The organism is Amycolatopsis orientalis DSM 40040 = KCTC 9412 (genome assembly GCF_000478275.1).
Lineage (GTDB): Bacteria > Actinomycetota > Actinomycetes > Mycobacteriales > Pseudonocardiaceae > Amycolatopsis > Amycolatopsis orientalis.
Window position 1 is genome coordinate 115344 of the sequence record NZ_ASJB01000028.1, and the last position, 57671, is coordinate 173014.

Genomic DNA, 57671 nt, shown 5'->3' on the forward strand with positions numbered 1-57671 from the left:
TGTCGAGCAGCATCCCGCGGTGCCAGCCGAAGCGGACCTGGCGCTCCAGGAAGTGGGCCGTGACGGTCTCGGCCCCGGGTGCGGCGTTGTGCTCGGTGACGGCGATGGCGAGCGCCAGGTTCGACGGACCGAACCCGACCCCGACCACGTCGTAGACCGGAACCCGTTCACCGACCACTGCTCGTGCCATCTTGAACCCCTAGCGCGGCTCAGCCGCATCTCGGTACTTCGTTACAAAGACCAGGGAACCCTAACCTAAGTTAGGTGAGGCTCAACTAGTACTTTCAGTGGTGATGTTCATCCCTCGACCAGGAGGAGGCCGGTCCCATGCGGGTCGCCATGTTCGGATACCAGACCTGGGGACACCGCACCCTGCGGGCGTTGATCGACGCGGGCCACGACGTCGCCCTCGTCGTCACCCACCCGAAGAGTGACCACGCCTACGAGAAGATCTGGTCCGATTCCGTCGCGGACCTCGCCGAGGCCAACGGGATCCGCGCCCTGCTGCGCCAGCGTCCCGACGACGCGGAACTGCTGGCGGAGCTGAAGGAAGCCGATCTCGACCTGATCGTCGCCAACAACTGGCGTACCTGGCTGCCGCCCGAGATCTTCGAGATGCCTCGTCACGGCACGCTGAACGTGCACGATTCCCTGCTGCCCGCCTACGCCGGCTTCTCCCCGCTGATCTGGGCACTCATCAACGGCGAGCCGGAGGTCGGCGTCACCGCCCACATGATGGACGCCGACCTCGACGCGGGCGACATCGTGCTGCAGCGCTCGGTCCCGGTCGGGCCGAAGGACACGACGACCGACCTCTTCCACCGGACCGTCGACCTCATCGCGCCGATCACCACCGACGCCATCGAACTGATCGAGAAGGGGAACTTCACCCCGGTCAAACAGGACCGGTCGAAGGCCAGCTTCTTCCACAAGCGCGCCCTCGAGGACAGCCTCATCGACTGGTCCTGGCCCGCCGAGGAGATCGAACGGCTGGTGCGCGCCCAGTCCGACCCCTACCCCAACGCCTTCACCTACCACCGCGGGAAGCAACTGCGCGTCGTCCGCTCGTCGGTGTCGGCCGGGCTCTACGGCGGCACCCCCGGCCGGATCTTCATCCGCGAGGGCGAGGGCGTCGTGATCGTCGCCGGACCGGAGGCGCGGCGCGGCCGTTCGCACGGGCTCGTCATCGAGCGGGTCCGGACCGAGGACGGCACCGAACTGGCCGCGACCGACTACTTCCGCACCATGGGCGGCTACCTCACCGCTCGCCCCTGACCTGCGGTCAGTGAGGGGTCGAGCGTGGCGGATTCGGGACGTGTGGGGAAGATTCCGGCCGTCCAACATCCGGAATCTTCCCCACTCGGTCACCTAACACGGGTCGTGACCGGCACGACCACCGCGACGATGGAGGAATCGGGACACTCAACGTCCCAATTCCTCCATCGTCATCCCTTGACGACCGCCGAACTGACCTGCGGTTAGGCGCTGTCCGGAAAAAAGTCATCGCGGGACCGATGAGTTCCCGCGGAAGGCGCCGTTACATCGGGTAAGAACACTCGATGGGAGGCTCCATGACCGACACGATCGCCGCCGCGAAGGCGGGGGACGAAACCGCTTTCGCCGCGCTCACCGGACGACACCGGCGGGAACTGCACGTCCACTGCTACCGGATGCTCGGCTCGTTCGACGAGGCGGAAGACGTCGTCCAGGAAGCGCTGATCAACGCCTGGCGGGGATTGGGCACCTTCGTCGGCGGGAACTTCCGCGCGTGGCTGTACCGGATCGCCACCAACGCCTGCCTCGACGCGATCCGCAGGAACGAGCGGCGGGTGCCGTCACTGCGCTCGTTCGCCGAAGTCCCGTGGATCCAGCCTTATCCGGACAGGCTGCTGGACGAGATCGCGCCGCCGGAGGGCGAACCGCACGCGCTCGCCGTCGCCAGGGAAACCATCGAACTCGCCTTCCTCGCGGTCCTGCAGCTGCTGCCTCCGCAGCAGCGCGCGGTCCTGATCCTGCGCGACGTCCTCGGCTGGCAGGCCGCCGAAGCCGCCGAGCTGCTGGACCTTTCGGTCCCCGCCGCTAACAGCGCCCTGCAGCGCGGCCGGGCGACCCTGCGGGAACGCCTTCCGCAGCAACGCGGTGAATGGTCCGCGTCGGCGCCGTCCGAAGAGGAACGCGCGCTGGTCCGGCGGCTCATCGACGCACACGACCGCGGTGACTTCGCCTCGCTGGGCGAACTGGTCCGCGACGACGTCCGCGTCACGATGCCGCCGGAACCCCACTGCTACATCGGGCTCGAGCACCTCGCCAGGCACGGCAGGACCGCCGAGGAGATGGGCGAATGGCGCGCCGTCGCGGTCGACGCGAACCGGATGCCCGCCTTCGCCTCGTACCTGCGTCGTCCCGGCGACACCGAGTTCCGGGCGTTCAAACTGGACGTCCTCCGCGTCATCGACGGCAAAGCCGCCGAGTTCACCACGTTCGACAGCCGACTGTTCCCGGCCTTCGGCCTGGACACCACTCTGAGGGGATGAAGTAAATGCCGGAGAAGATGACCGACGAGCAGCGTCGTGCCTTTCTCGCCGAGGGGACCCGTACCGCCGTCTTCGCGACGGCCCGCCCGGACGGCAGGCCGCACGCCGTGCCGGTCTGGTTCGCCGTCGACGGGGAGGACATCCTGGTCAACCTGGGCATCGACACCGTCAAAGGCCGGACTCTCAAGGAGAACCCGCGTGTTGCGGTGGTCGCCGAGGACCCGCGTCCGCCGTATTCCTTCGTGAGTGTGGAGGGCGTCGCGGAGATCGTTTCGGATCCCGATCAGGTCCGCTCCGGATCGGCGTTGATCGCCGAGCGCTACCTCGGCGAGGCCGGGCAAGAGGTGATCGACGGCTGGCTGGAGTACGCGACGTCGCCGGGGAAGGTCCTGGTGCGGGTGCGGCCTGAGAACATCGTGGCGATCGCGAAGGTCGGCGGCTGACCACACAGGGCCTCGTGAGTGGTAATGACGGTTAGAACCATCGTTACCACTCACGAGACTCTCTTGGCCAAGGCGACCGCGGGAGGCCAGGATGGCGTTCGTGCCCGAGATCGTTTTCGACGAAAACACCCGTTCCTGGCTCATCCGCACGGCAGCCACGAGCTACGCGCTCCGGCTGGCCGAGGATGACTCCCCCGCCCACGTCTACTGGGGACCGGCGCTCACCCCGGCGCAGCTCTCCGACGTCTTCCCCGCGTCGGGATCCCGATGGGACTCCTTCAACGATCCCGACGAGGGGCTCGACGAACTCGCCGCCGACGGCGGCACCCGCCACTGGACCCCCGCCCTCCAGGTCCGCTTCGCCGACGGCACCCGCGCCCTCGAATGGCGGTACCTCTCCCACGACATCGACGGCGGAGAACTGCGTGTTCACTTCCGCGACCGCCACTACCCCCTGCGCATCACGCTCGGCTACCGCGTCCCGGCGGGCACCGACGTCATCGAGCGCTGGACCGAACTCACCCACGACGGTACGGACGACCCGATCGAGGTCGTCCGGGCCGATTCGGCGAGCTGGGTCGTGCCGCTCCGGCCGGACTACCGGATCAGCCATGTCACCGGCCGCTGGGCCGCGGAGAGCCAGCTGCTCCGCGAGGCGGTCCCCCACGGCGAGACCACCTTCGGCAGCAGGCGCGGGATCACCAGTCACCACGCCAATCCGTGGGTGATGCTCGACGACGGCGAGGCGACCGAGCGCCACGGCGAGGTCTACAGCGCCGCGCTCGCGTGGAGCGGTTCGTGGCGGATCACCACCACCCGCTCGTCCACCGGCCGCGTCACCGTGACCGGCGGCTTCGGCCAGGACGGCGTCGTCCACCGGCTCGCACCCGGTGACACGCTCACCACCCCCGTCTTCGCCGGGCTGTACACCGACGGCGGCTTCGGCGCCGCGAGCCGCGCGTGGCACGCGTACACACTCGGCCATGTCCTCCCCCATCCCGGCGAACTCCGGCCGGTGCTCTACAACTCCTGGGAGGCGACGGGGTTCGACGTCACCGAAACCGGGCAGCGCGCGCTGGCGGAGAAGGCGGCGGCGCTCGGGGTCGAGCTGTTCGTGATGGACGACGGCTGGTTCGGCGAACGCAGCGGAGACCACGCCGGCCTCGGCGACTGGCACGTCAACCGCGAGAAGTTCCCTGAAGGTCTCAAGCCGCTGATCAGTGAAGTACGCCGGCTCGGGATGAAGTTCGGGATCTGGGTCGAACCGGAGATGGTCAACCCGGACAGCGACCTCTATCGCACCCGGCCGGACTGGGTCCTGCACCATCCACATCGGACCCGGTCGGAACTGCGAAATCAGCTGGTGCTCAACTTCGCCCGGCCGGACGTCGCCGAATGGGCGTTCGGCTGGCTCGACGCCCTCGTCGGCGAGCACGGGATCGACTTCCTGAAATGGGACATGAACCGCCCGTTCAGCGAAGCGGGCTGGCCTGCCGACAGTGACCCGGACCGGCTGTGGGTGGAACACACCCGAGCGGTCTACGCGATCATGGACCGCCTGCGCGACGGCCATCCCGGGCTGCGGATCGAGGCGTGCAGCGGTGGCGGCGGCCGGATCGACCTCGGGGTCATGGCGAGGACGGACCAGGTCTGGACCTCCGACAACACCGACGCGCTCGACAGGCTCGTCATCCAGCACGGTTACGGGCAGGTGTACCCGCCCCGCGCGATGTCGGCGTGGGTCACCGACGACCCCAACTTCATCACCCAGCGCTCCACCCCGCTGCGGTTCCGGTTCCATGTCGCGATGGCGGGTGTGCTGGGCGTCGGCGGCGACATCGTCAAGTGGTCCGAGGAGGATCTCGGCTACGCGCGGGAGCAGATCGCGCTGTACAAGGAGATCCGGCCGGTCGTGCAGCACGGCAGCCTCTACCGGCTCGTTCCGCCGACCACCGACGGGGTCTCGGCGCTGCAGTACGTGGCGGCCGACGGCGGGCGCGCGGTCGTGTTCGTGTTCCGGCAAGCGGCACATTTCCCCACTTCCGAACGACCGGTCCGGCTCGACGGTCTCGACCCCGCCGCCCGGTACCGCGACGAGGACAGCGGGAAGGTGTGGCACGGCGCCGCACTGCTGGCACACGGCCTGTTCCCCGGTCTTCCGGCCGGTGATTTCGCGAGTGTGGTGATCCGGTTGACCAAGCTCTGAGCCGGGCGATAGGTCAGATGTATCGCCCTTTTTGAGCCGATCTGGCCCGGCGGACCTGCTTGACATCACCCTAGACATCCGATCGAATGCCGTCGTATATGAGACGCCGCAGATCGCCGTGAGAAGGGTGGACGGGCATGAGAAGGTCCTTCGCGTTGGGAGCGGCGCTGCTCCTCGCCGCGAGCCTCACCGGCTGCACCGTCGGCGGAGGCACGGGAGGCTCCGGCGGCGGTGCGGAGATCTCCTTCCTGACCTTCGAAACGCCGAATCTGCCACCGTCCTATTGGGACTCCGCGATCAAGCGTGTGACGGACCGGAACCCCGGTCTCAGCGTGAAGAAACTGGTCGCCCCGTCGACCGATCGCACCGGGTACGCCAAGCAGCTGTTGCAGTCCGGTCAGTTCCCCGACGTCGCGATCGCCGTCGACTCGGCCGGTTTCGCCGAATCGGGCAACCTCTACGCGTGGACGCCCGAGGAGCTCAAGGACTTCCAGTTCCCCGGCGCCAACCCGATCAAGGGCGGTCACCACCAGCTGCCCGCCAACACCCAGACCATCCCGCCGATCTACTACAACAAGAAGCTCTTCGCCGACGCCGGGATCACCTCGGTCCCGGCGACCTGGGCGGACCTCCTTGCCGCGTCGGAGAAACTGAAGGCGAAGGGCATCACGCCGTTCACCATCGGCGGCGGCAAGGAGGGCTTCCCGTCCGCGATGCTCCTGGACGGCCTCGTCAGCGTCGACGTCTACGGCAAGACCCCGGACTGGCTTTCCCGGCGGCGGGCCGACCAGGTCAAGTTCACCGACCCGGACTTCCAGCGGGCGTTCGGGAAGTTCGCCGACCTGGTCGCCAAGGGCTACCTCGACAAGACGCAGGTCTCGCGGGACTACTCGGCGACCGAAGCGGCCTTCCTCAAGGGCGAAGGCGCGATGTACCCGATGGGCAACTGGTTCGCCGCCAGCGCCGACGCCAAGAAGCCGTCGTTCGACATCGGCGTCTTCAACTTCCCTTCCGAGGACGGGAAACTCGTGGTTCCCGCCTATACCGGCGGCGGTATCGTCGTCAACGCCAAATCCCCGAACCTCGACGCGGCGAGGAAGTTCGCGCTCGCGTTCCAGCTCGACAAGGAACAGATCGACGCCTCGGTCAGGGCCGACGGCCTGTTCCCCGCCATCAAGGGTTACACGCCGCCCTCCGACGCCGGGCCGGTCTTCAAGGCGGGCTACGACCTGTACCGGGAAGCCGTCGCGAAGAACGCCGTCGTGAACGCCTTCAGCTGGGAGACCGCGGACGACGGGCTCCTGCCGGGGATGAAGGACAAGGTCTACCAGGCCGCCCAGGACGTCATCACCGGCCGCAAGACGGTGGCCGACGCGTGCGCGTTCCTGGACACCGAGTGGGCGAAGGCGCGCTGACACCACGATGGGGAGAAAACCGATCCTGCCGCGGGTGTGGCATTTCGCCTCGTTCGGCGCTCCCGGCGTCCTCATCTATCTCTGCTTCGTGATGGCGCCGATCCTCATCAGCTTCGGCTACAGCCTGACGAACCACAACCCGTTCAATCCGCCTTCGGAGTTCGTGGGGCTCGACAACTACGCACTGCTCTTCCAGGACGAGCAGTTCCTGACCGCGCTGCGGGTCACCACGATCCTCACCGTGATCGTCGTGGTCGTGCCGAATCTGCTCGGCCTCGGCGTCGCCCTGCTACTCGACCGGAAAGGGTGGCTGTACAACGCTTTGCGGAGCGTGTTCTTCACGCCCGTGATCCTCAGCTCGGTCGTCGTCAGCATCATCTGGACGAAACTGCTCGACGACCGGGGCCCGGTCAACGAGGTCCTGCGCGCGATCGGCGTCGAGCATCCGCCGGGCTGGCTCTCGGATCCGGATCTGGCGCTGTACTCGGTCGCGTCGATCGTCTGCTGGCAGATGCTGGGCTTCTGCGTGGTCGTCTACCTCGCGGGACTGCAGGGTGTCCCGGCCGAACTGCTGGAGGCGGCGGAGATCGACGGCGCCGGACCCGTCCGGCGGTTCCGCGCGGTGACCTGGCCGCTGCTCGCGCCGTCACTGACGATCAACACCGTCGTCCTGCTGATCTCGGCGTTCAAGACCTACGACCACGTCAAGGTCGTCACCAACGGCGGGCCGGGTTCGGGGACCACGGCCACGATCGCGTTCGACGTCCTCGCCACCGGCCTCGACGCGAACCACGTCGGCTACGCCTCCGCGATGGCCGTGGTGATGCTGGTGATCGTGGCGACGCTGACCACGATCGTGCTGCGCTTCCTGCGGCGGCGGGAGGTCGACCTGTGACCACAGTGGACGGTGCGAAGCGGTCGTGGCTCCGGCCCGCCGCGGCGATCCTGGTGAGCGCGATCTTCTTCGTGCCGCTGTACTACGTGCTCGTCAACGTGGTCAAACCCGGCGAGCTGATCGCGCGGGAACCGGCGTCGGTCCCGCTGCCGCCGACACTGGCCAACATCCACGCCGTCCTCACCCGGCCCGACGGCCTGTTCTGGGTGAGCCTGGCGAACAGCCTGCTCGTGACGCTGCTGTCGATCCTCATCCTGACGGTGCTTTCCGCCATGCTCGGGCATTACCTGGCGCGGTCGGGCAAACGCTGGACCAGGGTCCTCGCGCTGATCCTGTTGGCGGGCCTGATGATCCCGCCGCAGGTGATCCTGATCCCGGTCACCGACGTACTGCGGCTGACCGGGCTGATGGCGACCGTGCAGGGCCTGGTGCTGTTCAACGTCGGGTACTACGTGCCGTTCGGGGTCTTCGTGTTCACCGGGTTCATCCGCGGGGTGCCGGTGGAACTCGAGGAGGCCGCCCTGCTCGACGGGGCCAGCCGGACCCAGGTGTTCTGGCGGATCGTGTTCCCGCTGCTGCGCCCCGCCACGGCCAGTGTGCTGATCTTCCTGGGGGTGTGGATCTGGAACGACTTCATCGATCCGCTGATCATCCTCGGCCCCGGCCAGGGGACCACGATCACGACCGGGGTCTACCGCTCGATCGGCCAGTACCAGGCGGACCTCGGGAGCGTGTTCGCGCTGATGTTCCTGGCGACGCTGCCGGTGCTGATCTTCTACCTGGCGCTGCAGAAGCAGTTCGTGAAGGGCCTCACCGGCGGCGCGACCAAGGGCTGACCGCCCCCGCATTCAGTCCTCTGAATGCGTTCGCTGCCCTGGCCGTTCACAGCTCGGTGACCTTCCCGTCGGCCACTTCCAGGCGCCGCGTGGTCGCCACCGCGTCCAGCATCCGGCGGTCGTGGGTCACCAGCAGCAATGTCCCCGGATACTCCGACAGCGCCGATTCCAGCTGCTCGATCGCGGGCAGGTCCAGATGGTTCGTCGGCTCGTCGAGCACCAGCAGGTTCACCCCGCGCGCCTGCAGCAGCGCCAGCGCCGACCGCGTCCGCTCCCCCGGCGACAGCGTGGCCGCCGGCCGCAGGACGTGCGCGGCCTTCAGCCCGTACTTCGCCAGCAGTGTCCGCACGTCGGCGTCGGCGAGTTCCGGCACCTCGCGGGCGAAGGCCTCGACCAGCGGGAGGTCACCGAGGAACAGCTTTCGCGCCTGGTCGACCTCGCCGACGACGACGCCGGAGCCGAGCGACGCGCCGCCCTCGTCGACCGGGACCCGGCCGAGCAGCGCGGCCAGCAGCGTCGACTTCCCGGCGCCGTTGGCCCCGGTGATCGCGACCTTGTCCGCCCAGTCGATCTGCAGGTCCACCGGGCCCAGGGCGAACTCACCCCGCCGCACCACCGCGCCGCGCAGGGTCGCCACCACCGCGCCCGCCCGGGGCGCCGCGGCGATCTCCATCCGCAGTTCCCATTCCTTGCGCGGTTCCTCGACGACGTCGAGCCGTTCGATCATGCGGTCGGTCTGGCGGGCCTTCGACGCCTGCTTCTCCGTCGCTTCGCTCCGGAACTTGCGGCCGACCTTGTCGTTGTCGGTCGCCTTGCGCCGGGCGTTCTTGACGCCCTTCTCCATCCACGAACGCTGCATCGCGCCCCGGGCTTCGAGCGACGCCTTGGTGTTCGCGAACTCCTCGTACTCCTCGCGGGCGTGCCGCCGCGCGACGGCGCGTTCCTCCAAATAGGACTCGTAGCCGCCGCCATAGGTCCGTACCTGTTGCTGCGCGAAGTCGAGTTCGACGACGCGGTCGACGGTGCGGGCGAGGAATTCCCGGTCGTGACTGACCAGCACCGTCCCGGCGCGCAGCCCGGTCACGAACCGCTCCAGCCGCTCCAGGCCGTCGAGGTCGAGGTCGTTGGTCGGCTCGTCGAGCAGGAAGATGTCGTACCGGCTCAGCAGCAGCGACGCCATTCCCGCCCGCGCGGCCTGCCCGCCGGACAGCGACAGCATCGGCAGGTCGAGGCTGATCGTGAGCCCGAGTTCCGCGGCGACCTCGCCCGCCCGGTCGTCCAGATCGGCGCCGCCGAGCGCGAGCCAGCGGTCGAGGGCCTCGCCGTAGGCGTCGTCCGCGCCGGGTTCGCCGGCGGTCAGCGCCTCGGTGGCGGCGTCGAGCGCGGCCTGCGCGGCGGTGACCCCGGTGCGGCGTGCGAGGAACGCGCGGACGGACTCCCCCGTACGGCGTTCCGGCTCCTGCGGGAGGTGACCGACGGTGGCCGTCGGCGGGTTCAGCCGGACGCTGCCCTCCTCCGGCGGTACCAGGCCGCCGAGGGTCTTGAGCAGGGTCGACTTGCCCGCCCCGTTGACGCCGACGAGGCCGATCACCTCGCCCGGCGCGACGACGAGGTCGAGACCGGAGAACAGGACACGGTCGCCGTGGCCGGCGGCGAGATCTTTGGCAACGAGTGTGGCGCTCATGAGATCGGTAAGTCTACGGGGACCGATTGAACAGCTCGTGGTCCCTCAGAAGAGTGGCAAGTATCCAACCGATCACGGAACGTGGGTAACCTGGTTGTTTCTTCTGGACCCGAACGAATCCCCGAGCATTAGAGGTCGGTGACAGCAAATGGCGGATTCCGCCACCCCGGTCCCCGTCGCGCACCAGCGGAAAGGTGGTACCCGAAGGCCGACGATGAGCAGGCGGCGGGAAGTCAGTCATGCCAGCGCGCGCTCGCTGCTGATGACGATCCTCGGCGAGTACGTCCTCCCTCGCGACCAGCCGATTTGGACGTCCACGCTGGTCGAGGCGCTGCGTGTACTGGACATCGAGGAGAAGTCCGCCCGGCAGGCCCTGGCCCGGTCCTCCGCCGAGGGCTGGGTCGTCTCCGAACGTGTCGGGCGAAGAGTGCGCTGGTCGCTCACCCCACCAGGCAGACGCCTCCTGACCGAAGGCGCGGAACGGATCTACGCCTTCGGCAACGACGAGCGGAGCTGGGACGGCCACTGGCTGATGCTGATCGTCTCGGTCCCCGAAGCGAAGCGGGATCTCCGGCACCGGCTCCGCACGCGCCTGACCTGGGCCGGTTTCGGTTCCCCGGTCGCGGGCGTCTGGGTCAGCCCGGACCTCACCCGCCAGCGGGAGGCCCAGCAGATCGTGCAGGACCTCGGGCTCGACGCGCAGGCGATGTCGTTCACCGCCGCCTATGGCGATGTCGGCGATCAGGAGACGATGGTCGCGCGGTCCTGGGATCTCAGCGAACTCAAGGACCGCTACGAGGACTTCATCGACCGTTTCACCGGTTTGCATCCTTCGGGTGAACGCGGCGTTCTCCGTGCGCAGACCGAACTCGTCCACGAATGGCGCAGCTTTCCCTTTCTCGATCCGAGGCTTCCGCTGAAACTTCTTCCCGACGGATGGAGTGGCGTGCGCGCGGCGGACCTGTTCCACCGCAAGTACGGCGAATGGCGACCAGAAGCACAGGCCCAATGGGACGAACTCGCGGACATCTCCGGCTAGGGTCACGGAAAACGATCTAGCGGAGGGAACCCGCCTTGGCCACCTCGATCCGCCTCGACCGCGAGGACGGCGTCGCCGTCCTGACAGTCGCTTCGCCGCCGCTGAACCTCTACACCGCGGAACTCCAGCACGAACTGGGCGAGGCGATCGGCGAACTGGAGACCACGCCGCCACGAGCGGCGCTCATCCGGGCCGAGGGCAAGATCGTCAGCGGCGGGGTGGACGTCTCCCTGTTCGACGCCCAGTCCTCCGCGGCCGAGGCGAAGGTGCTCTTCGACGAGATGCTGGCGATCCCCGACCGGATCGCCGCGCTCCCCTTCCCCACCGTCTTCGCCGCCCACGGCCTCTGCCTAACCTGGGCTTTCGAGGTCGCGGTCGCCTGCGACCTCATCCTGGCGAGCGAGAAGGCCAAGTTCGGCCTCGTGGAACGGGTCGTCGGGCTGACCCCGACCATGGGCGGCACCCAGCGGCTCGCCGCCCGCGCCGGTGTCGGCCGCGCCAAGGAGTTCGTGATGACCGGCGCGACCTACGACGCCGCGACCCTCGAACGCTGGAACGTGGTGAACCGCGTGCTCCCGGCGGACGGCTTCGACGAGGCCGTCCGCGCCTTCACGAACGACCTCGCGCAGGGGCCGACCAAGGCGCACGCGGCCACCAAGAAGGTCCTCGAACACTACGAGCACGGCGGCGTCGCCGAGGCGAACGAGCACATCACGACGATCGCCGCCGGGCTCTTCGACACCGAGGACCTGCGCGGCGCGGTGAAGTCGTTCCTCGCCGACGGTCCCGGCAAGGCGACCTTCACCGGCCGCTGATCCGCTGTGTACTGACTTCTAGGGCCGCTGACCGGCCGCGTCCACCACGCCGGACGCGGTCACCGCGGTCGAATTCGTGCCCAGGTACTGGAACGTGTCGGCGGCGAAGACGATCACGACCGGTTTCGCCACCTTGGGGTCGTCGTGCGGCCCGAGCGGCCAGGTGATGCCGACCCCGGGCCTGCCCGCCGCGTCCTGGGTCCGGTCGATGGCCCGGAGTCCCGGCGCCTTGGCCGCCGCGGCGAACAAGGCCGCCTGGACGGCGGGCGGCAGGTATGCCTCGTTCGACAGCGAGAGGATGTCCTTGCCCATCGCGTTGGTTCCCCCCCTCACGCCGCGGTGGCGGCTGTCGAGATAGGCGAACATCGCGTCGGCGTCGGTGGGGAGGTCCGTCCGGTAGGCGGGTGTGGGCGTGCAGGACTCCGTGACGCCCTTGAGGGGCTCATCGCCCTTGTACACCTGCGCCCGCCCGTTCCGGCAGCCCGCGATCGGGAAGGAACCGCCGTCGGCCATTTTGATCAACCCGTCGCGGGTGCCGTCGGCCGAAAGCCACGCTTCCCGCTCGCCGTCGGGCTGTTTGGTCCTCGTGTAGACGAACTGGTCCGGCTTCGGTGGTGTGCCCGGCGTCTTCAGCGCGGCCGCGGCGGCGTTGCGGAGCACCGTCACCGGATCCGCGGCGGCCGCGGGCGGTTCGAGCCCGACCTGCTCGACGGGGGCCAGTGCGACGACGGCGGTGATGGCCGCGGCCAGCCCGGCCGCCCCCACCCCGGTCCAGACCCAGCGGCGCCGTTTCCGCAGCGGCGTCACGTTTTCCGCTTCCGCGACGGCGATCTCGGTCATCAACCGCTCGCGCGCCGAAGCGAGCGCGCCGGATTCCGCGAGCGGGACCGACGCGGTCCGCTCGGTGATCAGCTGCAGCTCATCCATGGGTGGAGATCTCCTTCGAAGTCGTGGTGTGCGGGCGCCCCAGTGCCTCGCGGACCTTTCGCCGGGCGCGGTTGAGCCGGGAGCGGACGGTGCCGAGCGGGATGGCCAGTGCCGAGGCCACTTCCTCGTAGCTCAGACCTTCCCCGGCGAACAAGGTGAGCGTGTCCCGGTCACCGTCGGCCAGTTCCGCCAGCGCGGAGTCCAGCAGTTTGCCCATCGCCTCGGCGGTCACCTGCTCGGCGACGCGCTCGGCGTGCCCTTCTTCGGTCGCCGGCGGGCCGAGGGCTTCGCGCAGTCTCAGCTCCTTGGCCTCCTCGCGGCGCCGCTGCGCCACCAGGTTGGTCGCGATCCCGTAGAGCCAGGGCCGGGCGTCGCGGCGCTCGATGTCGTAGCTTTCCCGTCTGCGGAAGGCCACCAGGAACGCCTCCCCCAGCGCGTCCTCGGCGGCGGCGGGCCCGATGCGCCGGACCAGGTAGCGGTGGATGTGCGCGGCGTGCCGGTCGAAGATCGCGGAGAACCAGTCCGGCCTGGTCACCGACCTCGCGATCAGCTCCGCGTCTTCCAGATCCCCAGGATCCGCCCCAGATGAGCTCATGAACCACCCTTCGCCGTTCGACAGTCTCACCTGCTATCCGCATACACGGTCGAACGGGTTCACGGCCGCCGAATCGGTCTAGACCTTTTATGCGAGCCGCGCTACATTCAACTGTGGTCTAGACCACATCGCGCCAGTTCAGATCAGGTTCAGTCTCGCCGCCTCTTTTGGAGAGAACCGCCATGAGACGCACCAGAAAACGACTACTCAGCGCACTCGCCGTACTACTCCTCGCCGCCGGGCTGCTCGTCGCCGGAGGAACACCGGCGATGGCGGCGGGACGCCTCCGCGCCGCCTTCGCCCTGGCAGGCACGACCGGTGAGTACACCGTCACCAACCCCAGCGGCGAAACCGTCGCCGACTGGTCCATCACCTTCACCGTCCCCGCCGGCGTGACCGTCACGAGTGGCTCCCACGCCACGGTCTCGCAAGCGGGAACCCAGGTCACGCTCACCCCGGCGTACTACATCAAATCCCTCGCGCCGGGCCGGTCGACCTACCCCTACAGCCCGTCGTTCCAGCTCAGTGCGGCGGTCACCCCGGCCACCTGCCGGATCGACGACGCCAACTGTGACGGGTCGGGCGACACCCCGCCGTCGACCCCGGCCAACCTGCGCCTCGTGGCGAAGACGACCACGACCGCCGCGCTGGCCTGGAACGCGTCGGCGCCGGGCTCGCTGCCCGTCGTCGGCTACGACGTCTACCAGGGCGGCACCCTGGCGGCGTCGGTCACCGGCACCGAAGCGAGGATCACCGGGCTGACGCCGAACACGGCCTACAGCTTCACCGTCGTCGCCAAGGACCGGAAGGACGCCAAATCACCGCCGACCCCGGCGCTGGCGGTGACCACCAACAACCCCGGTGACGACACCCAGGCGCCGACGGCGCCGACGAACCTCCGCTCGACCGCGGTCACGGCGGGTTCCGTCGCCCTGGCGTGGAACGCCTCCACCGACAACACCGGCGTCGTCTCCTACGACGTCTACCGCGGCACGACCCTCGCCACCACGGTGACCGGCACGACCGCGACGGTGACCGGGCTTTCACCGTCCACTTCGTACACTTTCACCGTCAAAGCCCGTGACGGGTATGACAACGTCTCCGCGGCGAGCGCCGCCGTCAGCGCTCGCACCGGCGACATCGTGAACGGGTACGCGCGGGTCGGGTACTTCGTCCAGTGGGGTATCTACGGCCGCCAGTTCTTCGTCAAGAACCTGGTGACCAACGGATCCGCGAGCAAGCTGACGCATCTGCTGTACGCCTTCGGGAACATCGACCCGGTCAACCACACCTGCCTCTCGGGTGTCACCAAGGGAACGACGTCCAATCCGCAGGATCCGAACCAGGGTGACGGCGCGGGCGACGCGGAAGCCGACTACTCGCGGCCGATGTCCGCGTCCCAGTCCGTCGACGGCGTCGCCGACACCGGCTGGGAACCGTTGCGCGGCAACTTCAACCAGCTGAAGAAGCTCAAGGCCAAGAACCCGAATCTGAAGGTGCTCATCTCCTTGGGCGGCTGGACCTATTCGAAGTACTTCTCCGACGTCGCGGCCACGGCCGCGTCCCGGCAGAAGTTCGTCGCGTCGTGCATCGACACGTACCTGAAGGGGAACGTGAAGGCGTACGGCGGCGCCGGCGGGCCGGGCACGGCCGCGGGCATCTTCGACGGCATCGACATCGACTGGGAGTGGCCGGGCAGCCCCGACGGGCATCCCGGGAACCACTGGAGCGCCAACGACAGGACGAACCTGACCGCGCTGCTGGCCGAGTTCCGCACGCAGATGGACGCCTACGGCGCGACCACCGGCAAACGGTACGAACTGCAGGCGTTCACCCCCGCCGACCCGGCGAAGGTGAAGGGTGGCTGGGAGATCCCGAAGATCTTCGACTACCTCGACGTCGCGAACGTGCAGGGTTACGACTTCCACGGCTCGGGCAGCGACAACTCGTGGGAGCCGAACCGCACCGGCCATCAGGGGAACCTGTACGCCGACGCGGACGACCCGTACAACTTCAAGTTCAGCGTGGAGTCGGCGATCAACGCCTACACCGAGGCCGGGGCCAATCCACGGAAACTGACCCTCGGACTCGCCTTCTACGGGCGAGGCTGGCAAGGGGTCGCGGACGGCGGCAAGAAGGGCGAATGGCAGAGCGCGACCGGAGCCGCGCCAGGCCAGTTCGCCGAGGAAGCGGGTACTCGTGGCTACGCGAATCTCCTGGCCAGTGTCCCGAACTGCACCGTCCAGCACGACACCGCGGCCGTGGCCACCGCGTGCTACACCGGCAACGGCGGGCAATGGTGGACCTTCGACGACGCCTGGTCCATCCAGCAGAAGGTCGCCTGGCTCAAGACCCGAGGACTCCTCGGAGTCATGGCCTGGGAGATGTCGGGTGACACCGGATCCCTCATGACCACAGTGGACAACTCGCTGAAGTAAAGGTCCGTGAAGGCCTCCTTGCCTACCTTGAGGGTAGGCAAGGAGGCCTTCACGGATTCCTCGGTTTGCTGCACAGTGTGCCTCGTGACTTCTGCGAACGACGACCGGACTCTGCTCATCGTCGGCTCCTACACCGCCGCCAGCGACGGCAACGGCGAAGGCATCGGAACCTTCTGGCGCGACGGCCTCACCGGGGAACTGACCCCGGCGGGCTCGCTCGAACTGGACTCGCCGAGCTGGCTGACCCCGCATCCCACCCTGCCGGTGCTTTACGCCGTGAACGAGACGGCCGAAGGCGCGATCACCGCCGTGGCGGTCGCCGAGGACGGCACACTGGAGGTGTTGAACTCGCTGCCGACCGGCGGGGCGGATCCGTGTCATCTGGCGGTCACCCCCGATGGCCGGTACCTGCTGTGCGCCAACTACAGCGGCGGGAGCCTGGCCGCTTTCGCGCTCGGCCCGGACGGCGTGCCGACCGTGCGCACGGCGCTGGTGGGGCACGAAGGCACCGGGCCCGACCCCGAGCGGCAAGAAGCCGCACACGTGCACATGGCCGTGGTGGACGAGACGGGCACCCTCGTCAGCGCGGTCGACCTGGGCACCGACGAGATCCGCAGTTACCGCATCGGCGAGGAAGGCGAGCTGATCCCGGTCTCGGTGTCGGCGCTGCCCGGCGGCACCGGCCCGCGGCAGCTGGTCCGGCGCCCCGGCACCGGCCACGCGTACGTCGTCGGAGAGTTGGCCGCCACACTGGTGACGGTGCGCGAGGAACCGCCGGGCACGTTCACCGTTGAGGGCTCGGTCCCCGCGACGCTGCGGCCCAGCGGCGAGAACTTTCCCGGACACCTCGAACTGCACGACGATCGGCTGTTCCTGTCGAACCGGGGCCCCGAGACGATCACCGAGTTCGCCTTCGACGGCGACCTCCCGGCGGCCGTCGCCGATCACGGCGTCGGGGCATGGCCGCGGCATTTCTCCCTCGTCGGCGACCATTGTTATGTCGCGTCGCAGCGCGACGACATGATCCAAGCCTACGAACGCGCGACGTGGCGCCTTGTCGGCAGTTATCCGATCGGAAGCCCGGCCTTCGTGGCCCCGTGGCCGCACTGATTCGTTCAGCGGGCTGAACGCTTTTGTTCAGCCCGCTGAACAACGGGACACCTCTTTCTTTTCGGGGCGAATTAAGGTCTTGACCCAACTGGTTCAGACCACGACACTGAATCGCACGCCGCCGGTGACCTGGCTCACACCCGCCCGAGGAGAACCATGTCCCTACCGAGGAAACTGCTCGCCCTGACCACGCTCGTCCCGTTGGCACTGGGCCTGTTCAGCGCCCCGGCCCAGGCTGCCCCCGCCGTCTTCACCCACCCCGGCGTACTGGTCAGCCGCCCCCAACTCGACTTCGTGCGCACCAAGGTCCAAGCCGGCGCGCAACCGTGGAAACAAGCTTACGACGCGATGATGTCAAGTCCCTACGCGTCTTTGTCCCGTTCACCGAAACCGCGTGCCGTCGTCGAATGCGGCCCCTATTCCAATCCGAACCTCGGCTGTACCGATGAACGGCAAGACGCGATCGCCGCGTATTCCCTTTCCCTCGCCTGGTACATCAGCCGCGACGCGAAATACGCGACCAAGGCGATCGAGATCATGGACGCCTGGTCCGCGGTCCTGAAGGATCACACGAACAGCAACGCTCCCCTGCAATCGGCGTGGTCGGCCTCCTCGTGGCCCCGCGCGGCCGAGATCATCAAGCACACCTACCCCAGCTGGCCGAACTCCGGCCGCTTCGGCACCATGCTGCGGAACGTACCTGCCCGAGGTGATCAACGGCAGCCACAGCAACGGGAACTGGGAACTCAGCATGACCGAGGCCGCGCTCGGCATCGCGGTCTTCCTCGACGACAAGGCGACCTACGACAAGGCCGTCGCGAAGTTCCGCACCCGTGTCCCCGCCTACCTCTACCTGACCAGCGACGGAACCCTCCCGAAGACCGCGCCCGGCAGCGGCCTGGACACCCGGGACGAGATCGTGAAGTACTGGCAGGGCCAGACGACGTTCGTCAACGGCCTCTCGCAGGAGACCTGCCGCGACTTCACCCACACCGGATACGGCCTCGCCGCCATCGCGAACTTCGCCGAGACCACCCGCATCCAGGGCCAGGACCTGTACCCGGAGATCGCCGACCGCCTCCGCGAAGGCCTCGGCTTCCACGCGAAGTACCAGCTGGGCGCGGCCGTCCCGTCATGGCTGTGCGGCGGCAACCTGAAGCTCGGCCTCGGCCCGGTCACCGAAGTCGGCTACAACCACCTCCACACCCGCCTCGGGTACACCATGAGCAACACCGAGGCCCTCACCCTGCGCCAGCGCCCGGCGGGCACCAACGCCCTCTTCGTCGCCTGGCAGACCCTCACGCACGCGGACAACCCACAGTGACCCCGTGCGGGCCGCCCGATCGCGGCAGGGCGGCCCTCACGGACCGTTTTCGCAGCTCAGACACACAGTGACCCCTGGTTGCAGGCCCCACTTCCGGACCCGCTAAAGTACTCACATCGCACTCCACGGAGCGCGGGTCCGGGCTGTGGCGCAGTTTGGTAGCGCACTTGACTGGGGGTCAAGGGGTCGCAGGTTCGAATCCTGTCAGCCCGACCGGACAAGAGAGCCGCTTGGCTTGGGTGAAAGCCCAAGCCAAGCGGCTTTCATTTATCACCTTTTTGATCTTGACCTCCTCGGCCAGGCCGTAACCGGGGACCACGTGGGGACCAGCTACGCCCATCACCGCTTGCCATCGTCAGCTCACTGCGGCGCATCGCTCGGCAGCGAGACATACTTGCCCACCACGTCTGCCGCGACGAGACAGGCACGTTTAGCCTCATCCTCAGTTGCTCGACCGCCCCGATGCAGGACAATCTTGCGAGGCTTGACGAGGTCATCAGTTATCTGGGCAGGGACCTCAAGGCGTAAGTCTCGGCCAGTTCGACCATCTGACCGAGCATTCGTCCACGTCCCAGGAGCGCATCGGTAACAGCTTCGGATGCCTCCCCTTGCACCTTGTCCCTTATACCCGCCGCAAGTGCAACCTCGGCCGCCGTCGCGGCATCCACGACCGCCGCTCGCCAAGACCGCGCCGACAATGCGCTCAACGCGTTAACGAGCAGAACGCGCGCTATCGGCGGCTCCTCGCCTTCCCCCGCGCGCGAGAACGCGTACTGCCATTGTTCCGCCGTCACAGGCTTCGGGTCGTTCACTCGAATACTTCGGCCGATATATGACTCAATGTTCCCGAACCGCTGACCTTGCCAGATCACCTCGGCGGTGAAGCTGGATATGACCTCGATTGGCACGCCAGCCAATGCGGACAGCCAGTCATGGAGAAGAGTAGCCCATTCGTCGATCATGCCATCAGTACGGGCTATATGATCTGAGGCTGACTCATCTACTTCCGTAAGAATCAATCCGAAAGCCCTAATAGACACAGCATCAGCACCCCAACTGTTGCCCCACCAGTCATTCTCTGGCCAATCGTACCCGGGCGGCGCGATGACTTTGCCGATCTCCTCCGAGCCGTCCCCTTGTTGCTTCAACCCGGGAGCTACCACCGGCGGGATAGCCTCGCATCGCACGTTATTGATGCTTGTGACGTATCGGCGCCTCGTCACGTCAATCTGAGACTGGACTCCCTTACTCAGAGCTACAACACCAAGAGACATAGCGCCACGTCCTATTATTAGCTGCCGTCAGCTATAAAGTCTGTCGATAGCCTGCTCGTGTTACACAGCACGAAGTCGCTCGCGCTGCGGCGACCGCAAGTGTTTCGTCAGCAACACCCGCTCACGACGCTGGCGGACGCCCTGGTGGCGCGGTCGTCGGGGTACCGGGATGGGGTGACGTGGTGCTGTTCGCTGCCTGTACAGCGGCCCGGATCGGGGACGAGATCCAGTCAGGCAGCGCCAACGACCGCGGATCGTCCAACTCGTCCTCAGCGCGCTTGTACTCCTGCTGCCAGCCAGTCACCCGGGCGGGATTCCGGTCGATGATGCCGTCCCGAAGGGCCTGCTCCATCACTCTGACCAGCACCGCGATGCTGTTCTTCACCGTCGACCGGCTGCACTCGCGTGCCCGAGGAGGTCGTTCGCGGTGGTCCGGTCCTGGTGTCGCGCCGCCGCGACAGCGGTACGGAAATAGAGCATCCCGTAGAGGCTCAGCGCTGCCGGGTCGCCTTCGGCCGTCCTCGGGAGGAGCCACTTCGCTGCGACATCGCCCAGCTCAAGCGCGTCATCGAACCGGCCCACGGCCAGGAGCGCGTGCATACCGGACGAGGCCAGGACCAGCGGATCATCGGAGTCGTCTGCCGCCTGCATCGCGCGTTCGGCCGCAATCCAGGCGAGGTCCGCTTCACCGATCTTGCTCAACGTGGTCCCGGCCAGGTGGCGCACCGGCGCCGAGATGGCCGCGCAGGCCCGCCTATAGCCGGCATCGCCAGCCGAAGCCGCCTCCATCGCCTGGGTGGTCTTGATCAGCCCAGGCAGCGCCGTGACGACCCTTCCGAGGTCGCCTTTCTGGTAGCTCGACCAGGCACCTTCCACCAGTTGCTGTTGTCACGTACCCACCGCGCGGCCCCCGTGAACAGCCGGGCTATCGGATCAGCACCAGCCGCGTCCAGACGACTCGCCACCAGCGGCCGGATCTCCTCAATCAGCGCTACTCTGCGTGCTCGCCGACCTTTCGTGGATGGGCTTAGCAACCCGCCTGGGGCCCGGGGTCGTCTGTCGACACACGACCTCCTTCTCAAGGAGTCGACAGCAGCCGATGGGCAGACGACGTCGACGTGCAGCTCCCCATCGATCCACGTGCCCGTTACCAGCGACATCAAGCACGACACCTCTGGTGCTTGCGCTCAATTCAGGTCACCAGTTCGGGCGACGACGTCTCTCGGGCGGAAACATGAGGTTCTATGGCGGTCACGGCGAGAGCCTGAGGCGGAGAGCGCTCCAGTCGGCGCCTGGCCGAAGTGGCCGTGTAACAGCGGCGACCACTCTGGCTACTTATGGTGCATGTCGAGCGACATCGATTGGCAACGTTGCAGGATCGAGCTTGCGACGACGGGAGGAAGGTGTACGGGCGTACAGGTCCCAGGGACTGATCTGTGCTTGGCGCATCTCCGCCCGGATGGCCTCGATGCTCGCCTCAAGCAACTCGGACCCGGGATGGCCCTCGACGCCCGCGGTACGACAATTGACTCCACATTAATGGAGCGCATCCGGGCTACTTTTACACCCGTCCCAGAAGCACGTCCGAAATTCAGTAACGCCAATTTCCGGAGCACGAAGTTCACCAGAACCGCCGACTTCCAAGGTGCGACATTCACCGGCCGCACCTCATTCGCCAACGCAACCTTAGCTGGCAACGGCAACTTTCACGATGCGACGTTCACTGCCGAAGTCGACTTTGACGGCACGACGTTCAACGACCACACCGAATTTCGCAGAACAAAGTTTCATGGCGAGGCCGACTTTCGCAACGCCAAATTTAACAACGAAAGCGATTTTTCTGACGCGTCATTTATCGGACAAGCGTACTTCCGTCGCGCTACATTCACTGAACGAGCCCTCTTTCATGGTGCAACTTTCGCCGATACCGCCGATTTTGCCGATTCGACCTTCATCAAGGACGCCCTATTTGGCCGCACAAAATTTGCAACGAATTCCCATTTCAGCGGAGTGACCTTCACTGAGGATGTCACCTTTCACTGCGGAAACTTTGCCGAGAGAGCCTACTTCTATGATGCGACATTCAGCGGAGACGCCAGGTTCAACAGGGCAACATTCGGGGAGGCGGTGTTTGACAGATCGAAGTTTGAGAAGCTTGAGTGGCTGGGGCCGTTGATTGCCAACCATGTGAGCCTGCAACAGGCATCGTTCAACAAGCTCGTTGTCATTGAGGTTGAATCCGGGAAGATATCGTGTACACGGACGAGGTTTTCCGATGGCGTTGAGATGCGCGTCAGATACGGTCAGGTTGATCTTTCGCAAGTGTTCTTTGGTTCAGCCTCCTCGTTGTCCACTTCAGTCACCAGATTCAGAAAGATAACGTCAGGTGGCACACCGGAGATAGTACGAGCATCAGATGATCTGATTTCGTCGTGGCGACAGCCATTTGGTTCTGTCGACCACCGTCCTGTTGTAACCTCGTTGCGCGGAACTGATGTTACTGAACTCGCACTCACCGATGTTGACCTTCGCTGGTGCAGGTTCGCTGGCGCGCACCATCTCGACAAACTTCACATCGAAGGCGACACCCCATTCCCGCGGCCTCCGCGTAGCCGGTGGCGCTCCTCACGGCAGGTGCTATTTGAAGAGCACCCCTGGCGTGCTGATCTCAAACGTCAGGTCGGTTGGCACGCAGGTGCGCCTAGCGATCCCTCAGCAGACCGGAACGAGCACGTCGGTGCGGAACGACTAGCCGCTTTGTATCGATCGCTGCGCAAGGCCTTGGAAGACGGCAAGAACGAGGCCGGCGCAGGAGATTTCTACTATGGTGAGCAGGAGGCACGTCGTCACGCTCCTAGCACGTCTCGCGCTGAGCGATCCATCTTATGGGTCTATTGGTTGATCTCTGGCTACGGCCAGCGCGCCTCTCGTGCGTTTGCCGCACTCACTGTTCTCCTCGTCGCCGTCACCGCGTTGCTAATCGGATGCGGGTTGCCTGGGTCTGGTCCAACCTCGCAGTCCGTTGCGAGCACGAAGGTAGGTGCTGGAGGCCTCAGCGAGACGGTGACGACCACAACCGATTCGCCAGCCGTCCTACCTCCGAGCGGGGAACGGTGGACCTGGAGTCGCGCGGGCAACGCCTCCCGTATCGCGCTCGGCGCGGTCGTATTCCGCGACGCCGGCCAGAAACTCGCCACAGCAGGAACCTGGACCGTGATGGCTGCAAGATTCCTTGGACCAGTCCTGCTTGCATTCGCCGTGCTCGCCATCCGTGCCCGTGTCAAACGCTGAGTCCTGCTGATCTTTGGGCTCGGGGCTCAGTGGACCAACTGTGGACCACAACTACAGCGACAGCGTCGAAACAGGCTCGTCGGCGCATCGCGAGCAACACCCCCATCTCGCCGTTGTCGCAGTTCAGAGGCCCCCAATACTCCTGGGGGTCAAGGGGTCGCAGGTTCGAATCCTGTCAGCCCGACCGGAACGAGAGAGCCGCTTGGCTTGAACTTTCGTTCAAGCCAAGCGGCTCTTTCATTATGGCGTCACTCCGAGGACGCGGCTGACCAGCCGACCGCAAGCCGCACCCGGCCAACGGCTCCGCCTCAGGTCCGTTTGCGGCTCGCGATCTCCTCAGAGAGCCGCCGCACCTGGCCAGGGTTCGCGTCCCGGGCAAGCGCGACGTAGTGGTCCATGACGGCCGGCCGGTAGCGCACGGGCAACGTCTGTCCTGGGGCGAGCCGGGTGAGCTCGGTGATCGTGAGGTCTTCGTCCGCGATACCGCGGAACGAGATGCCGCCGGCGGTCTCCACGTCCAACATCAGGACCACGCGGGGACTGCCGTCGCTGCTGACCTCCCGCCAGTCGACAAGAACGCCGAGAGCGAGCGCCCCCGTACGCAGTTCCGCGTTGCGCTTCCACGCATCCCTGCTCAGGAGCGGGTTCGGGGCGATGCCCGGGAAGGCGGGCCCGACACCGAGCGATTCCCGGCTCAGGTCGGGCCTGAGCTGCGCCATCAGATCGTCGAGCTTCTTCTTGGAACCGAAGAACATCCTGGCCCCTCCTTCACCCGGTGCCAGAATCTCGGCCTGGCGCTTCGCCCCCGTCGCGATTGTACGTCGCGGCCGATCCCGTCCTTCGTCGCATCGCGGCGATCACGCTCTAGTGTCTCGACGGTAAAGATCTGGACGGAGCCGCCTGCCAAGACCGACGTCGAAGCCGTCGTTCGCCGCTACTTCGGCCTCCTGCGGGACGGGAAGACGCCCGAGGCCGAGCAACTCGTCGATCACACGTCCGTCAAGCACGTGCTCAAATCGCTCTGGTCAGGTTCCGTCGGCGCGAGCCTCGATACGGAGCCCGCTGCCGACGAGTGGAAACGCGACTTGTCCTGGCTCCGCGGACTCGCCTTGAGGAACTTCGCCTGGGGTGACTCCGGGAGCAATCTCTACGTCGAGATCACCTTCCGCGAGCAGACGATCGACGTGGCCTTGGGTTTCTGGGTCAAGCCTGTCGACGACGGTTGGGTTGTCTCAGGACCGTCCACGCTCTGGTAGTCGTGAGTGGCGATTCGAGTTTTACTGAGTCGGTCTTGAGGCGCGCGACGTCCGCCGCGGGGCGTAGAGACGATGCATCAGCAGTTCGAGGGGGCCGCGGTCGAACCGTCGAAGCCACAAGAGGGCGAACGCGACGTCCACCAGTCCGACGAAGGTCCAGAGGCCGACGATCCACCATGGACGGGCGTCCGCGAACCTCTCGGCGAGCCCCAGACCCCAGCCATAGCAGAGGAAACCGGCCAGCACGTTCTGGAGTACATAGCAGGAGAGAGAGGTTCGACCGACCGCGATCAGTCCACTTCGGACAAACCCCGGCTTTTCCCGCATCCGAAGGGAGAGATGGGTGACCAGAGCGAGCAGGCCCAGTGCGACCAGCGGCGGCAGCAAGTACCTGTCGACGAGGAACCAGTCCGGGCCGCCGAATCCGGTCAGTACGTTCAGGGGCAGTCCGACGGCGAAGCCCAGGACGAGCAGACGCGCACGAAGCTTCGCGCCCTTCTCGGTGTCTTCGAAGACACCGGCCCTCCGCAGGCGGGAACCGAGCAGGAACAGGACGACGGCGGAGGGCACGATCAGGACGGTTTCCGCCCGCAGCATCAGGAAATCGGTGAAGCGGACGCTGACCTGCGCGGGCCAGCTGGCCGTCGTGGTGGGATCGACCTGGGCAGGCGTGCCGGAAATACCCGGTCCTGCCACGAGCAACGCGGTCACGGCGAGGATCAGCGTGGCGTACACCGCGCCCACCGCCACGACGACATTGCGGACGACCCGACCGCTCCGGCCGATGAGGTACGCGACGAGCAGCGAAGTGAGCCCGTAGGCCATGAGCACGTCGGCTTCGAAGACGAGCAGGTAGTGCGCGACCCCTTCCATGAAGAGGATTCCCGCCCGGAGTGGATACCGGCCCGGCCAGGAAACACCGCGACGCCGGGCGGACTGGTACTGCAACTCGAGGCCGACACCGAACAGGATCGTGAGCAGCGCGAGGAACTTGCCGTTGCTCAGCGTGCGAAGTCCGACTTCGACGTGCTCCGCGAAGCCGTTCGCGGTACTGACGAAGTCCTGGAAGAAACCCAAGGGCCCGCCGGGATGCGCGAAAAGGAACACGTTGGTCCCGAAGGTGCCGAGAATCGCCACCCCTCGGAGTAGATCCAGGGAAGAAATCCGCCCACTACGAGAGTGCTGCGCGGCGGTGGCCGCTGTCCGGTGGATCATGTCGTCGAGCATGCCACCGCCCGCGGCGGGCCTCGTCCGTCATTGGAACGATCTTGTCCTGGTCACTTGGTAGCAGTCCGGCCGGCGTCACCTTCGCTGCCAGGTTTCGGTCAGAGGACCCTTAGTGCGGGAACGGCAACCCGTTTGGGTGAAAGACTATCCTACCGCGCGCCCGCGTCCTGGCTTTTGAGGAGGCGGGGTGTGATCCGGTCACGAACCGTAGATCGCGTGCTGCCGACTGGTCTGACTGACTGTCGTCCTTTCGTTGGTCGTTCGTCTCGATCCAAAGGACTACAGGACATGCGGGAGAGGCAGTGTCGCGGTGCCGTCCCGACCGCATGCAGGACCGCGACGGTGATCCACCTTCGTGGCCCTGCCCATCAGACCGCCGGGCCCAGGTTTGGTCTGGAACCTCAGCTCCCAGGCCAGTCCTCCTTTCAGGATGCCCATCCTGTACCGCCTGACCGGGTCATCTGATGGCCGAGATGGCTTGTGAAGCGGCAGGTAGGAGGCAGGCGTAGCTCAAGGGGATCAGGTTCACGAACGTCCCGTTGGCCCCGGTGCAGATGCGGGCGGCTTCCTCGACTCGGCGGTTGGCCGGGTTGAGGGGGTTGAACACGCAGACGTAGCCCACCGGGTTGACGGTGAGGGACAAGACTCCGCCGGTCGCGTTGCACAGTTCCGTCGCGTTTCCCGTACTCGAGCCCGGGCCCGATGTCGGTGGCGTGCTCGTGTTCTCGCAGCTGGCGTGGATGTCGAGGTCGGGCGGGGGCCCTTGACAGGTGTCGATGCCGTCGCCGCCGTCGAGGCTGTCCTGGCTGCCGTCGTTGGAGGCGCCGATGAGGGTGTCGTTGCCCGCGCTGCCGGAGATGGTGTCGATGTCCAGCCCGCCCGCGAGGGTATCGCCGCCGGTACCCCCGGTGATGGTGTCGTTGCCGTCGCCGCCGTTGACCGTGTCGTCGAAGTCCGAGCCGGTGATGGTGTCGTTCCCGCCGTTGCCGTTGATCGTCTTCGCGGGGTTCGTGCCACCGCAGTCGATGGTGTCGTTGCCGGGACTTCCGGTCACGACCGTACTGGTCTGGGTGACGCCGGGGCTGACGACACAGTTGACGGCAGCGTGAGCGGGCAGCGGGTTAGCCGCCCACAAGGCGGGCACCGCAAGGGTTCCTGCCAGCACGGCGACAATTCCCCGGCGGACCGGATTCTGATGAAATCTCATGTTCTTCATTTCCCGAAACACAGTGAGGGATGACTCGCCTGGGCGCGGTGCGCCGGCGGAACAGACTTGTGCGAACAGCGCTCGGCCGGCCTTTCGGCCTCCGCCGCGTTCACACGAAAAGACCTCGGTTCGTGATCTTGAACCGCGATCTTCGCGGATATGTCACGTCACCGAGGTCTAGGGGTACGACAGGCGAATTTACTCCCGTGACCACGGAAACCGATATGACTGTACCTCGAATGGGGGCGCACCGTCTGGGGTCGACGCGAGCCTGCGCGGCCGGTCCATACGGCGTTTCCGCGAACACGCCGCGCCCGTGTCTCTGGCACCCGGTCTGCCATCTGGGACACAATCGCCACCAGTGGACGCGCGCCGGCTCCTCGCGGTTGCATCCGCCTGACCGCTGTCGTCGGGCCGACAGGGATCGCCGCGTCAGGAGTGATCATCACCTCGATCGCCGCCTGGTTCACGGACAGACCGCGATCCGTCGAACAGATAACCAAGCCGTTCCGCAGAGGCAATTCGATGTCGTTCACCGTGGTGTCGACCGAACCGGTCCGGGTACCGCCGGTGCACACCGAAACGATGCATCGAACCAGTGTTCCACCCCGATAGCGTGAATCATTGTCCGCCAAGAGGGCCATAAGGGATCGCTACCGGAAACTTCGTCACCGACAAGGAAAGATCAAATTCTTTTCAGCGGCAAGTGCGACAAGATAGCAGACCATACTGCCGACTGCCAGGAGCAAGAGCTCAACAGTCCTGTCGCGCCACCCAAGGGCACCAGGATGACCATTCTGGCCAAACAGTCGACATGTCACCGCACGCACAACGAGCCGGTAGACACAGGGAGGCCCCCCGTGGTTCTCTGTTCGCCGCATCCGGAAACGCGATTCCAGCCAACACCGAGGACCCGACCCTTCATGGACGAGACCGCCCGAGTCATCACCTATTCCGTTGATGGACTTTACGACAGATGCTCAAAGATAAACTTCGAATTCGACGACTTCTTGTACCTGGGTTTCCATTTGCGCGCCGACCGCCCCGTTGGCCTTGTCGACATCGGCGCCGTAACACTCCAGCAGTTCTCGGACGATGAGGTAATCGCGCGATACAATGTCAATTTCACGAAAGGCGGAGGGAAGTTCTCCCTTGTGCACGGCCACTCTTACCGGCGACATTTCGCGAATCGCTGGATCAGCGCCTACCAGTTCGTGGACATACCGAGCCGCTCTCCAGTTTCTCAACTCGGCGCCACGGACGAGCTCAAAACCGCGTGGTTGCATGTCAGGAAATCGTTGCCCTTCGCGCGACGTCTCCAATGAGATACGTGCACCTGGTTCAGGTCAACGCCAAGTTCTTCGGCGATTTCTCGTACCGCAAGCCGACCTGCGGGGCGTCGCCGACGAGCGGCGATTAGATCGCCACCCGCACGTCGGTGAAGTGTTGGAGTGACTGTCCGCGCCACCGGTGACGGCGGACGAGGGCAGGTCAGGCGATAGCGGTAGCCTTGCCGGAGCAGCTGTCGGGGGCGAATCGGACGTTGCGGCAAGCCTGGAACTCGACCCGGACGCCACGGTTGAGGTTGAGGTTGTAGGTGGCGTGGGTACCACATCCACCGCTGTGATCGTGGCGGGTTTCCCGTCCGTGAATCCAGTACTTGAGGTAGACAGGGTCGCCGTCGCAGGCAGTGTCGTAGAGCCGGAAGACGTCGCCACCCGGCGTGAACACAGCGAGCGCGCCCGTGATTCGCGCGGAGTTGTCGGCGAACGCGGGTGCCGCTGTGCCGATCAGGGCACCCGCACCGAGCAGGATCCCTACAGCGGAGGCCGCTAATTTGCTGTTCATGGCTGTCGTTGCCTTTCCACTACTGACGGATGGTGCTCGCACCGACCTTGGCGGTGCGAGCACAAGCGTCATCGCGCCTGAGAGCCGGCAGCAATGCCTGGGCCGCGTCCCGGGACACAGCAGCGAGCTGACCAGCGCGAACAGTGAGCAGGACAGGACGAGAGGACAAGCAGGACATGCCATCAGCGAGCGATCGAAGACGCGACCTCGCGGTGGAGCTCGGCGCACATCTACTTCGTCTGACGAAAGTGAGTGGCCGGCCGTACCGAGAGCTGGCAGAACATGCTCTGGTATCGAAGACCGCCTGGGGGGACTACTGCGCGGGAAAGCGACCCCCGTCACGAGACGTGCTGCTGAACATGTTGCGAGTGCTCGAGGCCGACGCCGTTGATCGGGCGCACCTCCTGGCCCTGAGACAACAGCTCGACACCGGGCCGTCAACCTCCACCACCGCGGCCTCCGAGCAGGCACCGCCTACCCCACTTCCCTCCGCCGGAACGCAGCCAGCGCAGACCCGGCCGCGCAGACGGCTGACGGCCCCAGTCGTCGACAGCGAAGGGTCCAGTGCCGCTCAGTCCACGACCTCGGAGCCCACTGTGGAGCCCGGCTCCTCCGGGGAAAGCCGAGCTGGTCGAAAGGTCCGGCGAGGGCGTTGGGCGGCCGCCATCGTCGTTCCTTCCGCGCTCGCTGCGGCGACGTGGTGGGGTATCAGCGCCGCGAACAACCCTGGCCGGGAGTGCGCGCTGGTCATCAAGGAAAGCGCCCCGGTGTGGAGAAGTCTGTCCGAGCCCGTCCTGAAGACCAAACGTGGCGGCGAAATCGTTCAACTCCACACCGTCGTCGAGCCGACCATCGTTGGTGATGTCCTTTTCCGGCCCGTCCTGGTGGCTGCCGACGGTGCGCGAACCTACGGCTGGATGCGCGATACCGACCTGCGAGGTGCCCCCTGCTCGCCGCGTTGACCCCGTGAACGCACTCGGCCGATGCGTAAGGTATCCGCGAACGTGATCCGGCCAGTCCACCACATGTCGCTCGCGGAAGACGCGTCACCGATTGCCGCTGGTCACCTCCGCCGGGCGTCAATCCGCCGAGATCCGCCGGGTTTCGGCGACCTTGACGTTGTAATGGGCACCGTTCACGACCGTGGTCTCGAGGAGAACCTCGAAGTGCTCCATCTTCTTCATCCTGCGGAGGAACTTCCGGTCCCCGAGCTTCTCCGCCGCGGCCGCGGTGCCGTGTTCCCAGCAACCCGCCACGATGACGATCTCCGACGTATCCGGAGCCAAGGGGTTCGGCGTCCGGATGATCAAGGCATAGTCGCTGACCGGATAACCTGACTCGTCGTACCGCGGCGCCGAAACACGGCCTGTGCTCACATCGTGCACCTCGGCAGCCGCGTGCTCAGGGTCTTCGACGAAAGCGTAGGAGATCACTCCGCTCAGCTTCGCCAACATCGTCCTCGTGACCGCATTCGCCTCCGGCCCGCCGATCAGGACCAGGTCCGAACTCAACTCACGCCGCGACAACTGCTTCGACTCGCCCACCCAAAGCCCGCCAGAACCTGCGCGCCCGGATCAACCGGAGGCGCCGCCTCGCGTTCGTCACCACCCAGACCAGCACACCCCCGATCGCCGCCGCGATCAGATTGCCGGAAATATCGGGCAAGGCCTGGACCAGCCAACCGCCGACACCTCCGACAGCCAGCCCCATACGGAGCCACCCCTCACCGACGCGCTCCCCTCTCCAGTCTCGCTCGGCCCGCGCCCCGTTACCACCGGGGTCGTCAAGTCCGTACGAGGGCGGGAATCAGCGGAGGAGCCGGAGCGGGAGCCGCTCGAGGCCGCGGAAGCTCACGTTGGACCGCCAGCGGAGTTCCTCGCCGGTCAGCTCCATCTTGCCGTAGCGCCGCAGCAGTTTCGTCAGCACCACGGCGGTCTCCATCTTGCCGAGGGCGGCGCCGAGGCAGTAATGCGGGCCGCCGCTGAAGGCCAGCGTCTTGATCCCGGTGCGGGTCACGTCCAGGCTTTCGGGGTGGCTGTACCGTGCCGGGTCCCGGTTCGCCGCCCCGAACAGCAGCATCACTTTGGCGCCAGCGGGGAGTATCGCGTCGTCGAGCACGACCTCTTCGTCCAGGAGCCTGGAGACGATCTGCACGGGTGCGTCGTACCGGGTGATCTCCTCGACGGCGCCCGGCATCAGCTCGGGGTTCTCGCGCAGCAGCTGGAGCTGATCGGGGTGGCGCAGCAGTGCCAGCACCCCGTTGCCGACCAGGTTCACCGTGGTCTCGTGGCCCGCGACGAACAGGAACAGCACGTTGGCGACGATCTCGTGGTCGGTCAGGCGCACGCCGTCGACCTCGGTGTGCAGGAGCAGGGACAGGATGTCGTCGGTCGGCGCGGCCCTGCGCCGGTCGAGCTCGCCGGTGACGTACTCGCGGAACTCGGTCTCCGCGCGGTTCATCTCGGCGACGTCGGCCGTGGTGATCGACGGGTCGATCACGCGGCTGATCTGTTCGGTCCACTGACGGCACTGGACCCGGTTGTCGGTGGGCAGGCCGAGCAGTTCACAGGTCACGGTGACCGGCAGCGGCAGGGCGAGGCTCTCGATCAGGTCGGTCTCGCCATCGCCCATGGCGTCGAGCAGGCGATCGGCCTCCGCGGTCACGCGCGGCCGCAACCGCTCGACGGCGCCACGGGTGAACACTTTGCCGAGCACGCCGCGGATCCGCCGGTGCGGCGGCCCGTCCAGCATGAGCATCCAGTTCCGCACGCTGCGCACGAGCGGGCTGTCCAGTCCGCCCCTGCGTTCTGCCCAGACCTGGTTCCGGTAGAACTCGCTGGAGACCCCCGGAGCGCGCAGCACGGCGTCCACGTCGGCGTAGCGAGAGAGCACCCAGTAGCCGAAATGGGACTGGTGCACGGGATCGGCTTCCCGCAGGCGGCGGTAGATGGGGTACGGATCTGTCCGCACCGCGGGATCGCGTGGGTCGAAGAGCGCGGTCATATCCGTCCTGTCCTGTGTCGGTGTGCCCGTGCTTCCCGCTCATCCGTCCGTGGTGACCGGAAGGGCGACGAGTCCGCGGAGGAGGATGCTGTTGTGCCAGCGCAGTTCGCCCGGCTCCACCGCGAGGGTGAGGCGGGGGAACCGGTCGAGCAGCACGCGGAAGGCGACTTCGCCCTCGATCCGGCCCAGTGCCGCGCCGAGGCAGTAGTGGACGCCGTGACCGAAGGCGATGCTGCCGCGGGTCGACCGCTCGATGTCCAGCTCGTCCGGCCGCTCGAACCGGCCGGGATCCCGGTTCGCCGAACCGATCGCCAGCAGCACGATCTCCCCGGCCGGGATCGTCGTGCCGCCGATGGTCACCTCCTCGTCGGTGAACCGCATGGTGGCCGTGTTGACCGGGCTCTCGAGCCGGAGGAACTCCTCCACCGCACCGGGCAGCAGTTCCGGGTTCGCCCGCAGCCGCCCCAGTTGTTCCGGGTCGCGCAGCAGCGCGAGCGCTCCGCTGCCGATCAGGTTCACCGTCGTCTCATGCCCGGCGACCAGCAGCAGGGAGGCCATCGCGGTGGCCTCGGCGTGCGTGAGGCGGTCCGCGTTCTCGTCCGGGGCCAGGATCTCGGAGAGGATGTCCGCGCCGGGATGGGCGACTTTGCGTGCGACGAGCCTGTCGAGGTACTCCCCCATCGCCTCCCTCGCCGCCAGTTGCTCGTGCGGCGGCGCGGTCGACAGCATGGTGCGCGACCAGCCGCCGAACTCCGCACGCCGATCGTCGGGGACACCGAGGATCTCGCAGATCACGGTCGTCGGCAGCGGGAAGGCGTAGTCCTCGATCAGGTCGACGGATCGCTCCCCGGCCGCGAGCCTGGCCGCCATCGCGTCGGCCAGTTCGACGGCCAGCGCCTCGATCCGCGGGCGCAGCAGAGCGGCGGCCCGCCCGGTGAACGCCTTGCTGACGAGCTTCCGCAGCCGAGTGTGCTCGGCCCCGTCGGAGTGCAGCATGTGGTGGTCCAGGCCCATGTCGAACTCTTCGGCGTCCTCGGGGAGGCCGGCGGCACGGCGCAGGATCCGGGCCAGTTTCGTGGCGTCCTTCGCCAGCCGGGAATCGGCCAGCCCGGCGCGAACGTCCTCGTATCCGGTGACCAGCCAGACCGGCGGGCTCATCCCCATCCGCACCTTGGTCACCGGGCGCCGGGCGCGCAGCAGCGCGTATGTCGGGTACGGGTCGTCGGTGAAGCTCTCGTCGATCATGACGACGTCGTCGGCGATGTCGAGCACCGCACCGGCCGGTCCTGGCTTCCCCGCCGGGCATGAAGGTGTTGGCATGACCAGAGTTCTCCTCGGTGGTGGCTGTCGGGGCGGGAGTCAGATCGCGCGGATCCGGTGCACGAACTCGGTCAGGTCCACCGCGGCGGCCCGGCCGCCTGCCGTCGCGAAGTCGGTGACCAGGCGCACCAACGATTCGTAGGCCTCGGTGTGGTCGTACGAGGTGGCGTCGGTGATCTTCATCGACCAGCGCCAGTACCCGTTGAGCGTGTCCGCCAACGGCATCCGGAAGGTGGCGAGGACGTCTTTGAGGTCGTGCACCGTCGACTCCAGCCCGTGCCGCCGGACGTAGGCGCCGACGAGTTCGCTGTAGAACGCGAAGTGCCGTGCCTCGTCCCTGGCCAGCCGGTGCAGCAGATCGCGCAGCACCGGCTCTTGGGCGACGGCCTTGAACCGCTGGTAGAACAGCTGCGTGGCCTTCTCCTGCACCAGGGTGTAGGTGAAGGCCTGCACCGGCGTCTCGTAGGGCAGCGCGAACTTCTTGCGCCCCTCCTCCGCCAGTTCCCACATCAGCGTGTCCGGATCGCTGATCCCGGCTTCGATCTGGTACCTGGTCAGCACCGAGGCGTGCCGCTCCTCGTCGTTGGCCCAGGAGATCAGGAACCGGAAGTACTCCCGGTTGAAACAGAACTCCTCGATGGCCTGATCCCCGTCGGCGACCGGGAACGCCTGGAGGAAGTAGGTCAGGTAGCCGGGGATGTGATCCTCGATGAAGGTGATGAACTTGACCACCGAGCGGTCGGTGTCGGTGAGTTCCTCCGGCCGCAAGGAGGTCCACGGCAGGTCGTCGACGGACCACTGCTTGGTTCCCGCCCGGCTGACGGCCTTCTTCGTCAGCTCGCGCATCTGCGCGGGCTCGATGGTCAGGCGTGCCGGTGCTGTCGCCTGCCCGGCGAAAGGGTCGTTCACGGTGCCTCCGTCGGCCCCATCCGGGACTTCAGCGCGCTGAGCGCGTAGTGCTTGGTGGTGTAGCCCCAGCCCGCGTTCGCCGTCTGCAGGTACCGGATCAGCGGTTCGCCCATCCCGGGCGCCACCTCCTCGACGCGGTCCAAGGCGGCCTGCGCGCGCTCCTCCCACTGCTCGATGGTGCGGTGGTAGTGCGCGGTGAGGTCGGTGAGCCCGGTGAGGCTGAACCCGGCCGACTCGATCGCCGCCACGAGCGCCGAGACCGGCACCATGTCGGCGAACCCGAAGATGGACTCGGTGACGTGCACCGTGCCCGGCCGCCGGGAGAACTCCCGGTAGGTCGCGTCGTCGCGGAAGCAGCTCTCGGACAGGTACAGCGATCCGTTGCGCCGCAACAGGCCGTGCACCTTGCGCAGCACCTGTGCCCGGTCCGGCATGTGCACGATCGAACCGAGCATGGTGACCGCGTCGAACCTCCCGGCCATCTCGAGTTCGCTGAACGAGCCGGACCGCAGGGTCACCAGATCGGTGACACCGGCCTCCTCCGCCCGCTGCCTGATGTACTCCGCCTGTGGGCCGGACGGGGTCACCCCGGTGACGCGGCAGTCGTATTCCTTCGCCATGAACAGGATCAGGCTGCCCCAGCCGCAACCGACGTCGAGCAACTGCTCGCCGCCGCGCAGCCCCAGCCGCCTCGCCACGAAGTGCAGCTTGTTCGTTTGCGCCTGGTCCAGGTCGGTGTCCGCGTCGGGGTAGAGCCCGGCGCTGTACTTCATCCGCCGGTCGAGGTAGATCTCGAACAACTCGGCGGGCAGCTCGTAATGTTTGTTGGTCGCCCGGTAGGCCTCCTGCGGAGTCGGCGCGGTCATGACGCCGCCAGGTCCCCGCTGACACTCTTCTCCACCATCACGACCAGCTCGTCGACGGTCTTCACCGCGAAGATGGCCTCGTCGTCGAACTCCACGTCCCAGCGACGCTCCAATTTGGACACCACGCGCAGCATCTTCATGGAGTCGGCGCCGGGCAGCTCCCTGAGCACGTCGGTACCGGCGATCCCGGCGGCGGGGATCTTCAGTTCGGTGGCGAGGTATTCGGTGGTGACCGAGGCGATCTGCTCGCGGCTGACGGACTCGCTGGTCATGATTCTCCAGTTCCATGGTCGAAGTAATGCCGGACGCGGCCGAAGGTGGCCTCGTCCAGCTCCATCAGGTTCTTGGCCTGCTCCGCGCGGATCGGCTGGAAGGTGCCGCTCGCCATGACGTGCACTTCGCCGTCGGGTCCGGTGATCTCGGCCTCGGTGTGCAGCACCCCGTTGCCCCGCCCGGTGATCCGCGCCGTGGTCAGGTACGGCAGGCCGACCCGCAGCGGCAGCAGCATCTTGCTCCGCAGGGTCACGGAGAACGCGAGCATCCCGTGCACCAGTGCCAGGGTGTCGCCCATCACCTCGTCGAGAAGCACGTGCACGATGCCGCCGTGCACGATCCCCGGGTAGGAGGCGTAGTCCGCGGAGAACACCGTTTCGGTCGCGTAGTCCCCGTCCGGCAGCCGCCTCATCTTCAGTTTGAGCCCGACCGGGTTACGCGGGGAGCAGCCGAAGCAGTTGAACGACGGTTCGGCGTGCCAGGGGAACTCGACCTCCTCACCGGTGCTGTGCGCGGCAAGGCTCATACCGCGACCTCGGCCTTGATCGACTCCTCGGCGATGGCGCGCCGGACGTCGGCCATCTTGGTCAGCTTGTAGCCGGTGAGCACGGAGAAGTACTTGAACAACTGCTCACAGCACTTGGCCCATTCGCTGCCGTCCTCGTCGACTTCGGCGAAGTAGGCGAACATCTCGTCGATGGTCTCGTGGTCCGCCAGCTCGGGCAGGTTGCCCTTGAACCGGCTGACCGGGTGGCGGTACAGGTCGCGGGTGGTGCCCATGTAGATGTACAGGGTCTCCACCACCGACGCGCATTCCTCGGGCCGCGCGGCCAGCTGCTGGGCGGTGTAGTGCACGAACTCGCGCGCGTGCCGTGCCTCGTCGCCACTGGCCTTGCGCAGGATCGCGGCGAGCACCGGCTCCTTCATGCTGCGGGCGACGCATTTGTAGGCGTGGGTGGCGAGCACCTCGCAGATGACGTTGGTGGCCAGTGTGGCCGCCTTGGTCACGCCGGGCGGGTACGCCTCCCGCATCGAGGCGATCGTTCGGTGCTCGATGCTGTGCCCGGCCAGCTGCAACCAGGTCGAGAAGGCCAGGTGGTGCTGGATCTCCTGGTAGCCCCAGATACAGGCGAACTGGGAGAAGTCGTAGTCCATGCCGAACTCGTTGAGCAGGCCGTGGGTGGCGGCGACCACATTGGACTCACCGACGATCGCGCCCTTGGCGAACACGATGTGCTCCGGCAGCACCAGATCCGGCCGGAACTCGTCCCACGGGATGTGGTGCAGCTCCCAGGTCGCGTGCTGGTAGCCCGCGAAGACCCGGGCACTGTGCATCTGCTCGTCGGCGAGCAGCGGAACCCCGGCAGGCGAGGTCGTCGTCTTGCTGTTCACACCCGTTCTCCTTGGTCGGCGCCGGCGGGGGCCGGCGACATGCCTTCGATGTCGCCCGAGGTGACGCGCTGGGCGGCCAGCACCCGTTGCCATTTCCCGCTGGTGGTCCGGGGGATCCACCTCGGCTTGACCGCGTAGACCGCCACCTGGGCCAGCTCGAGTTCGGCGGCGACCCGCCTGCGGACCTCCTCACGCACCGCGGTGGGGTCCTCCCCCGTCTCCACGATCACGCCGATCCGCTCGCCGCCGTCGGCGTCCGTGTCGGAGAAGGCCACGCAGCGACGGCGGTAGACGCCGGGGACCTCGCGGGCGACGGTTTCGACGTCGTCCGGGAAGTAGTTCTGGCCGTGCACCACGACCATCTCCTTGCGCCGCCCGGTGACATACAGTTCGCCGTCGAGCTGGAAGCCGAGGTCGCCCGTGCGCAACCAGCCGCGGTCGAAGACGGCGGCGGTCGCGTCGGGATCGCGGAAGTACCCGGTGGTCACCGAATCGCCACGGATCTGGATCTCCCCGAGTGCCCCGTCGGCGACCACGGAGCCGTCCTCGCGCACGACGCGCAGGTCGACGCCGTGCACCGGACGGCCCACCGACACCACCGGCTTGGCTCCCGGCGCGGTTTCCGCCACCGGGCGCACGCCGCCCGTCCTGGCCAGTTCGTCGCGGTCCACCGCGCGAAGGTGCGCGGTGGCACCGGGATCGGGGAAGCTGATCGACAGGGTGGCCTCGGCCATCCCGTACACCGGGTACATCACCGAGGCGTCCACCCCGCTGGGCGCCAGTGCCTCGGTGAACCGCCGTACGGTGGCCGCGCTCACCGGTTCGGCGCCGTTGAACGCCAGGCGCCAGCGGGACAGGTCCAAAGTGGACAGCTGATCCGGCGGCACGTTGTCCAGCAGGTAGTCGTAGGAGAAATTGGGGCCGGTCAGCACCGTGCCGCCGTGCGCGGCGAAATGCTCCAGCACCTTGCCTGGCCGCCGCAGGAACGTGGTCGGGGCGAAGACGTGCACGTCGGCACCGTTGAGCCAGTGCGACTGAAGGCCGATCAGGCCCATGTCGTGGAAGGTCGGCACCCACTGCATGAACACGTCGTCGGGGCTGAAGCCACCGGACACCACGCAAGCCCGCAGCCCGGCCATGGTCGTGCGGTGCGGCAGCATCACTCCCTTGGGCAAGCTCGTGCTGCCCGACGTGAACTGCACGATCGCCAGCGCGTCGGGGTCGACGGTGGGCAGGGACCGCTTCTCGCCGGTGCCGCCGGGCGCGGGCGGAAGCAGCAGGTTCACCTCGGTGCCCAGTGCGGCGAGCGCGCCGCCGAGGTCCGCGTGGTCGGCGTCCAGCACGATGTGGCGCATCCCCGCGGCCGCGGTGATGCGGGACAGCCGTCGAGCGGTGCCGTGCACGTCCCCGAATCCGGCCTGGACCGGCAGCACGCTGATGGCGGCGCCGGCGCGCCAGAGCCCGTAGATCGTGGTGAGGAAACGGGCGGCGGTGGGCACCAGCACGCCGACCACGTCTCCGGGGCGTACCCCGGAGCGCAGGAACTCGTGCGCGGCGGCGGTGGCGGCCAGCTCCAGCTCGGCCGCGGTGATCTCGTCGCCGGCGGTGGGGAATCTCGCCCGGGAGCCGGGCGTGGCGTTCGCCAGCCGCGTGAGACTTTCCTCCAGGGTGCTCCCGTCCAGCAGAGCAGGTCGCATGGAATTTCCCTCGGTGGCAATTGATGGATGCGCGAGTCCGGCTCGGATTCCGTTTACCGGTGCCACACCGTAACCCCGTACCGCGGCGATTCATAGAGTCGGCCCGCGAGATTAGGGGTCCACTGAATACAACCCCTAATTTCGATAACCTCCCCCTAGCGCAAAGGGATGACATTGACAGGGTTTCCGCGAGCTGACTACGGTCAGCGAACCCCGCATTCCGTAAATGACGCGCCTGAGCGTGTACCGGTATTCTTCCGACCGCACTTTGCTCAGACCGCGCCGGGTGGATGACGACTGGACGGGCGGTTTCATGCAGTTCGACAGCACCACGAATCCCTCTTCGGTCGCGCTGGTCGGTTTGTCGCGCGGTCCGTTGTCCGCACCGCCCGCGGTGGCGCGACAGGCGCTGGAGAATGCCGGTATAATCCCGGAATCGCTGGACGGCGTGATAGCGGGTGTGTTCGCCACGACGGAGGCCGAACCGGTCGCGGCGGAGTTCGGTCTGCTGGGGCCCGTGGTCACGGCGGAAATCCCGCCTCCGGCCATCCTACACCTTTCCCTCCAAAGCATTCACACTGGTGAATCGGCGCTCGCCATCGCCGGGGTGGTTTCACCCGGCGAGTGCGCGTTTCTGGTGCTGAAACCGCTTTCCTCCGCGATCGCGGACGACGACCCGGTTCATTGCGTGTTCGACGGCAGCGCGCTGGGCCGGGGGCCGATCGTGCGGCTGGCGTGCGAACGAGCCGGAGTGGACCCCGGCGAGGTCGACCCGGTGGAAGAAGACACGGTGTCAGCACTGTTCGATCTGCCCGCCTTGCTCGATCGCGGGCAGGAGCGCCGGTGGCCCATCGTGCTCGGTTCCACCGACGGCGCCGGGACTTCCTGCGCGCTGGTGCTGTCCGCGCCGCCCGCCCGGACGCGACCGCCCGAGCGCCGCGCGGTGCCGGTCCTGCCGCTGATGTTGTCGGCCGACAGCGCGGAAAGCCTGCGGGGCAAGGCGGAGACCCTGCGCGCCCACCTGGACGGGCCTGCCGCGCCGGATCTGCTCGACACCACGCACACGCTGGCTCTGGCGCGGTCACACCAGCCGCACCGGGGCGTCGTACTGGGCGAGGACCGGGCGGAACTCGTCGCGGGCCTCGCCGAACTGGCCGACGGCCGGGCAGGGACGGCAGAGGCGGGCACCGGCCGCAAAGTGGCGCTGATGTTCCCCGGCGAGGGCGGACAACGGCCGGGGATGGGCCGCGAGCTGTACCCGCTGTTCGACGTGTTCGCCGACGCGCTCGACGAAGTGTGCGACCACCTGGACGCGGCGTCCACCTGGTCGGTGCGCGAGCTGCTGCTGGGCGACCGCGGTACCGAGGTGGCGCCCGCCGACGAGGCCATGTACACCCAGGACGCCCTGTTCGCCCTGCAGCTGGCGCTGTTCCGGCAGTTCGAGCACTGGGGCGTCCGCCCGGACTTCGTGGTCGGCCACTCGGTCGGGGAACTGGCCGCGGCCACCGCGGCCGGGGTGTACTCACTTCCGGACGTGGCCGCGCTGCTGGCCGAGCGGGTCCGGCTGTTCCGGGACCGGACGCCGGTCGGCGGCGCCATGGTGGCGCTGCGGATCACCGAGGCCGAAGCGCAGGAGTCGCTGACCGGGCTGACGGACCTGGCGGCGATCTCCGCGGTCAACTCCCCTCGCTCCGTCGTCATCTCCGGTGACCGCGACACCGTGCTGCGCATCGCCGGGTTCTGGGCCGACCGAGGGCGCAAGGTCAAGCGGCTGCCGGTGGACCGGGCCTTCCACTCCCCGCATATGGCCGCGATGGCGGGCGAATTCGAACGGTTCGCGCGCGGCCTCACCGCCTCTCCGCCGCGTATCCCGATCGTCCCGGTGCACACCGGGCTCGGGACCGATCCCGGTGTGGTGTGCCTGCCCGAGTACTGGGGCGCCCAGGTGCGCGGCACCGGGCACTTCCTGGACTGCGTCACCACCCTGGCGTCCGCCGGAGTCGACACCTACGTCGACCTGAGCGCCAACGGGGTGCTCGCGGCGCTGGTCGAGGAGACCCTGCCCGGCGCGGCCACCGGCGACCTGCTCGTCACCGCCGCGCTGCGCGGCGGCCAGTCCGATCTGCGCGCGGTACTGGGCACCCTCGGCGAACTGCACGGACACGGAGTGCCGGTCGCCTGGCCGGAGGTGCTCGGCGACCGGGGTGGCCGCCGCGTGCATCTGCCCACCGAGGTCGCCGAACCCACCCGCGTCGTCGCCACGGACCTGTCCCGGCTGATCCGGACCGAGACCGAGTCGCTGATCAGCGGCGGTTACCGGCCGGACCGGACCTTTTTCGACCTGGGCATGGATTCGGTGCGCGCCGTCGAACTGATCACCCGGCTGCGCAAGCGGACCGGGCTGACGATCGCCACGACCGCCCTGTTCGACCACCCCACGCCGGACCGGCTGACCGCGTACCTGGACGGCAGCGCGCCGAGGACACCGGCCGTCGTGCGCCGCCGGACAGGTTCGGACGAGCCGATCGCCATCGTCGGCATGAGCTGCCGCTTCCCCGGCGGCGTGCAGTCCCCCGAGGACCTGTGGCAGCTGCTCACCGAGGGCCGCGACGTCGTCACGCCGATGCCCGCCGACCGCGGCTGGGACCTGGAGACGCTGTACGACCCGCAGCGGGAGCGGCCGGGCACCAGCTATGTGCGAAAAGGCGGGTTCCTGCACGAGGCAGCCGAGTTCGACGCCGCGTTCTTCGGCATCGGCGGCCACGAGGCCCTGGAGATGGACCCGCAACAGCGGCTGCTGCTGGAACTGTCCTGGGAGGCCTTCGAGCGGGCCGGCATCGACCCGGCCACGTTACGAGGCAGCGACACCGGGGTCTACGCGGGGCTGTCTCACAGCGAGTACGGCGTCGGCCCCGGGCATGCCGCCCTCGGCGAGCGGCCGAACCTGGCGATCGGGACCGTGTCCAGTGTGGCCTCCGGCCGGATCTCGTTCACCTTCGGTCTGCAGGGGCCCAACCTGTCGATCGACACGGCGTGCTCCTCCTCCCTGGTCGCCGTGCACCTGGCCGCCGCGGCGCTGCGCCGCGGTGAATGCTCGCTGGCGCTGGCCGGAGCGGTGACCGTCCTGTCGTCGCCTTTGGTGTTCCTGGAGTTCAGCAGGCAGGGCGGGCTGGCGCCGGACGCGCGGGCCAAACCGTTCGCCGAGGACGCCGACGGCACGGCCTGGGCCGAGGGCGGCGGCATGTTCACGCTGGAGCGGTACTCCGACGCACGCCGGAACGGCCATCCGGTGCTGGCGCTGATCACCGGGTCCGCGGTCAACTCCGACGGCGCCAGCAACGGACTCACCGCACCCAACGGTGCCGCCCAGCAGCGCCTGCTGTCCGCCGCGCTCGCCGACGCCGGACTGCGACCGTCCGATGTGGACGTCGTGGAGGCGCACGGCACCGGGACGAAACTGGGCGACCCGATCGAGGCGGGCGCGCTCGTGGCGGCCTACGGCGCGCACCGGCCGCCGGACCGGCCGCTGCTGGTGGGGTCCCTGAAGTCCAATCTGGGGCACACTCAGGCCGCCGCGGGGGCCGCGGGACTGATCAAGATGGTGCTGGCCATGCGGCATCGCACGGTCCCGGCCACCGTCAACGTCGAAACACCCAGCTCGCAGGTGGACTGGGCGGCCGGGCTGCGTCTGGTCACCGAACCCACGCCGTGGCCGGACCGGGGACCGATCCGGCGGGCCGGGGTCTCCTCCTTCGGTATCGGCGGCACGAACGCCCATGTGCTCGTCCAGCAGCCGCCGGCCGAACCGGACGCACCGGCGGCCCCGCCGAGTGACCTCCCGCCGCTGTGGACCGTGTCGGGCGGTTCGGAGGAGGCACTGCGCGCGCAGGCGGCCCGGCTGCTCGCGCACTGCGACACCGGCCCCGGGTCCGGGGCAGACCTGCACGACCTGGGTTTCTCTTTGGCCACAACCCGTTCCGCGCTGGCCAACCGGGCCGTGCTCACCGGCGGCGACCGCGGCCAGCTCGGCCGCGCATTGGCCGCGCTGGCCGCCGGCAGAACCGATCCCGGGCTCACCACGGGAGTGGTGGCCGAGGGCGGTCTGGCCTTCCTGTTCGCCGGGCAGGGCAGTCAGCGCGCGGGCATGGGCCGTCCGCTGTACGAGCGGTACCCGGTGTTCGCCGGGGCCTTCGACGAGGTTTGCGCGGCGTTGCCGCCGCGGGTGCGCGCCGCCGTATTCGGCACGGACCAGGAAACCCTGGACCGGACGGAGTTCGCGCAGACCGGGCTGTTCGCGTTCGAGGTCGCGTTGTTCCGCTTGCTGGAGAGCTGGGGTATCCGGCCGGACCTGCTGCTCGGGCACTCCGTCGGTGAACTGGCCGCCGCCCACGTGGCCGGGGTGCTGTCACTACCGGACGCCTGCCGTCTGGTCGCGGCGCGGGGTTCGCTCATGCAGGCGTTGCCACCGCACGGTGCGATGTACGCGGTGGCGGCCTCGGCGGACGAGGTCGAGCATCTGCCGCCGGGGGTGTCGCTGGCGGCGGTCAACGGGCCGCGTTCAGTGGTGCTCTCGGGAGCTGAGGACGCCGTCGCCGCCGTGGCCCAGACCTTCCGCGCTCAGGGGCGCAGGACCAAGCGCCTGCGCGTCAGTCACGCGTTCCACTCCGCGTTGATGGCGCCGATGCTCGACGAATTCCTTTCCGTCGCGAAGAGTCTGAGCTATCGACCGCCTCTGATCCCGATCGTGTCCGGGTTGACCGGCGAGGTGGCCACCGAAGAACAGCTGTGTTCTCCGGAGTACTGGGCGGATCACGTGCGGGGCACGGTCAGGTTCGCCGACGGGGTGCGGACCCTCCAGGACCGGGGGGTGAGCACGTTCCTGGAGCTGGGGCCGGAGACCACGCTGACCGAGATGACCGCGGACTGCCTCGGTGAAGCCGTGGACACGGCCGTGGTCCCCGCGCTGAGGGACGCGGACGTACTCGCCGCCGTGGCGGCGCTGCACGTGCGGGGACAGGGGCCGGACTGGTCGAGGTGGTACGCGAGCAGCGGGGCGCGGCGGGTGGACCTGCCGACCTATCCCTTCCAGCGCAAGAGGTTCTGGCTGCTGCCGGAGGCGACCCCGGAATCCCGCTCACCGCGGCGGGATTCGGCGTTCTGGGAAGCCGTGGAGAGCGGAGACCTTCAGCGCCTCGGCGACCTGCTGGGCACCGGCACCGAACCGGAGATCACCGAACTGCTGCCCGCGATGGCGCGGTGGCGGCGTGACCACGACCAGACCGCCGCGATGGATCGGTTGCGGTACCGCGTTTCCTGGCAGCCCGTGGCGGGACAGGTCGCCCGGAAGCGGAACTGGATCGTGGTGCACGCCGCGGATCTGCCCGTGCCGGAACCCGTCCGCGCGGCGCTCGGGGCCGTATTGCTGGGCGTCGGCGCCGAGGCTGGACGCGCGGAAATCGCGGAGCTGCTCGCGTCCGTCCGGGACGGCGAACCGATCGACGGGGTGCTGTCCCTGCTGGCACTGGACGAACGACCGCACCCGGCCGCCACCGAGGTGCCAGCCGGGCTCGCCTTGACGACAGCGCTGATCCAGGCCATGGGAGACCTCGACTTCGAGGTGCCGTTGTGGTGCGTGACCCAGTCGGCGGTGTCCACCGGGCACGGTGACCGGCTCGGCTCCCCGGTACAGGCCATGGTGTGGGGCCTCGGCCGGGTCGCCGCGCTGGAACACCCGGCGCGGTGGGGTGGCCTGGTGGATCTCCCGTCCACTGTGGACTCCGCCGTGGTCGAACGGCTGGCCGGAGTGCTCTCGGCGACGGAGGATCAGGTCGCCGTACGCGCCTCGGGCGTCTTCGCCCGGCGCCTCGTGCACGCACCCGCCGGTCCCCGCGAGAAGGGGACACCGCGCCGCTGGCCGCGGCACGGCACCACCCTGATCACCGGCGCTTTCGGCGCGCTGGGAAGAAAACTGGCGCGCTGGCTCGCCGCCGAGGGGGTGGAACGGCTGCTGCTGACCGGCAGGCATGCCGACGACCCCGGGTTCCTCGCCGAGCTGACCGCGCTCGGTGCCGAGGCCGTGGCGGTCGCCTGCGACGTGGCCGACCGCGACGCCCTGGCCGGGCTGCTCGCGGCGATCCCGGCGGACCGGCCGTTGACGGGAGTCGCGCATACGGCCGGGGTCCTCGACGACGGCGTCCTCGACGCGCTGGACCCGCGGCGGCTGGCCGTGGCCCTGCACGCCAAGGCCGAAGGTGCCCGCAACCTCCACGAGCTGACCAGCGGGCTGGAGGCGTTCGTGCTGTTCTCCTCCGCCACCGGCGCGGTGGGCAACGCCGGACAGGCCAACTACGCGGCGGCCAACACCTATCTCGACGCGCTGGCCGACCAGCGGCGTGCCGACGGGCTCGCCGCCACCTCGCTCGCCTGGGGACCGTGGGGTCTCGGCGGGATGGCCGTGGACGGGGCGGGCGCGGAGGCCGTGGGCGCCAGGCTGCGGCGCAACGGCATGACCGTCCTCGACCCCGACCTCGGCATCACCGCACTGGCCACGGCCTTCGGTCGTGACGAGTCGGGCCTGGTGATCGCCGACGTGGACTGGGACCGGTTCCTCTCGGTCTTCGCCACCACCCGGCACAGCCCGCTGCTCGCGGAGCTGCCGGAAGCCCGCCGGAGCAAGGCCGCCGAGCCGCGGCCGGAGGCGTCGACCCTCGTGACGCGCCTGGCCGGGATGTCCCAGTCCGAGCGTGTCCGGGTCCTGCGCGAACTGGTGAGCCGGGAGGTCGCCACGATTCTCGGGCACGACTCGGTCACCCAGGTCCAGCCCGGCAAACCCTTCCACGAGCAGGGACTCAGCTCCTTGGGCGTGGTCGAGCTGCGCAACCAGCTGAGCGCGCAGACCGGGTTGCGGATGCCCGCCACCGCCCTGTTCGACCATTCGACGCCCACCGCGCTGGCCGGATATCTGAACACCGAGCTCACGCCGAGCGCACCACCGGCACCACCCCGGCCCGAACCGGTGGCCGAGCCCGCGGCCGCCGACCTCGACGACGTGCTCGGCCGGGCCGAACGGGAAATCTTCTTGGCAGCGGAGGGGCTCCTCGATGGCTGAGGACAGCAAGGTACTCGACACCCTGAATCGCCTGACCACCGCGCTGCGGGACACCAGGGAACGCCTGCGGTCGGCCGAGGCGGCCGCCCGTGAGCCGATCGCCATCGTGGGGCTGGGGTGCCGGTTGCCCGGCGGGGCGACCGACCCGGACGCGCTGTGGCGGCTGCTCGACGAGGGCCGCGACGCGATCACCTCGTTGCCCGCCGACCGTGGCTGGCCACGCGGGCGCACCGGCGCCGGCGGGTTCCTCGCCGACGCGGCCTGGTTCGACGCGGGCTTCTTCGGCATCGGCCCGAACGAGGCACAGTCCATGGATCCGCAGCAGCGGCTGATGCTGGAGATCTCCTGGGAGTCGCTGGAGCGGGCCGGCATCGACCCGGCCACCCTGCGTGGCTCCCGGACCGGGGTGTTCACCGGCACCAGCGATCAGGACTACCGAGGGCTGGTCAGCGCCAACCTCGACGAATACGCCGACCACCTGGCGACCGCCACCGCCGCGAGCGTGCTGTCCGGGCGGGTCTCCTACCTGCTCGGGCTGGAAGGGCCGTCGGTCACGATCGACACGGCGTGCTCGTCTTCGCTGGTGGCCCTGCATCTGGCGGTGCGGTCCCTGCGCGCCGGGGAATGCGACCTCGCGCTGGCGGGCGGCGCGGTGGTGATGTCCAAGCCCGGTGTCTTCACTGCCTTCCGGCACCAGGGCGCGCTCGCGGCGGACGGCCGGTGCAAAGCGTTCGCCGAGGCCGCGGACGGGGTCGGCTGGGGTGAAGGGGCCGGTGTGGTGGTCGTGGAACGGCTCACCGACGCCCTCGCGTCCGGCCATCCGGTACTCGCCGTGGTGCGGGGCAGCGCGGTCAACTCCGACGGGGCCTCCAACGGGTTGACCGCACCCAACGGGCTCGCGCAGCAGCGGGTGATCCGCGACGCGCTGGCCGACGCGGGACTGCGCGCCGAGGACGTCGACGCCGTCGAAGCGCACGGGACGGGCACCCGGCTCGGCGATCCGATCGAGGCAGCCGCCCTGCAGGCCGCGTACGGCCACGACCGGGACACCCCGCTGGCCCTCGGCTCGATCAAAGCCAACATCGGGCACACCCAGGCCGCCGCCGGGATCGCCGGGGTGCTCAAGATCGTGCTCGCGCTGCGCCACCGGACCTTGCCCAAGACCTTGCATGTGGACCGCGCGACGTCCCAAGTGGACTGGCACGGGGGCGGGGTCGAGCTGCTCACCGAGAGCCGTCCCTGGCAGGCGGCCGACGGCCGTCCCCGGCGCGCGGCGGTGTCCTCCTTCGGTATCAGTGGTACCAACGCGCACGTGATCCTCGAAGAGGCTCCGGCGCCGGAACCGGCCGGGACTCCCGCGGCGGAGCAGTTGCCGTGGGTCCTTTCGGCACGGACCGAATCCGCCTTGCGGGCAAGGGCCGGACAGCTTCTGTCCTCTGTGGACGGCAGAGATCCGGTGGCCGTGGCGCACGCGCTGATCACCTCACGCAGCACGTTCGATCGGCGTGCCGTGGTACTCGACGCCGATCCGCGGACGGCGCTGACCGCGCTGAACCGGGGCACCGCGGTACCGGGCCTGGTCACCGGCACGGCCGAGCTGACCGGCAAGGTGGTGTTCGTCTTCCCCGGCCAAGGCGGCCAGTGGGCGGGTATGGCCGGCGACCTGCTGGAGACCTCGCCGGTGTTCAAGGAGCACCTCGAGCGCTGTGCCCGCGCGCTGGCGCCGCATCTCGACTGGGACCTGCTCGCGGTGCTGCGGCAGGAGCCGGACGCGCCGTCGCTGGACCGGGTGGACGTGGTGCAGCCCGCGTTGTTCGCGGTGATGGTCTCGCTGGCCGCGCTCTGGCGCGCCAGCGGGATCGAGCCGGACGCGGTGGTGGGGCACAGCCAGGGCGAGATCGCCGCCGCCCACGTCGCGGGCGCGCTGTCGCTGGAGGACGCCGCGCTGGTGGTGGCCCGGCGGGCGAAGGCGCTGACCACGTTGTCCGGCCGCGGCGGTATGGCCTCGGTGGAGCTGCCGGCCGAGCGGCTGCGGCCCAGGCTGGACGAGCGGCTCGCGATCGCCACGGTGAACGGGCCGGAGTCCTCGGTGGTCGCCGGGGACATCGAGGCACTCGACCGGCTGCTGACGGAGCTGGCCGGATCCGGCGTCCAGGTGCGGCGGCTGGCGGTCGACTACGCGTCCCACTCCCCCCAGGTCGAGTCGGTCCGCGACCGGGTGCTCGCCGAGCTGGCCCCGATCTCACCCCGGCCCACCGACATCCCGTTCCACTCCGCCGTGACCGCGACCGTGCTCGCCGGACCCGAACTGGACGCGGGGTACTGGTACCGCAACCTGCGGATGCCGGTGCGTTTCGATGCGGCCGTCGCCGGGCTTCCGGTGCCGGAGCACACTTTCTTCGTCGAAGTCAGCCCGCACCCCGTCCTCGTCCACTCGGTGCTGGCGGCCGTCGGCGACCGGGCCGTCGTCACCGGGACGCTGCGCCGCGCCGAGAACGGCCGCGACACCTTCCTCGCCGCGCTCGCCGAACTTTACGTCCGCGGGCTCTGTCCGAAGTGGACCGCGTGGGCGGGACAGGAGGCTCCGGGTTTCACCGAGCTGCCGACCTATCCCTTCGAACGCAAACGATTCTGGGTCACGCCGGGAGAGACGCGCGAGGGCGGGCACCCGGTCCTGGACGCGCCGGTCGAACTGGCGGACACCGGCGAACTCGTGCTGACCGGCCGCCTCTCCGTGAGTTCGTCGCCCTGGCTGGCCGATCACCGCGTACTGGACGAGGTGATCCTGCCGGGCACCGCCTGGCTGGACTTCGCCTTGCGTGCCGGGACGGCCGCGCGCTGTCCCACGGTCGAGGAACTGACCCTGGAACGGCCGCTGGTGGTGCCGGACGACGCGGCGGTCACCGTCCAGCTGCGGGTGGGCGCGCCCGACGGCACCGGACGGCGCGGCCTGCGGCTGCACGCCAAAGTGGACGGTGGGAACTGGGTGCACCACGGCGGCGGGACGCTGAGCCCGGAACGGATCGAACCGGCCGAGATCGGCCAGTGGCCGCCCGCGGGTGCGGAACCGGTCGCGCACCAGGGTCTTTACCCCGCCCTGGTCGAGCGCGGGCTGCGCTACGGCCCCACGTTCCAGGGGTTGCGCGCGGTTTGGCGGCGGGACAAGGAGGTCTTCGCCGAAGTGGACTGCCCGGTGGACGGACGAGGCTTCGTGATCCACCCGGCGCTGCTGGACTCCGCCCTGCACGCCCTCGGATTCGGTGGTCCCGCACCGGCACCGGCGACGGACGGGCCGGTGCTGCCGTTCGTCTGGGCCGGGGTGGGCGCGCACGCCACCGAACCGGCGACGCTGCGCGTACGGCTCCAGGGTTTGACGGACGACTCGGTACGGCTGGGCGTGACCGACGAAGCGGGCGTACCGGTGCTGTCGGTGGATTCACTGGTGCTGCGACCGGCCGTCGCGCACCGTGAGGCCCCACGGGACGCCCTGTTCCGGAGCAGATGGGCCGAGGTGCGCACCGCGGTCAGCACGGGCTCGGAACTCGTCGTCACCGTCGGAATCGAGACCGGCCGGTTCCCGGCCTTCCCCGACCTGGACGCGCTCGAGAACGCGGTCTCCGGCGGCCTGCCCATGCCGGACGCGGTGCTCCTCGCCGTTTCCGGTGGTGCGCCGCGGGAATCGGCGCATCACGCGCTGGCGTCGGCCCAGTGGTGGACGACGCGTCCGGAGTTCGCCGCGTCCAGGCTGGTGTTCCTCACCTCGGGCGCGGTGGCGACCCGGACCGGCGACGACGTCGGCGATCTGGGTGGTGCGGCTGTCACCGGTCTGGTGCGCTCCGCCCAGGCCGAGGAGCCCGGCCGGTTCGTGCTCCTGGACGCCGACGAGATCACCCCGTTGACGGTCGCGGCCGCCCTGGCCACCGACGAGCCGGAGCTCGCCCTGCGCGGCGGCCGGGTGCTGGCGCGCCGCCTGGTGCGGGTCGTCCCCCCGGCTCCGGTTCCGTTCGCCGGTGCCGACGACGTGGTGCTGATCACCGGCGGCACCGGCACCCTCGGCGGGCTGCTCGCCCGGCATCTGGTCACCGCGCACGGAGTGCGGCGGCTCGTCCTGCTCAGCCGTGGCGGCCACGCTCCGGACCTGGTGGCCGCGCTCGCCGAACTCGGTGCCGTCGCGACCACCGTCGCCTGCGACGTGACCGACCGGACGCGACTGGCCCGCGTGCTCGCGGACCATCGGCCGACGATCGTGGTGCACGCGGCCGGGGCACTGGACGACGGCGTGATGCTGACCATGACCGCGGACCGCCTGGACACGGTCATGCGGCCGAAGGCGGACGCGGCCATCGCCCTCCACGAGCTGACGAAGGAGCTCCCGCTCAAGGCGTTCGTCCTGTTCTCCTCCGCCGCCGCGACCGCGGGCACCGCCGGCCAGTCGAACTACGCCGCGGCCAACGCCGTCCTCGACGGGCTGGCCCACCACCGTCGCGGCCGGGGCCTGCCGGCGATCTCGCTCGCGTGGGGCCTGTGGGCCGAGCGCAGCGACCTGACCGGTCACCTCCGGACGTCGGCGGACATGCTGTCCACCAAGGAGGCGCTCGCCCTGTTCGACGCCGCGGTGTCCCTCGCCGACCCGGTGCTGGTGCCCGCCCGCCTCACGCTGGACGACGCCGAGGACCGGCCCCTGCTGCGGGAACTCAAGGACCGGCCGGGCACCCCGGACCGGCCGCGCCCGCCGCTCGACCCGCTCGGCGGTCCGGACCGGGAGCGCGCGCTCGTCGACCTGGTGCTGGACAAGGTCGCGCTGACCCTCGGCCACGCCGACACCGCGGAACTCAACCAGCATGCCGGGTTCCTGGAGATGGGCGTGGACTCGCTGGCCGCGGTCCGCATCCGTAACCACCTGGCCGAGGCGCTGGGGCGCCGGCTGCGGGCGACCGTCACCTTCGACCATCCGACCCCGGCGATGTTGGCCAGGTACCTGGCGGAGCTGGTGAGCAGGCGCGAAGACGACGTGGTCCAGGACGAGGACCGTGAAGACTTCCGACAGCGGCTCCAGCGCATCAGGGTCTCAGGCTGGGAAAGGAATCGCGCCTTCTTCGGCTCGCTGGAGCAGTTGCCGAGTCCTCCTCGCCCGGTCCGGCTGGCCAGTGGCTCCGGGCATCCGGCGCTGGTGTGCGTCCCCTCCATCACCGGTCAGGCCGAGCCGGTGCAGTACGCGCGCCTGGCCAGGGCTTTCCAGGACGAACGGGAGGTCCTGGCGCTCCGGCACCCTGGTTACCGCGGCGACGGGGCCCTGCCGAAGACCCGGGATCTGCTGCTGGCGGCGCACGCCGCCAGTCTGCGTGCGGAGCTGGGAGACCGGCCTTTCGTCCTGACCGGTCTGTCCTCCGGCGGGCTGGTCGCCCACCTGCTCGCGGAGCATCTGCACGGCCAGGGCACACCTCCGGCCGGGGTGGTGGTGCTGGACAGCTATCTGCCCAGCGAATACGAGCGGCTGGTCCGCCTGCTGCCGGGTCTCGGTGACGAAATGCAGCTCCGGATGGCCGATCCGAACTATCCGGTGCCCGCCGACGACAGCTGGATCACCGCGATGCTGCACTACGGGACCTTCGACTGGACACCGGCCTACCTGCCGATCCCGGTGCTGTTCGTGCGCGCGGGCGACCCGGTGCAGGACTGGCCGCCGGACTGGGAACCGGTGTGGCCCTTCGAGCACACGGCCGTCAGCACCCGTGGCAACCACTTCACCATGATGGAGGAGCACGCCCCGCATACGGCGGCGCTGATGAACGACTGGATGCGCGGCACCTTCGGCTGAACGCTCTGGTTTGTCTACAATGGACAACTACCGTGGTGCGTCGGTCCGGTGCGCTTCAGCAGCCGGGTGGCGAGGACCTCGGCCGCGACGTCGCGGCCGAGGACGGAACCCGCCTGGTTGCTGAATTCGAAGTGCTGTCCGCCGAACACCCGCGACCGGCCCGCCTCGGCGGCGGCCGCGGAGAAACTCGGGTAAGTACGCGCCTGGCCGCCCGGCGCGGTATCCGTGGTGTGTGTGAAGCGAACGTCGTCCGTGCAGAAGAACCCGGCCAGCACGGCCGCCGCCGCGCCGCTGTAGGAGCTGTGCCCGGACGGGTATTCCGGTGATCCGCCGATGCTCCCGGCCCGCGGGGCCCAGTCCGGATTCGGCCGCGTCCACGGGTTCCCGTCGGTCTCCGCCTCGCGGATCGCCGTGGCGGGACGCCAATGACGGTAGGTGAACTTGGTGGCCACGGTGGGAACCGTGGTGTCGGCCAGCGTCATCGTCAGCAAGGCCATGAGGCGCGCCGAGGTGGGCAGCGGCAGGCCATGGGACCTGGCCAGCGCGATCTTCACCCACTCGCCGGCGGGTTGGACGGTACCGGCGGGCACGGACCAGAACTGGAAGGTGGCGAGCTTGTCGGGGGCGGGTATCGCGGCGTCGCCGAGCAGCGCGACTTCGGCGAAAGCGGCGGCATAGTCCAGGCTGTCCAAGGCAGGCGGCGGCCCCGGTACGTACACGGCGGGGTCGGCGACGGCGAAGGGGCGAACGTCGCGGTACTGCACGCCGGACCACTCGGCCCGGAAGATTCCGGGACCTGAGCCGGCGGGCTGACTTCGCACCGGAGCCGAGCCGTCGTCGGCACGGGAGGCCACCACACGATCGGCGACCTCACGGCCCCAGCGCACCCCCGCGTCGCGCCGATGGCCGGGACGCAGACCGGCCAGGTCGGCCTGTAGCCGCATGTCGTAGCCCGCGGTTCGGTCGGGGTCCAGCCGGACAAGGACGGCATGTGCCGCGGCGACGGCGGCGGCCTGGGGATCGGCGCCGCGCGGGCCGGGGCCGGGTATCAGCGCGTGGGCGCGTGCCGGGCCGGTGAGTCCGTTGACCGCGTCGTACACGGCGACGTTGAGCATCGCGTAGGTGCGGGCGGCGTCGGCGTCGGTGGCGCGGGTCGCCCGTACCGCGGCCAAGGCGAACTCGTTCCACACTCGCACGATGTCCGGCCGTGGCTCGGCGGCGGCGGGCGCGCTCGACCCGGCTCCGACCAGAACGAGCACCAGGGCCAGGACGATCTTCTTCACGGCCGTACCTCCCGAATCGCCACGGTCCCATGGTGTCGTGATTCCCGCGGCGCCGCGACGGCCACTTGGAGCGGAAGCGCTATTCCGACCAGTCGACGACGGTGATGAACTCGTCGGAGGCCACCGCGAAGCGTGTGCCGTCCGGATGCACGGCGACGGTCAGCGGCTCGTACTGCAAGCCGTACGCCACCATGCGCTTGCCGGTCGGCAGGTGCGGCCACGCCTCGACCACGGCGCCGGTGGCGGGCTCCAGGAGCTTCGGATACTCGTAGAAGCTGAGCAGGTGGTCGCCGAACCGGGTCATCGTGCCGACGTGCTCGCCATAGGAGGCCTTGCTCGCCCAGCCCGCCGCTTCCATCGACCAAACGCCGAGTTCGCCGCTCGACAGCTGGGGCCAGCTGCCGGTCACCGTGCTCATGGAGAACACCGCCAGGCGGTCTTCGTCGAGCCAGCAGGCCGACTCGACCTCGTCGCCGACCTGTTCCGGACAAGGCTGGATCGCGTCGAGGGTGCCCGGATCGGTGAGGGCGGCGTCGAGATCGAAGACCTGGGCGACGCCGAACGGATGCCAGACCCAGCCCGCGCTCAGCAGCCACCGTCCGCCGGGGCTCACCTCGAGCCGGGAGTGGTAGATGTCGTTCAGGTGGACGTCGGGCTCCAAGGCGCGGGTGGTGAGCCGTTCCCCGGTCGCCGGTAGCTCGATCTCCAGCCGGTCCCGGTGTTCGGGGCAGTGGACGAGCACCTCCCGCCCGTCGGTGAGCCGCCCGAAGGTCACCGGATAGAAGAAGGCGTCCGGATCGTCGTCGTCACGGGTGAGTGCGCGGAGTACCTCGCCTTGGTCGAGCAGGATCGCGTCGAGGCCGTACTCGGCGTAGACGACCTGGTAGCGCCCGGACGGGGACACGGCCACGCCGTTGTAGATGTCGCCGTAGCCCTGCAGCGGGGCTCCTGTTCCGGGGCGGCCGTCGGGATACCAGCTGTAGCCGCTCGCCCAGTCGACGAGACCGTTGCCTTGCCAGACCAGTGTTTGTGGTGCCTGGCCGGTGGTCGGCCATCGTTCTTCCGCTTTCATGATGCACTGGATGATGACAGCTCGCCGGCGGGACCGCCCCCGAATTCCCGAAGATCATTTCGAGAAGTGCGAAATAAACCATAACCATCGTCCACTGTTTCGTTGAAGTTTCGCGGAGTCGCGTATACGCTGATCCCTGCTCTGGGAGCGCTCCCATTTTGATCATCGTCGATCATCCCGAGAATGGAGGCCCATCCATGCGCAGTACCTCCAGGCCCACCGCCAGACGGCGGAGCATCATCGTCCTGGTCATCGCCACGCTCGCCGGTATGTTCGCCTGGGTCCCGGCGGCTTCGGCACACGGCACCATCGTCGGTCCCCCGACCCGCGCCTACCAGTGCTGGAAAGACTGGGGCAGCCAGCACACGAATCCCGCCATGCAGCAGCAAGATCCCATGTGCTGGCAGGCTTTCCAGGCCAACGCCGACACCATGTGGAACTGGATGAGTGCCCTGCGGGACGGACTCCACGGGAACTTCGAGGGGTCCACTCCCAACGGACAGCTCTGCAGCAACGGCCTGGCGCGCAACAACTCCCTGAACACCCCAGGCCCTTGGAAGACCACCAGTGTCGGCAGCAACTTCTCGATGCACCTGTACGACCAGGCCAGCCATGGTGCCGACTACTTCCGGGTCTACGTCAGCAAGAACGGGTTCGACCCCACCACCCAGACGCTCGGCTGGGGCAACCTCGACTTCATCACGCAGACCGGCAGGTACGCTCCGGCCAAGGACATCACGTTCGACGTCCGAACCTCCGGCGCGTACCGCGGACACCACGTCGTGTTCACGATCTGGCAGGCATCCCACCTCGACCAGACCTACATGTGGTGCAGTGACGTGAACTTCGGCTAGAAAATCCAGACAGCCGAACGGAATCCGAATGGCCGCCCCGGTATTCACGACACCGGGGCGGCCTTCCGACGGGATCTTCGCCACGCGTTCACGCGCCGGATCCGCGTCGAGCGGGGACGGCGAACGCCTTCAGCCCGGTGCGCCAGGCGCTGTCGAGGTCCGCGTCGGGCGGGAAACGACCGTCGAGTTCGAGGATGACCATGCCGTGCGCGAAAGCCCAGACCGCACGCGCCCGGTCCAGGTCGCCGCCGACAGCACGCACGAGCGGCAGCGCTGCCGCGTCCTCGACTCCGGCGGGCAGGAGATGGCGAGGGAGCGGCCCGGAATTCATCAGCCGGTAGAGATGGGGATGTTCGAGCGCGTAGGCACGGTAAGCCGCCGCGAGCGCGTCCAAAGAGCCGGCTCGTTCCAGCTCGCTCGCCAGTTCCCGCAGGGCGAGCGCGATCACCTGGGCTTCGACCGCGCCCTTGTCCGGGAAATGCTTGTAAAGAGACGGAGCCCGAATGCCGAGCCGTTCGCCGAGTGCCCGCATGGTCAGCGCGGCGGAGCCGCCCTCGTCGATCAGCACGCGTGCCACGTCGACGATCTGACCGCTTCGCTCAGACACGCCGGCTCCCGTCGCGCTCACGCAGGCCGTAGCCGAAGGCCCGGTCCAGCGCGATGTGCGTCAGCCAGCCGAGTCCCGCCGTGAACAGCGGCACCCAGTCCCCCAGTACGCCGAAGCTGTAGACGACCAGGACGGCCAACGGGATCCATGGCCGGTGCACGAGGTTGTAGTAGGGCACGGCCCTGGGCGACAGCTTGCCGCCACCGGCCGTGCCGTCACCGGCCCCGACGAACATCGTCAGGTCGGGCGCGATCAGCAACAGCAGCGCGGCGGTCAGTGCCGGGCCGCCGTGGTTGATCACCTCGAGCACGATGAAGGCCAGCAAGAACGCCGCGAGGGCGGCCCACGCCACCCGTTTGACGACGTGACGAGCGGGCGAAAGAGCGACAGACATCGAAACCCCCGGGAACGTGGCTAACAGCGTTAGCCTCACTGTATGGCTAACGCTGTTAGCCGTCAAGGCCGGCTCAGGATTCCGTTGGCGCGCCTCGGTTCGGTATCCGGAAGCCGCCGATCTCCTGTTCGAGCAGTTCGGCCAATCGCAGCGGGGTGCGGTCCTCGTACATCGGGCCGATGAGCTGCACGCCCACCGGCAGCCCCTCGGGGGAAAGGCCCGTGGGTACGGCGGTGGCAGGCAGGCCGGGCATGGTCGCCAGGCCTGCCCAGACGAACTGGTCGAAGTACGGGTACTCGGCACCGTCGATGTCGATGCGCCGTTCCAGCGGATCGGGGGCGTGGTCGTGCGGGAACGCGGGCGTCGGCGTGATGGGGCAGACCACGGCGTCGAACTCGGCGAAGAGCCGCCGCCAGCCGTGGCGGTGGAGTTCGCGGCGGTTGTTCGCCTCCATCCAGTCGCGGTGGCTGAAGACCAAGGCGCGCAGCCGCGTCGCGTCGAGGCTCTGGTCGTCGGCGCTCAGTCCGGCGGCCTGGATCTGAAGTTCCTCATACGAGCCGATGGGGAAACGCGCGACGGAGCCCGAGATCAGCAACTGCATGTAGAGCGTCGCCGCTTCGGTCAGATCGGGCAGCAGCGGACTGTGCCGTTCGACGCGGGCGCCACCCGCGACAAGCGCCGCGGCCACCCGGTCCACGCCCGCCCGCACGGCGGACCCGGTCGGGATGAGCGGATGCTCGTCGAGGACCAGGACCCGGAAATCGCGGAGCCGCTCGTGACGCGCGGGCGGCAGGGTCAAGGTGTACGCCATGCCGAGCGTCAGCGGGTCCGGTCCGGCCATGACGTCGAGCAGGAGCGAGAGGTCGCGGGCGGTGCGCGCCATCGGGCCGGCGACGGCGAGGTCGAACTCGGTCGGCAAGGCCGGCCCCGGAGGCGGGACCATGCCGCGGGTCGCCACCAGCCCGACCGTCGGCTTGTGCGCGTAGACGCCACAGAAATGCGCGGGGGTGCGCAGCGAACCGGCGAGGTCGGAGCCGATGGACAGCGCACCGAATCCGGACGCCAGTGCTGCCGCCGAGCCGCCGGAGGATCCGCCCGAAGTGCGACCGTGATCCCACGGGTTGCCGGTGGTGCCATGGATTTCGTTGAAGCTCTGGATGTCCTGCAGTCCCAAGGGGACATTGGTCTTGCCGAGCACCACCGCGCCCGCGTCCTTGAGCCGCGACACCTGCACCGCGTCCTCGGCGGGCAGATGGTCCCGGTGCGGCGGCATGCCCCAGGTCGTCGGCAGCCCGGCGACGTCGTAGGACTCCTTGACCGTCACCGGGACACCGAGCAGCGGCCGGTCCTCACCCCGGGCGAGCGCCTGGTCGGCCTGACGCGCGGCGGCCCGCGCGCGGTCGAAGTCCGGTACGCAGACCGCGTTGATCGCCTTGTCGTCCCGCTCGATCCGGGCGATCGCCTCGTCGGTCAGTTCCGCCGACGTCACCTCGCCTGCCCGCAGCGCGGCCGAAAGCCGGTGGGCCGGCTGAAAGTTCCAATCCATGAATCGACCGTAACGACCTCCCGAGCGAGCCATAAAATTCCGATCGGCGCAACGGCGGCTACCGGGCGCCTTTTCGCGAAGTGCTCCGTCCTCGGCTCACTGATCTCGGACACCTTCGGCTTCCGCCTTGTGTACATGCTGGCCGCGCTGTTCGTATTCGCCGCGCTCGTCGTCACCGGGATCATCGGCATCGTCGCGCTGACGAAGAAGGAAGCTCGCAACACCCGCCAGTACGAACAGGGCTGACGCCACAAGGATCTTCACTCCGGCGGGTTTCTCGTCGACGGCGGGATGCACGCTGTGCAGGACCACGTGGACGTAGACGAAGACCGCGGGCGCGTACAGCGCCCACCACGCGACTTTGCTCCAGGCCTTCAGCGCGTATCCGTCCAGCGGCTTGATCGGGAGCAGTCCGAAGACGACGACCTGGACACCCGCGGCCAGCACGACACAGATCGCGAAGGCGCCCTCGTAGGCCGGTGACTTCAGCTCGGCCTCCCGCCCGGCGGCGACGACGGGCGCGAAAGCCACCCAAAACCCGATGGCGGTCACGAGGACGGCGATCCCGCCACCCAGCGTCGCACGTCCTTGCACGGCGGTCTTCGGCACGCTTCTCACCGCCACGAACGTGACGACCAGTCCGTACACGTAGGGCACGGGCGAGCCCAGGACACGGGACAGCGTGGCCATGAGCGCGGCGACGAGGAATCCGAACCAGATCGCCCGGACGTACCCCCGGCCACGGCTCGCGGTGAGCAGGATGTCCTTGGGTTTCTCGTACGCGGCGACGACCAGGAGCAGGGACATGGCCCCCACCGCCGCCTTCAGCAGGACGACACCCCAGTCCGCCGTGCCGGGGCCCATCTCCGGGTCGGCCCAGACCAGCAAAGTCCCGCCGAGCGCGGCGTAGCCGAGAGTCCGCACCCAGCCGGGAACGCGCGGGACGGCCGCGTCCAGCCGTTGCCGAACCGCGGGAGTCCGCAGCAGTTCGATGATCTTGTTGACCCGGTCCGCCGGGAACGCCGTCTCCAGCAACAGCACGATCGCGATGATCGCCGCCGATTCCGCCACGCTCACCGCCAGGGAACGCAGATCGGTCGGGACCTCCCTCGGGGTGGGGATGTCGGGAAGGCCGGGCGGGGGCGGCCGCGGGAGTGGCGGCGGG

43 protein-coding genes, 1 tRNA gene and 2 pseudogenes (2 of these 46 cut by a window edge) are annotated in these 57671 nt (G+C 68.4%); 19 read left to right on the plus strand and 27 right to left on the minus strand.

Translation table 11 applies throughout. From position 1 onward, the window contains the following. Nucleotides 1-190, minus strand: partial view of a lysine N(6)-hydroxylase/L-ornithine N(5)-oxygenase family protein gene (locus tag L324_RS07050; protein ID WP_037305184.1) — the 5' end (the start) only. The gene continues 1154 nt to the left of window position 1, outside the view; 190 of the gene's 1344 nt are visible here — the first part of the coding sequence; its start codon is at nucleotides 188-190; its stop codon lies off the left edge, out of view. 137 nt (nucleotides 191-327) lie between these two features. Here L324_RS07050 and L324_RS07055 point away from each other — a divergent pair, with 137 nt between their 5' ends. From L324_RS07055 to L324_RS07085, 7 genes are all read left to right on the plus strand, one after another. Then, nucleotides 328-1275 carry a methionyl-tRNA formyltransferase gene (locus tag L324_RS07055; protein ID WP_037305186.1) on the plus strand — a complete coding sequence of 316 codons (948 nt, stop codon included), beginning with the start codon at nucleotides 328-330 and terminating at the stop codon, nucleotides 1273-1275. A 296-nt stretch (nucleotides 1276-1571) separates the two neighbouring features. Continuing rightward, nucleotides 1572-2534 carry an RNA polymerase subunit sigma-70 gene (locus L324_RS07060; RefSeq protein WP_037305187.1) on the plus strand — a complete coding sequence of 321 codons (963 nt, stop codon included), beginning with the start codon at nucleotides 1572-1574 and terminating at the stop codon, nucleotides 2532-2534. A gap of 5 nt (nucleotides 2535-2539) precedes the next feature. Continuing rightward, nucleotides 2540-2977, plus strand: a complete 438-nt coding sequence (locus tag L324_RS07065) for a PPOX class F420-dependent oxidoreductase (RefSeq protein ID WP_037305189.1) — start codon at nucleotides 2540-2542, stop codon at nucleotides 2975-2977. A 100-nt stretch (nucleotides 2978-3077) separates the two neighbouring features. After that, nucleotides 3078-5183 carry an alpha-galactosidase gene (locus L324_RS07070; RefSeq protein ID WP_081736231.1) on the plus strand — a complete coding sequence of 702 codons (2106 nt, stop codon included), beginning with the start codon at nucleotides 3078-3080 and terminating at the stop codon, nucleotides 5181-5183. Nucleotides 5184-5320: 137 nt separating this feature from the next. Continuing rightward, nucleotides 5321-6598: an extracellular solute-binding protein gene (locus L324_RS07075; protein WP_037305194.1), complete on the plus strand. Its 1278-nt coding sequence runs from the start codon at nucleotides 5321-5323 to the stop codon at nucleotides 6596-6598. A 7-nt stretch (nucleotides 6599-6605) separates the two neighbouring features. Beyond that, nucleotides 6606-7493, plus strand: a complete 888-nt coding sequence (locus L324_RS07080; protein WP_235783427.1) for a carbohydrate ABC transporter permease — start codon at nucleotides 6606-6608, stop codon at nucleotides 7491-7493. Further along, a complete protein-coding gene (locus L324_RS07085; protein ID WP_037305196.1) occupies nucleotides 7490-8329 on the plus strand; it encodes a carbohydrate ABC transporter permease in 840 nt (279 codons plus the stop codon). Before L324_RS07080 ends, L324_RS07085 begins: the two co-directional genes overlap by 4 nt. Before the next feature lie 46 nt (nucleotides 8330-8375). Here L324_RS07085 and L324_RS07090 read toward each other — a convergent pair whose 3' ends face one another. Continuing rightward, nucleotides 8376-10013: an ABC-F family ATP-binding cassette domain-containing protein gene (locus tag L324_RS07090; protein ID WP_037305198.1), complete on the minus strand. Its 1638-nt coding sequence runs from the start codon at nucleotides 10011-10013 to the stop codon at nucleotides 8376-8378. Nucleotides 10014-10161: 148 nt separating this feature from the next. On the opposite strand from L324_RS07090, the gene L324_RS07095 reads away from it, so the two are divergent. Together L324_RS07095 and L324_RS07100 are read left to right on the plus strand one after the other, a co-directional pair. Then, nucleotides 10162-11052, plus strand: a complete 891-nt coding sequence (locus L324_RS07095) for a PaaX family transcriptional regulator (protein ID WP_268871891.1) — start codon at nucleotides 10162-10164, stop codon at nucleotides 11050-11052. 35 nt (nucleotides 11053-11087) lie between these two features. Further along, a complete protein-coding gene (locus L324_RS07100; RefSeq protein WP_037305200.1) occupies nucleotides 11088-11867 on the plus strand; it encodes an enoyl-CoA hydratase/isomerase family protein in 780 nt (259 codons plus the stop codon). 18 nt (nucleotides 11868-11885) lie between these two features. Here the strand turns inward: L324_RS07100 and L324_RS07105 are convergent, their stop codons facing one another. Next, nucleotides 11886-12794 carry a CU044_5270 family protein gene (locus L324_RS07105; protein ID WP_037305202.1) on the minus strand — a complete coding sequence of 303 codons (909 nt, stop codon included), beginning with the start codon at nucleotides 12792-12794 and terminating at the stop codon, nucleotides 11886-11888. Continuing rightward, complete coding sequence (locus L324_RS07110) at nucleotides 12787-13389, minus strand: RNA polymerase sigma factor (protein WP_037305205.1); 603 nt, start codon at nucleotides 13387-13389, stop codon at nucleotides 12787-12789. Before L324_RS07110 ends, L324_RS07105 begins: the two co-directional genes overlap by 8 nt. A 269-nt stretch (nucleotides 13390-13658) precedes the next feature. On the opposite strand from L324_RS07110, the gene L324_RS07115 reads away from it, so the two are divergent. The 4 genes and pseudogenes from L324_RS07115 to L324_RS07130 all read left to right on the plus strand — a co-directional run bounded on the left by L324_RS07115 (nucleotide 13659) and on the right by L324_RS07130 (nucleotide 18474). Beyond that, complete coding sequence (locus L324_RS07115; protein ID WP_152546727.1) at nucleotides 13659-15827, plus strand: glycosyl hydrolase family 18 protein; 2169 nt, start codon at nucleotides 13659-13661, stop codon at nucleotides 15825-15827. Nucleotides 15828-15911: 84 nt separating this feature from the next. Further along, on the plus strand, nucleotides 15912-16937 hold the full coding sequence (locus L324_RS07120) for a lactonase family protein (protein ID WP_051173753.1): 1026 nt from the start codon (nucleotides 15912-15914) through the stop codon (nucleotides 16935-16937). A 156-nt stretch (nucleotides 16938-17093) separates the two neighbouring features. Continuing rightward, nucleotides 17094-18261 (plus strand): annotated as a pseudogene (locus L324_RS43970) (alginate lyase family protein). 139 nt (nucleotides 18262-18400) lie between these two features. Further along, nucleotides 18401-18474: transfer RNA gene (locus L324_RS07130), tRNA-Pro, on the plus strand. 287 nt (nucleotides 18475-18761) lie between these two features. On the opposite strand, the gene L324_RS40805 is transcribed toward L324_RS07130, so the two are convergent. From L324_RS40805 to L324_RS40815, 3 genes and pseudogenes are all read right to left on the minus strand, one after another. Further along, nucleotides 18762-19223, minus strand: a complete 462-nt coding sequence (locus L324_RS40805) for a hypothetical protein (protein WP_051173711.1) — start codon at nucleotides 19221-19223, stop codon at nucleotides 18762-18764. 433 nt (nucleotides 19224-19656) lie between these two features. Next, complete coding sequence (locus L324_RS43455) at nucleotides 19657-19920, minus strand: hypothetical protein (RefSeq protein ID WP_051173712.1); 264 nt, start codon at nucleotides 19918-19920, stop codon at nucleotides 19657-19659. Between the two features lie 8 nt (nucleotides 19921-19928). Further along, nucleotides 19929-20420, minus strand: a pseudogene (locus L324_RS40815) (transcriptional regulator); the annotation flags it as partial. A 612-nt stretch (nucleotides 20421-21032) separates the two neighbouring features. Here L324_RS40815 and L324_RS41415 point away from each other — a divergent pair. Next, nucleotides 21033-22826 (plus strand): pentapeptide repeat-containing protein, encoded by a 1794-nt coding sequence (locus L324_RS41415; RefSeq protein WP_161780826.1) that lies wholly within the window; start codon nucleotides 21033-21035, stop codon nucleotides 22824-22826. A gap of 308 nt (nucleotides 22827-23134) precedes the next feature. Here the strand turns inward: L324_RS41415 and L324_RS07140 are convergent, their stop codons facing one another. Next, entirely contained in the window at nucleotides 23135-23581 is a 447-nt protein-coding gene (locus L324_RS07140) for a hypothetical protein (RefSeq protein ID WP_037305208.1), read from the minus strand. A gap of 330 nt (nucleotides 23582-23911) precedes the next feature. Between L324_RS07140 and L324_RS43460 the strand changes: the two genes are divergently transcribed. Beyond that, nucleotides 23912-24082, plus strand: a complete 171-nt coding sequence (locus L324_RS43460) for a hypothetical protein (RefSeq protein WP_235783429.1) — start codon at nucleotides 23912-23914, stop codon at nucleotides 24080-24082. Between the two features lie 21 nt (nucleotides 24083-24103). On the opposite strand, the gene L324_RS07150 is transcribed toward L324_RS43460, so the two are convergent. From L324_RS07150 to L324_RS07165, 4 genes are all read right to left on the minus strand, one after another. Next, complete coding sequence (locus L324_RS07150; protein WP_037305453.1) at nucleotides 24104-25297, minus strand: DUF418 domain-containing protein; 1194 nt, start codon at nucleotides 25295-25297, stop codon at nucleotides 24104-24106. A 469-nt stretch (nucleotides 25298-25766) separates the two neighbouring features. Then, a complete protein-coding gene (locus L324_RS43975) occupies nucleotides 25767-26474 on the minus strand; it encodes a hypothetical protein (protein ID WP_328286136.1) in 708 nt (235 codons plus the stop codon). Nucleotides 26475-27496: 1022 nt separating this feature from the next. Next, nucleotides 27497-27838, minus strand: coding sequence for a hypothetical protein (locus tag L324_RS42125; RefSeq protein WP_152546719.1), 342 nt, complete (start codon nucleotides 27836-27838; stop codon nucleotides 27497-27499). Between the two features lie 169 nt (nucleotides 27839-28007). Continuing rightward, nucleotides 28008-28364, minus strand: a complete 357-nt coding sequence (locus L324_RS07165) for a hypothetical protein (protein WP_037305214.1) — start codon at nucleotides 28362-28364, stop codon at nucleotides 28008-28010. Between the two features lie 176 nt (nucleotides 28365-28540). Here L324_RS07165 and L324_RS41420 point away from each other — a divergent pair, with 176 nt between their 5' ends. Beyond that, nucleotides 28541-29326 carry a helix-turn-helix domain-containing protein gene (locus L324_RS41420; RefSeq protein WP_081736221.1) on the plus strand — a complete coding sequence of 262 codons (786 nt, stop codon included), beginning with the start codon at nucleotides 28541-28543 and terminating at the stop codon, nucleotides 29324-29326. Nucleotides 29327-29443: 117 nt separating this feature from the next. Here the strand turns inward: L324_RS41420 and L324_RS43980 are convergent, their stop codons facing one another. The 9 genes from L324_RS43980 to L324_RS07215 all read right to left on the minus strand — a co-directional run bounded on the left by L324_RS43980 (nucleotide 29444) and on the right by L324_RS07215 (nucleotide 37824). After that, nucleotides 29444-29818, minus strand: a complete 375-nt coding sequence (locus L324_RS43980; RefSeq protein ID WP_499698305.1) for a hypothetical protein — start codon at nucleotides 29816-29818, stop codon at nucleotides 29444-29446. A 352-nt stretch (nucleotides 29819-30170) separates the two neighbouring features. Next, nucleotides 30171-31367: a cytochrome P450 gene (locus L324_RS07180; RefSeq protein ID WP_037305218.1), complete on the minus strand. Its 1197-nt coding sequence runs from the start codon at nucleotides 31365-31367 to the stop codon at nucleotides 30171-30173. 39 nt (nucleotides 31368-31406) lie between these two features. Beyond that, nucleotides 31407-32687 carry a cytochrome P450 family protein gene (locus L324_RS07185; protein WP_081736222.1) on the minus strand — a complete coding sequence of 427 codons (1281 nt, stop codon included), beginning with the start codon at nucleotides 32685-32687 and terminating at the stop codon, nucleotides 31407-31409. Between the two features lie 39 nt (nucleotides 32688-32726). Beyond that, nucleotides 32727-33596, minus strand: coding sequence for an acyl-ACP desaturase (locus L324_RS07190; RefSeq protein WP_037305221.1), 870 nt, complete (start codon nucleotides 33594-33596; stop codon nucleotides 32727-32729). Beyond that, the gene (locus L324_RS07195) at nucleotides 33593-34462 is read right to left on the minus strand and encodes an SAM-dependent methyltransferase (protein ID WP_037305222.1); all 870 of its coding nucleotides are present in this window, start codon (nucleotides 34460-34462) and stop codon (nucleotides 33593-33595) included. Before L324_RS07195 ends, L324_RS07190 begins: the two co-directional genes overlap by 4 nt. Next, a complete protein-coding gene (locus tag L324_RS07200) occupies nucleotides 34459-34734 on the minus strand; it encodes an acyl carrier protein (RefSeq protein WP_044853120.1) in 276 nt (91 codons plus the stop codon). The genes L324_RS07195 and L324_RS07200 overlap by 4 nt, the downstream gene beginning before the upstream one ends. Further along, entirely contained in the window at nucleotides 34731-35261 is a 531-nt protein-coding gene (locus L324_RS07205; RefSeq protein ID WP_037305223.1) for a PaaI family thioesterase, read from the minus strand. The genes L324_RS07200 and L324_RS07205 overlap by 4 nt, the downstream gene beginning before the upstream one ends. Then, complete coding sequence (locus tag L324_RS07210) at nucleotides 35258-36127, minus strand: ferritin (RefSeq protein ID WP_081736223.1); 870 nt, start codon at nucleotides 36125-36127, stop codon at nucleotides 35258-35260. The genes L324_RS07205 and L324_RS07210 overlap by 4 nt, the downstream gene beginning before the upstream one ends. Beyond that, complete coding sequence (locus L324_RS07215; RefSeq protein WP_063624573.1) at nucleotides 36124-37824, minus strand: AMP-binding protein; 1701 nt, start codon at nucleotides 37822-37824, stop codon at nucleotides 36124-36126. Before L324_RS07215 ends, L324_RS07210 begins: the two co-directional genes overlap by 4 nt. A 286-nt stretch (nucleotides 37825-38110) precedes the next feature. On the opposite strand from L324_RS07215, the gene L324_RS07220 reads away from it, so the two are divergent. Both L324_RS07220 and L324_RS43275 read left to right on the plus strand, forming a co-directional pair. Then, entirely contained in the window at nucleotides 38111-44932 is a 6822-nt protein-coding gene (locus L324_RS07220) for a type I polyketide synthase (protein WP_161780828.1), read from the plus strand. After that, complete coding sequence (locus L324_RS43275; protein WP_051173720.1) at nucleotides 44925-50750, plus strand: type I polyketide synthase; 5826 nt, start codon at nucleotides 44925-44927, stop codon at nucleotides 50748-50750. The genes L324_RS07220 and L324_RS43275 overlap by 8 nt, the downstream gene beginning before the upstream one ends. A 14-nt stretch (nucleotides 50751-50764) precedes the next feature. On the opposite strand, the gene L324_RS07230 is transcribed toward L324_RS43275, so the two are convergent. Together L324_RS07230 and L324_RS07235 are read right to left on the minus strand one after the other, a co-directional pair. Next, nucleotides 50765-52033, minus strand: a complete 1269-nt coding sequence (locus L324_RS07230) for a vanadium-dependent haloperoxidase (protein WP_037305224.1) — start codon at nucleotides 52031-52033, stop codon at nucleotides 50765-50767. 79 nt (nucleotides 52034-52112) lie between these two features. Next, the gene (locus tag L324_RS07235) at nucleotides 52113-53105 is read right to left on the minus strand and encodes a hypothetical protein (RefSeq protein ID WP_037305225.1); all 993 of its coding nucleotides are present in this window, start codon (nucleotides 53103-53105) and stop codon (nucleotides 52113-52115) included. A gap of 197 nt (nucleotides 53106-53302) precedes the next feature. Here L324_RS07235 and L324_RS07240 point away from each other — a divergent pair, with 197 nt between their 5' ends. Further along, nucleotides 53303-53959 carry a lytic polysaccharide monooxygenase auxiliary activity family 9 protein gene (locus tag L324_RS07240; RefSeq protein WP_037305226.1) on the plus strand — a complete coding sequence of 219 codons (657 nt, stop codon included), beginning with the start codon at nucleotides 53303-53305 and terminating at the stop codon, nucleotides 53957-53959. Nucleotides 53960-54047: 88 nt separating this feature from the next. On the opposite strand, the gene L324_RS07245 is transcribed toward L324_RS07240, so the two are convergent. The 4 genes from L324_RS07245 to L324_RS42700 all read right to left on the minus strand — a co-directional run. Beyond that, nucleotides 54048-54566, minus strand: a complete 519-nt coding sequence (locus tag L324_RS07245; protein ID WP_081736224.1) for a TetR/AcrR family transcriptional regulator — start codon at nucleotides 54564-54566, stop codon at nucleotides 54048-54050. After that, nucleotides 54559-54960 (minus strand): DUF4260 family protein, encoded by a 402-nt coding sequence (locus tag L324_RS07250; protein ID WP_037305229.1) that lies wholly within the window; start codon nucleotides 54958-54960, stop codon nucleotides 54559-54561. The genes L324_RS07245 and L324_RS07250 overlap by 8 nt, the downstream gene beginning before the upstream one ends. Nucleotides 54961-55033: 73 nt before the next feature. Next, nucleotides 55034-56506 (minus strand): amidase, encoded by a 1473-nt coding sequence (locus tag L324_RS07255; protein ID WP_037305230.1) that lies wholly within the window; start codon nucleotides 56504-56506, stop codon nucleotides 55034-55036. 96 nt (nucleotides 56507-56602) lie between these two features. Beyond that, nucleotides 56603-57671 carry the 3' portion of an Ig-like domain-containing protein gene (locus L324_RS42700; RefSeq protein WP_037305231.1) on the minus strand. 1043 nt of this gene lie beyond the right edge of the window, so the window shows 1069 of its 2112 coding nt (coding positions 1044-2112); its start codon lies beyond the right edge, outside the window; the stop codon is at nucleotides 56603-56605.

Coding starts and splice junctions, on each gene's coding strand:
- L324_RS07060 (WP_037305187.1), top strand. CDS start 1,572: ATGACCGACACGATCGCCGCCGCGAAGGCGGGGGACGAAACCGCTTTC.
- L324_RS07215 (WP_063624573.1), bottom strand. CDS start 37,824: ATGCGACCTGCTCTGCTGGACGGGAGCACCCTGGAGGAAAGTCTCACG.
- L324_RS07255 (WP_037305230.1), bottom strand. CDS start 56,506: ATGGATTGGAACTTTCAGCCGGCCCACCGGCTTTCGGCCGCGCTGCGG.
- L324_RS43275 (WP_051173720.1), top strand. CDS start 44,925: ATGGCTGAGGACAGCAAGGTACTCGACACCCTGAATCGCCTGACCACC.
- L324_RS07150 (WP_037305453.1), bottom strand. CDS start 25,297: ATGATCCACCGGACAGCGGCCACCGCCGCGCAGCACTCTCGTAGTGGG.
- L324_RS07140 (WP_037305208.1), bottom strand. CDS start 23,581: ATGTTCTTCGGTTCCAAGAAGAAGCTCGACGATCTGATGGCGCAGCTC.
- L324_RS07195 (WP_037305222.1), bottom strand. CDS start 34,462: ATGACCGCGCCGACTCCGCAGGAGGCCTACCGGGCGACCAACAAACAT.
- L324_RS07180 (WP_037305218.1), bottom strand. CDS start 31,367: ATGACCGCGCTCTTCGACCCACGCGATCCCGCGGTGCGGACAGATCCG.
- L324_RS07200 (WP_044853120.1), bottom strand. CDS start 34,734: ATGACCAGCGAGTCCGTCAGCCGCGAGCAGATCGCCTCGGTCACCACC.
- L324_RS07065 (WP_037305189.1), top strand. CDS start 2,540: ATGCCGGAGAAGATGACCGACGAGCAGCGTCGTGCCTTTCTCGCCGAG.
- L324_RS07250 (WP_037305229.1), bottom strand. CDS start 54,960: ATGTCTGTCGCTCTTTCGCCCGCTCGTCACGTCGTCAAACGGGTGGCG.
- L324_RS07095 (WP_268871891.1), top strand. CDS start 10,162: ATGGCGGATTCCGCCACCCCGGTCCCCGTCGCGCACCAGCGGAAAGGT.
- L324_RS07115 (WP_152546727.1), top strand. CDS start 13,659: ATGGCGGCGGGACGCCTCCGCGCCGCCTTCGCCCTGGCAGGCACGACC.
- L324_RS07235 (WP_037305225.1), bottom strand. CDS start 53,105: ATGAAAGCGGAAGAACGATGGCCGACCACCGGCCAGGCACCACAAACA.
- L324_RS07240 (WP_037305226.1), top strand. CDS start 53,303: ATGCGCAGTACCTCCAGGCCCACCGCCAGACGGCGGAGCATCATCGTC.
- L324_RS43980 (WP_499698305.1), bottom strand. CDS start 29,818: ATGTTGGCGAAGCTGAGCGGAGTGATCTCCTACGCTTTCGTCGAAGAC.
- L324_RS07110 (WP_037305205.1), bottom strand. CDS start 13,389: ATGAGCTCATCTGGGGCGGATCCTGGGGATCTGGAAGACGCGGAGCTG.
- L324_RS07075 (WP_037305194.1), top strand. CDS start 5,321: ATGAGAAGGTCCTTCGCGTTGGGAGCGGCGCTGCTCCTCGCCGCGAGC.
- L324_RS07080 (WP_235783427.1), top strand. CDS start 6,606: ATGGGGAGAAAACCGATCCTGCCGCGGGTGTGGCATTTCGCCTCGTTC.
- L324_RS41415 (WP_161780826.1), top strand. CDS start 21,033: ATGGCCCTCGACGCCCGCGGTACGACAATTGACTCCACATTAATGGAG.
- L324_RS07105 (WP_037305202.1), bottom strand. CDS start 12,794: ATGGATGAGCTGCAGCTGATCACCGAGCGGACCGCGTCGGTCCCGCTC.
- L324_RS07165 (WP_037305214.1), bottom strand. CDS start 28,364: ATGAACAGCAAATTAGCGGCCTCCGCTGTAGGGATCCTGCTCGGTGCG.
- L324_RS41420 (WP_081736221.1), top strand. CDS start 28,541: ATGCCATCAGCGAGCGATCGAAGACGCGACCTCGCGGTGGAGCTCGGC.
- L324_RS07055 (WP_037305186.1), top strand. CDS start 328: ATGCGGGTCGCCATGTTCGGATACCAGACCTGGGGACACCGCACCCTG.
- L324_RS07090 (WP_037305198.1), bottom strand. CDS start 10,013: ATGAGCGCCACACTCGTTGCCAAAGATCTCGCCGCCGGCCACGGCGAC.
- L324_RS40805 (WP_051173711.1), bottom strand. CDS start 19,223: ATGATCGACGAATGGGCTACTCTTCTCCATGACTGGCTGTCCGCATTG.
- L324_RS07205 (WP_037305223.1), bottom strand. CDS start 35,261: ATGAGCCTTGCCGCGCACAGCACCGGTGAGGAGGTCGAGTTCCCCTGG.
- L324_RS07185 (WP_081736222.1), bottom strand. CDS start 32,687: ATGCCAACACCTTCATGCCCGGCGGGGAAGCCAGGACCGGCCGGTGCG.